This window comes from Pseudomonas sp. P7758 (assembly GCF_013386485.1).
In the GTDB taxonomy this organism is placed as follows: domain Bacteria; phylum Pseudomonadota; class Gammaproteobacteria; order Pseudomonadales; family Pseudomonadaceae; genus Aquipseudomonas.
This window is the reverse complement of sequence record NZ_JACARS010000111.1, coordinates 1-57,671: the sequence shown is the minus strand read 5'-3', so window position 1 is coordinate 57,671 and position 57,671 is coordinate 1. Positions and strand designations below refer to the sequence as shown.

Genomic DNA, 57,671 nt, shown 5'->3' with positions numbered 1-57,671 from the left:
ACGGTGCGGATCGGGATGTAGGCGTCGGTGGCCGTGATCGCCACGCCGCAGCCGTAGCTGTGGGTCAGCGCCACCACGTCATCGACGTTCGGGTACTTGGGCAGCAACTCGTCCTTGATGCGCTTCACCGCATGGTCCAGCACGCCCGTGACGCACTGCACCGTGGTGGTAATCCCGAGGATATTGCGCGTGCCCACGGTGCCGTCGGCATTGCGATAACCCTCGAAGGTAAAGCCTTCCAGCGGCGCCTGGGCCTCGGGCACTTCAGTGGACAGCGGCAAGCTGTCCAGCGGCGGCGCCGTGGGCATGCGCAGTTGATCTTCCTGCACCCAACTGCCGCGGGGAATCGGGCGCAGGGCATAACCGATGGTCTGGCCGTAGCGAATGATGCGGCCGCCTTCGGGGATGTCTTCCAGCGTCACCTTGTGGCTTTGGGGAATGAAATCCACCGTCACCAGGCCGTCGGGAAACTCGGTCCCCGCCGGTACGCCCTGGTCGTTGACCACAATCACCACGTTATCCAGCGCGTGCAAACGGATGGAGCGTGGCGAATCGGCATGTTCAATCAACTGCATGACGCGGGCCCCTTCAGGAATGCGCTTGGGAAAGTTTAGTCAGCTCGGGGCCTTTGGCCGGCGGCTCCTTGAGCACTACACGCTTGATCGGGCCAACGATTACCAGGTAGCTGAACACCGCCAGCAATGCGTTGGCACCGACAAACACCAGCGCCCACTTGAAGGAGCCTGTGGTGCTGATGATGTAGCCGATCACGATCGGGGTGCTGATGGAGGCCAGGTTGCCGAACATGTTGAACAAACCGCCACTCAAGCCAGCGATTTGTTTCGGCGAGGTGTCGGACACCACCGCCCAGCCCAGTGCGCCAACGCCTTTACCGAAGAAGGCCAGGGCCATGAAGCCCACCACCATCCATTCGATGTCCACGTAGTTGCACGCGACAATGCTGCTGGAAATCAGCAAGCCACCAATGATCGGCGCCTTGCGGGCGAAGGTCAGCGAATGGCCCTTGCGCAGCAGGTAGTCGGAAATCACCCCGCCCAACACGCCGCCGATAAAGCCGCAGATCGCCGGCAAGGACGCGATGAAGCCGGCCTTGAGAATCGTCATGCCGCGTTCTTGAACCAGGTACACCGGGAACCACGTCAGGAAGAAATAGGTGATGCCATTGATGCAGTACTGGCCCAGGTACACGCCGAGCATCATGCGGTTGGTCAGCAACTGACGGATGTAATCCCACTTCGGGCCGTCGGTTTTCTTGCCTCTGCCCTTGTCCTGGTCCATGTCGACCATGGCCCCGTTGGCAGCGATGTGCTGGAACTCGGCCTCGTTGATCATCGGGTGCTGGCGCGGGCTGTGGATAACTTTCAGCCAGATCAGCGAGAATACGATACCGATGCCGCCCATCACCACGAACACGTGCTGCCAGCCGAAGGTGTAGACGATCCAACCCATCAGCGGTGCGAACAACACGGTGGCGAAGTACTGCGCCGAGTTGAAGATCGCCGAGGCGGTGCCGCGTTCAGCCGTAGGAAACCATGCCGCCACGATGCGCGCATTTCCGGGGAAGGATGGCGCTTCAGCCAGGCCCACCAGGAAGCGCAACATGAACAGCGCAACGATGGCCGTGGAAACACCGAACTCACCGACATAGCCTTGCAGCACGGTGAACAGTGACCAGGTGAAGATACTCAGGGCGTAGACTTTTTTCGAACCGAAGCGGTCCAGCAGCCAGCCGCCGGGAATTTGCCCGGCCACGTAGGCCCAACCGAATGCGGAGAAGATATAGCCAAGGGTGACCGCGTCGATGCCGAGGTCTTTTTGCAGGCTGGAGCCGGCAATGGCGATGGTGGCCCGGTCGGCGTAGTTGATCGTGGTCACCAGGAACAGCATGAGCAGGATCAAATAGCGGACATGGGTCGGCTTGGTCGCTTGCATGAAGATGTACTCCCACTAATTATTTTTTTTGCGGGTAATCAAATTGTAAGCCTGTGGCGGGCACGGACCCGCCACAGGGTGCAGCCGTTACGAACCGATGTAGCTGGTTTTCACCACGGTGTAGAACTCTTGCGCATAGCGACCCTGCTCACGCGAACCGTAGGATGAACCCTTACGGCCGCCGAATGGAACGTGGTAATCCACACCGGCAGTCGGCAGATTGACCATCACCATCCCGGCCTGGGAATGACGCTTGAAGTGGTTGGCGTATTTCAGCGAGGTGGTGGCGATACCGGCCGAGAGGCCGAACTCGGTGTCGTTGGCCATCGCCAGCGCCGCCTCGTAATCCGCCACGCGCACCACGTTGGCCACCGGGCCGAAGATCTCTTCACGGCTGATGCGCATCGCGGCTTCGCTGTCGGCAAACAGCGTCGGCGCGAGGAAGTAGCCTTCGGTGTCGCAGGTCACCAGCTCACCGCCGCTGACCAGCCGGGCGCCTTCGCTCTGGCCGATGTCGATGTACTTCAAGTCCTGGTCCAGTTGGGCCTGGGAAACCACCGGGCCGATGTCGGTGCCGGTTTTCAGGGCGTGGCCGACCTTGATCGACTTCATCCGCTCGGCCATGGCCGCGACGAACTGGTCGTGAATCCCGGCGGTGACGATAAAGCGGCTGGACGCGGTGCAACGCTGGCCGGTGGAGTAGAACGCGCTCTGTACCGACAGCTCGACGGCTTGCTTGAGGTCGGCGTCGTCGAGAATGATCTGCGGGTTCTTGCCGCCCATTTCCAACTGCACCTTGGCCTGGCGCGACACGCAGCTGACGGCGATCTGACGACCCACGCCCACCGAGCCGGTGAAGCTGATGCCGTCGACTTTCGGGCTGTTGACCATGGCATCGCCGACCACACGGCCGCTGCCCATCACCAGGTTGAACACACCGGCAGGGAAGCCGGCGCGGGAGATGATTTCGGCCAGGGCCCAGGCGCAGCCCGGTACCAGTTCAGCCGGTTTGAGCACCACGCAGTTGCCGTAGGCCAGGGCCGGGGCGATCTTCCAGGCCGGGATGGCAATCGGGAAGTTCCACGGCGTGATCAGGCCAACCACGCCCAACGCCTCACGGGTCACTTCAACGTTGACGCCCGGACGCACCGACGGCAGGTAGTCGCCGGACAGGCGCAGGCATTCACCGGCGAAGAATTTGAAGATGTTACCGGCGCGGGTCACTTCGCCGATGGCTTCCGGCAGGGTCTTGCCCTCTTCCCGGGCCAGCAGGGTGCCGAGTTCTTCGCGACGGGCGAGGATTTCGGTGCCGACTTTATCCAGCGAATCATGACGCGCCTGGATCCCGGAAGTGGACCACGCCGGAAAAGCAGCGCGCGCAGCGTCGATGGCCGCGTGGACCTGGGCGAGGTCAGCCTTGGCGTATTCGCCAATGACATCAGACAACTCCGACGGATTGATGTTGGCCGAGTAGTCGGCGCCGGCAACCCACTGGCCACCGATGTAGTTTTCGAAACGCTTGGCTTGGGACACGAATTCTCTCCTGACGCAAAAAGCCGCTGATTACTCAGCGGCCTTGGTGATGGGTTATTGCGCGCCTTGCTTGTCGATCAACGCGGCCAGGGCTTCGTATTCTTCCGGCAGCAGATCGGTCAGCGGCGTACGCACGGGGCCTGCGTCGTAACCGACGATTTTCGCCCCGGCCTTGACGATGCTCACCGCGTAACCGGCCTTGCGGTTACGGATGTCGAGGTACGGCAGGAAGAAGTCGTCGATGATCTTGCCGACGGTGGCGTGATCTTCCCGGGCAATGGCGTGGTAGAAATCCATCGCGGTTTTTGGAATGAAGTTGAACACCGCCGAGGAGTAAACCGGCACGCCCAGGGCCTTGTAGGCAGCGGCGTAAACCTCTGCAGTCGGCAAGCCGCCCAGGTAGCTGAAACGGTCACCGAGGCGACGACGGATCGACACCATCAATTCAATGTCACCCAGGCCGTCCTTGTAACCGATCAGGTTCGGGCAGCGCTCGGCCAGGCGTTCCAGCAGCGGCGCGGTCAGGCGGCAGACGTTGCGGTTGTAGACCACTACACCGATCTTGACCGACTTGCACACCGCTTCAACGTGGGCGGCAACCCCGTCCTGGCTGGCTTCGGTCAGGTAGTGCGGCAGCAGCAACAGGCCTTTGGCGCCCAGACGCTCGGCTTCCTGGGCGTACTCGATGGCCTGGCGGGTGGCACCGCCGACACCGGCAAGAATCGGCACGCTGGTGGCGCAGGTATCAACGGCGGTTTTCACCACTTGCGAATATTCGCTGGCCGCCAGGGAGAAAAACTCACCGGTGCCGCCAGCGGCGAACAAGGCGGTAGCGCCATAAGGGGCCAGCCATTCCAGACGCTTGATGTAGCCCGCCTGGTGGAAATCACCCTGGGCATTGAAATCGGTCACCGGGAAAGACAGCAGACCGTGAGAGAGGATGGACTTCAGTTCTTGTGGATTCATTATTCGAACACCCTGGGCGAAGACTTTCTGTTGTGAGATTACGGATGGTTATCTTGATGTCGTACGTCATCGTACAACTATAAAAATATTCGTCAACTGCAATTCATCGCCGCCCTTCTCGATTGCTGCTTTCTTGACGTAGGAAGTTTTTCCTCTATTCTCTGAATAACTGTATATACGTACAGTTATTACGGAAGATTCCTACGACATAGCAAGGAGCTAACATGTCAGATCTTGAACTCGCCACACCTGTGAAAACCCCGCCAACCCTGCGTTTTGAAGGCGGCGAACACACCGCCATCGGCGACGACACCCTGTTGCGTTTCGTCAAGGACGCCCCGCCGATTCCCGCCCGGCAGGTCGAATTGCACCTGCCCAATGGCCTTGCGCTGAGCTACGGCCAGATCATCGCCCTGGGCGGTGATTTCTATGGCATCCCCGGACGCCCCATCAACGAAGGCACATCGCCCGCTGATCGTGTGCAGCGCTTTACCGATGCGTTCAACTCGCTGGCGGTATTGCCAGCATCACGGGAAGAAGCGGGCAAGATCCTCGCGGTGATGCAAAAGGAGATCAATGCGGTCAACCAGGCGATCAAGGATGGCAAGCAACCCCATGAAGCGTATGACGCGCTGGGTGACACCTTGTCCGAGGAATGGAACCGCATCACCGGCGGCGGCAGTGCTGTCTCGGCACTGATTCCACTGGGGCGCTACCTGAAACTGGCGGCAGACAATGCCGACCACTTTGGCGAATGGGCTTTGGCGGCCTATTTGGCGGGGCATACGGCAGCCTTGCAACAAGCCGTCGTGGCGCATCAGACCGGCACCGACCAGGCGCTGGAACTGGCCTATGCCATGAACAGCTTTGCTGATCACTTTTTGACCGATCTATTTTCCGCCGGGCACCTGCGGGTACCGCGCAAGCAACTGGCGGCGGTGGTGACACCGGGTGAACTGGGCTCGCTGATCAGCCGCTTCATGCACGATGAAGACAGTAAGTTCGGGCTCAATGTGCGCAACGCCCTGGGCGAGCAGTGGCATGCCTACGGTGATAAACGCTATTTCGACAGCAACGATGCGGCCAACCGCGCCATGGTCAAACGCGCCGTGCAGGCCTCGGCCGATGAGATCTTCGAAACGTTTATCAGCGGCATGGCGCCCTCCCCGGCCAACTTCAAGGCACCGCTGTATGTGCCGGACCTGAACGCCGCGCAGAACCCGGCGAACAACTTCTCACCGCTGTTCAAGGCTGAAGGCGACAAGGTGCTGCGACGCAAGGACGTCAACAACCTGAACGACAAGCAGTGGACCAATGACTGGTGGGGTTGGAGCACGTATCTGCTGCTCAAGGACTACAAGCCGAATCAGCCGGCCTGAAAGACGTGAGTTAAGCCTCGCCACAATGAGCTTTCAAGCCACACGCTTACGTCCAGCCTGGAATCAACCGCGCTGCGCTTCCGCCTCTTCATGGGCATGGCGCAGCCGCTCACGGCTGTTGGTCAGGTGCAACCGCATGGCCGCCCGCGCCGCATCCGAGTCCTGGCGCGCGATCGCCTCGTAGATCTCTTCGTGTTCGCGGCTCAGGCGGCTCATGTAGTGCTGCTGGTCATCATGGGCCAGGCGTGCCGAGTTCAGCCGCGTGCGTGGAATGATGCTGGTGCCCAGGTGGGTCATGATGTCGGTGAAGTAGCGGTTGCCGGTGGACAGGGCAATCTGCAGGTGGAACTGGAAGTCCGACGCCACCGCATCACCGGCGTGGGCCGCACTTTCGTTAAGGGCATCGAGGGCAGCACGCATGCCGGCCAATTGCTCGTCGCTACGACGCTGGGCGGCGAGCCCGGCAGACTCCACTTCCAGACTGATCCGCAGTTCAAGGATGGCCAGCACATCACGCAGGGTGACGACAGTTGCCGGATCAATCCGGAAACCGCTGGGGCTTGGCGTATCCAGCACAAAGGTACCGATGCCATGGCGGGTTTCTACCTGCCCGGCGGCCTGCAATCGCGAGATGGCTTCACGCACCACGGTGCGGCTGACCCCATGGGCGTCCATGATCGCCGACTCGGTGGGCAGTTTGTCGCCACGTTTGAGTTGGCCGTCGCGGATCTGCTCGGACAACACCGTGACCAATTCCTGGGCAAGGCTGCGGCGCTTGCGGGGAAGACGAGGGGCGGCGCTGGAGTTTTCCATGATGAATCATCTATCTCGGCGATCTGAAGCACGCATGATAGCCCATGGCGGTTGTACGATCACCGTCCTGTCATGACTTTCATCTATAACCGCCGGGGTTTTCGTCAGGCAAAAAAATGCCCCGGCATCGCCGAGGCATTTTCAACGCTGGCCCGAGGGCCCGCGCCTTGTTACTTCACCACTTTCAGACTCGGCCGACCGCTTGGACGCGGCGGCTCGGAATCCGGCGGCGGCACATCATCTTCGCCTTCGAGCTCGATCGCTTCGTCATCCTCAAGGGAAGACTCCAGATCAAACACCATGCCCTGGCCATTTTCCCGGGCGTAGATCCCGAGGATGGCACCGATGGGCACGAACAGCGTATGCGGCACACCGCCGAAACGCCCTTCAAAGCTGACCGCTTCATTGTCCATGTGCAGGTGTCGCACGGCACTGGGTGAAACGTTCAGGACGATTTGTCCGTCACTGGCAAAACCTTGCGGTACCTGAACCGCGGGAAACTCGGAATTGACCAGCATGTGCGGGGTGCAATCGTTGTCCACTATCCACTCATAGAGCGCGCGGACCAGGTAAGGTCGACTGGAGTTCATCAACGGCTCCTTAAGCCTTAGCGCATATCGCGTTCGACACCAGACAGACTCGCCTGGAAAGCCTCACGCGCAAACTGGCGCTCCATGTAGTCAAGCAGCGGCTTGGCAGGCCGCGGCAGTTCTATGCCCAAAATCGGCAAGCGCCAGAGTATGGGTAATAGGCAGCAATCCACCAGACTTTGTTCCTCGCTGAGGAAAAAAGGTTTGTCGGCAAACAACGGCGAAACACCGGTCAGGCTCTCGCGCAATTCCTTGCGCGCCTGAACCCGGGCCGCTTCCTTGCTGCGTGAATCCAGAATCAGGTCCACCAGGCCACACCAGTCACGCTGGATCCGATGGATCAGCAGGCGGCTGTTGGCACGCGCCACCGGATACACCGGCAGCAACGGTGGATGGGGATAACGCTCATCCAGGTATTCCATCACCACGGTTGACTCCCACAACGCCAGGTCACGATCGACCAGGGTGGGCAAGCTGCCGTAAGGGTTCACTTCGATCAGTTTCGGCGGGTGACGTCCCACCTCCACACTGATGATCTCTGCGCTGACACCCTTCTCTGCGAGCACGATGCGTACTCGGTGGGAATAGTGGTCGGCGGGGTCGGAGTAACAGGCCAACCGATTGGTCACGCCCATGGCGGTCCTCCTCGCTTGTTGAAATTATCGGAAGCTCAAAAACGAGCGCGCCCAGTGAGCATCTCCGTGATGCCTGGATAAACCAGACTTACCTTCAGAGATGCCGCTGGGCGCGCAAGATTAACAGCAATTACTTACGGTTGGATCAATGCACATCCTTCCAGTATTCGCGTTTCAGCAGATAGGCGAACACGAAGAAGAAGGCCAGGTACAGCAACACATAGGTACCAATGCGCTGATGCTGCAGCTTCACTGGGTTGGCCGAGTAGGCCAGGAAGGTCACCAGATTCTTGACCTTCTCGTCGAACTGCTCTTCGTTCAGCGTGCCGGTCTTCGGCACTATGGTCAGCTGATCGCACGCTTCATGAGTCAAAGGCGTACCGGTGAGCGGATCATACTGCTTCTTGCCGTCTTCGACGATTTGTACTTGCTTGCATCCTACCACTTGGCGACCTTGCAGGCCGACCAGAACGTTAGGCATACCGACGTTCGGGAACACTTTGTTGTTCACGCCGTAGGGACGCGTCGGGTCTTCATAGAAGGATTTCAGGTAGCCATAGAGCCAATCGGTGCCACGCACACGGGCCACCAGGGTCAGGTCGGGCGGTGCAGCCCCGAACCAGGTCTTGGCGTCGGCCGGTTGCATGCCGATGGTCATGTGGTCGCCGATCTTCGCCCCGGTGAACACCGAGTGGCTCAGCATCACGTCATGGGGAATGCCCAGGTCGTCGGCCACTCGCTCGTAACGCTGGAACTTGGCGCTGTGGCAGCCCATGCAGTAGTTGGTGAACGTACGCAGCCCGTCCTGCATTGCGGCTTTGTCCGACACGTCGATGTCGACTTTTTCCAGCTCTGGGCCGTGTTCAGCGGCGAAAGACAGCAGCGGCAGGGCCGCAAGAATGAATGCAACGAATAATTTTTTCATCAGCCAGTCACCCTTTCCGGTACCGGTTTGGTCTTCTCGAGCCGGGTGTAGAACGGCATCAGAATGAAGTAGGCGAAGTACAGGAAGGTGCAGACCTGCGACAGCAACGTACGCTCCGGGGTCGGCGCCAGTACGCCCAGTACACCCAGGATCACGAACGCAATGCAGAACACCCACAGCCAGATCTTGCTCAGCCAGCCCTTGTAGCGCATGGACTTGACCGGGCTACGGTCGAGCCACGGCAGCACGAACAGCACCGCAATCGCTGCGCCCATGGCGATAACGCCCATGAGTTTGTCGGGAATCGCCCGCAAGATCGCGTAGAACGGAGTGAAGTACCAGACCGGGGCAATGTGTTCCGGGGTCTTGAAGGCGTTCGCCTGTTCGAAGTTCGGTTTCTCGAGGAAATAACCGCCCATCTCCGGGAAAAAGAACACGATCGAGCAGAAGATGAACAGGAACACCACCACACCGACGATATCTTTCACGGTGTAGTACGGGTGGAACGGAATGCCGTCCAGTGGTACGCCGTTTTCGTCCTTGTGCTTCTTGATATCCACGCCGTCGGGGTTGTTCGAACCCACTTCGTGCAACGCCAGGATGTGCAGCACTACGAGGCCCAGGATCACGATCGGCAAGGCCACCACGTGCAAGGCGAAGAAGCGGTTCAGGGTGATCCCGGAGATCAGGTAGTCACCGCGAATCCACTGGGTCAGGTCGTTGCCGATGACCGGGATCGCACCGAACAGCGAGATGATCACCTGGGCGCCCCAATAGGACATCTGGCCCCACGGCAGCAGGTAGCCCATGAAGGCCTCGGCCATCAGCGCCAGGTAGATCAGCATGCCGAACACCCACACCAGCTCGCGAGGCTTCTGGTACGAGCCGTAGAGCAGGCCACGGAACATGTGCATGTAGACGACGATGAAGAACGCCGAGGCGCCGGTGGAGTGCAGCAGACGCAGGATCGAGCCGTACTCGACGTCGCGCATGATGTATTCGACGGAGGCGAAGGCTTCTTCGGCCGACGGGGTGTAGCTCATCGTCAGCCAGACACCGGTAACGATCTGATTGACCAGTACCAGAAGTGCCAGGGAGCCAAAGAAATAGAAGAAGTTGAAGTTCTTCGGTGCGTAGTACTTGCTGAGGTGGTCTTCCCACATCTTGGTCGCGGGGAAGCGCGCATCCACCCAATCCATGAACTTGCTCATCAGGCTTTCTCCCCCTCGTCGACGCCAATGACAATGACACTGTCAGTCTCGTAGTGATGTGGCGGAACTGGCAGGTTCAGTGGTGCAGGTTGTGACTTGTAGACGCGGCCAGCGAGGTCGTAGTGAGAACCGTGGCACGGGCAGAAATAGCCCCCGACCCAGTCCTTGCCCAGGTCCGCGGGCGCCACTTCCGGGCGGAAGGTGGGAGAGCAACCCAAGTGGGTGCAGATACCGATCAGCAGCAGAATTTCCGGCTTGATCGAGCGAATTTCCTTATCGACGTAAGCGGGTTGGTCGGAATTCTTCGAGTCGGGGTCGGACAGCTGGCCCTCGATCTTCTTCAGATTTCCCAGGATTTCCTCGGTACGACGAACGATGAACACTGGCTGACCGCGCCATTCAGCAATCATTTGCTGGCCTGGATCGATCTTGCTGACATTCACCTTCACCGGTGCACCTGCGGCTTTCGCCTTGGCACTGGGAAACCATGACCCCACGAACGGGACCGCAGCCCCCACCGCTCCTGCAGCACCCACCACGGATGTGGCTGCTACCAAGAAGCGACGCCGGCCTGCATTCACGCCGTCATTGCTCATTCAGTCCTCTCCCATCAGCTTTGTGGCCTGTTAAATCAGGCGTCTACTAAGTGTTAAATCTGAACTTATAAAAATTTTGCCGAATGGTAATGAAAAGCCCCACGTCTGACAAGGTAATTACCCCCGGCACTGGCTCCAAGCCTTTGAGTATAGGGGCTCTACGGATGTGGCAAGTTGTCACACAGATTTTTTTACATAAATAGCAGGCAATAAAAAACGCCCAGCTCCGTGAGGAGGCTGGGCGTTTTCTGGAACGTAAAAGCGAATTAACGCTTCGAGTACTGCGGACGCTTACGCGCTTTACGCAGACCAACTTTCTTACGTTCAACTTCACGAGCATCGCGAGTCACGAAGCCAGCTTTGCGCAGAGCGCCACGCAGGGTTTCGTCGTACTGCATCAGAGCGCGAGTGATACCGTGGCGGATTGCGCCAGCTTGACCACTTACACCGCCACCGATAACGGTGACGTAGATGTCGAACTTTTCAACGGTCTCGGTCAATTCCAGCGGCTGACGAACTACCATGCGGGCAGTTTCGCGACCGAAGAAATTTTCCAGAGTGCGGTTGTTGATCGAGATGTTACCAGTACCCGGACGCAGGAAAACGCGAGCGGTAGCGGTTTTGCGACGGCCAGTGCCGTAATTTTGAGTCGCCGACATAATGAACTATTCCGTTAAAACTTCAGTTCTTGGGGCTGCTGAGCAGCATGAGGGTGAGCAGCGCCCGCATAGACTTTCAGCTTGCGATACATGTCGCGACCCAGTGGGCCCTTCGGCAGCATACCTTTGACCGCGATTTCAATCGGGGCTTCAGGCTTTTTGGAGATCAGGCCTTCGAAGTTCGAAGACTTGATACCGCCTGGGAAACCGGAGTGACGGTAGTACATTTTGTCTTGCGCTTTGTTGCCGGTAACACGTACCTGCTCGGCGTTGATGATGACAATGTAGTCACCGGTATCAACGTGAGGGGTGTACTCAGGCTTGTGCTTGCCACGCAGACGGCTGGCGACTTCAGTGGCCAGACGACCCAGGGTCTGACCAGCGGCGTCGACGACAAACCAGTCGCGCTGAACTGTTTCTGGTTTTGCAGTAAAAGTTGTCATTCTTTAATAGCCTCAGGGGCCGCCCTGTAAATTAGACGGCGGATCTTACTGAATAGTGCGTACTTTGACAAGTCAAAGGCAGCCGGATACAGACGCTATCGGGGGCTCGGGTCGGCGCGTCCGTTCAACGGCAAGATTCTTCGGCAGGCGGCGCATCACTTCCACTGCAGAAAGAGGTGGGCAATTATGCAGATTGCCAAAAAAATTTCAACCTGCTTTTATGATTGTTTTCCCCGAAGGAGTACCCGATGGACTATCGACAGCTGGGCCGAACCGATCTGAACGTGAGCGCGATAGCCTTGGGCACCATGACCTGGGGCGAGCAGAACATCGAGGCAGAGGCCTTCGCACAGATCGAACGGGCCAAGGCCGCGGGGATCAACTTCCTCGACACCGCGGAAATGTACCCGGTGCCGCCCAAGGCCGACACCTACGCCACCACCGAGCGCTACATCGGTAATTACTTCAAAAGCCGCGGCGACCGTGCCGACTGGATCCTCGCCAGCAAGATCGCCGGCCCCGGCAACACCATCGACTACATCCGCGATGGCAGCCTCAAGCACAACCGCAAGCACATCGCCGAAGCCCTGGACGCGAGCCTCAAGCGCCTGCAAACCGACTGGATCGACCTCTACCAGCTGCACTGGCCGGAACGCAGCACCAACTTTTTCGGCCAACTGGGCTACAAGCACAAGGCCGAAGAAGACCTGACGCCGCTGGAAGAAACCCTCGAAGCCCTGGATGAGCAGGTCAAGGCCGGCAAGATCCGCCACATCGGCCTGTCCAACGAAACCCCGTGGGGCACCATGAAGTTCCTGGCCCTGGCCGAAGCCCGTGGCTGGACCCGCGCGGTGTCGATCCAGAATCCCTACAACCTGCTCAACCGCAGCTTTGAAGTGGGCCTGGCGGAGATCGCCATCCGTGAACAGTGCGGTTTGCTGGCGTATTCACCGCTGGCGTTCGGCATGCTCAGCGGCAAGTACGAAGGTGGCGCACGCCCGGCCAAGGGCCGCCTGAGTCTCTATAGCCGCTTCTGCCGCTACTTCAATGCGCAATCGGAGGCTGCATGCAGCCGTTACGTGGCACTGGCCCGTGAGCACGGCCTGGACCCGGCGCAGATGGCATTGGCGTTTGTGACCCAACAACCGTTCGTGACCAGCAACATCATTGGCGCCACGACCCTGGAGCAGCTGGACAGCAACATCGCCAGTGCCGACCTGAAACTGTCGGATGAGGTGCTGGCAGGGATTGAGGCGATTCAGAAGGATCATCCGAATCCTGCGCCTTGATTGATCTCTAGACCGCCTTCGCGAGCAAGCCCGCTCCCACATTCCACCGAGTTCCACCTTTGGAATGCAGTCGAATGTGGGAGCGGGCTTGCTCGCGAAGAGGCCCTCAAAAACACCAAGAATTCAAAGCGCCCGCGCAATAATCTCCTTCATGATCTCATTCGTCCCCGCATAAATCCGCTGCACCCGCGCATCTGCCCACGCCCGCGCAATCGGGTATTCCCACATAAACCCATACCCGCCGTGCAGTTGCACACACTCATCCAGCACCTTGCACTGCAGGTCCGTGGCCCAGTATTTGGCCATCGCTGCCGTGGGCACATCGAGCTTGCCTTCCAGGTGCAACTCCATGCACTTGTCGACAAACACCCGGCCGATCTGGGTTTCAGTGGCAATCTCCGCCAGTTTGAATCGGGTGTTCTGGAAGTCGATGATCGCCTTGCCGAACGCCTTGCGGTCCCGGGTGTATTCCAGCGTCCATTGCAACGCCGCCTCAGCTGACGACAGCGCACCAATCGCCACCGTCAAACGCTCCTGCGGCAACTCCTGCATCAGGTAGGCAAAGCCCATCCCCGCCTGGCCCAGCAGATTCTCCTTGGGCACCCGCACATCCTGGAAGAACAGCTCCGATGTATCCTGGGCCTTCATCCCGACCTTCTCCAGGCGCTTGCCCTTGTCGAAGCCCGGCGTGTTGGCCTCCACCAGAAACAGACTGGTGCCCTTGGCGCCGGCCTTGGGATCGGTCTTGGCCACGACGATCACCAGATCAGCCAGGAAGCCATTGGTGATGAACGTCTTGGAGCCGTTGATCACGTATTCATCGCCATCCAGCACCGCCGTAGTCTTGACCCCTTGCAGGTCGGACCCGGCCCCCGGCTCGGTCATGGCAATCGCCGTGACCATTTCCCCGGAGATCAGCTTGGGCAGGTACTTGTGCTTCAGCGCCTCACTGCCGTAATGCAGGATGTAGGGCGCAACAATGTCCGAATGCAGGGAGAAACCAATCCCGGTCAATCCCAGGCGACTGATCTCCTCGATCACCACCGCGCTGTAGAGAAAGTCCGCCCCGAGGCCGCCGTACTCTTCCGGCAAATGCGAGCAGAGCATCCCCGCCTCCCCCGCCTTGTTCCACAGGTTGCGGTCGATGTAGCCCTGCTTTTCCCATTGTCCGTGGAACGGCGCCGCGTCTTTTTCGAGGAAGGTGCGCACGCTCTGGCGGAAGAGTTCGTGCTCCGAGCTGAACAAGGTTCTGGGAATCATGGGTCACCTGTGTGAATTGTCGGACAAGACCGGGATCACAGAGCCTAAGCCGCGAAGGCGTCACAGGACACTGGACACATGCGACAAAAAATAAGACGATCCAGCCGTCTGGTGACCACTTTCCCCTATAAGAATAAATGAAATTATGTCTAACCAAATCTCCACGCCCTTACGGCGCGTCAGCATTTTGGCCATTGATCGGGTATTCGCTTCAACCCTCATGCAAGCCAAGGATTTCTTCCACCTCGCGAGCCTGCGCTACGGCAAACAGCTGGGCCAGGGCCTCACCCCCGCCTTCGAAACCCGCCTGGTCAGCCCCGACGGGCAGTCGGTGCGCAGCTTCAGCGATGTGATCATGCCGGTGGACGGCGGCCTCGAAAACGCCGACATCATCGTGCTCCCGGCCTTCTGGGACGATTTCGACTCGTTGTGCCAACGCTACCCCCAAGTGCTGCCCTGGCTGCGTGAACAACACGCCCGTGGCGCGGTGCTGTGCGGCGAAGCCACCGGGGTGTTCTGGCTCGCCGAAGCCGGCCTGCTGGATGGCAAGGAAGCGACCACCTATTGGCGCTTCTTCAACGCTTTCACCGAACGCTTTCCCAAGGTGCAGCTGAACCAGGACAAGCACCTGACCGACGCCGACAACCTCTACTGCGCCGGCGGCACCACTTCAGCCTGCGACCTCTACATCTACCTGATCGAACGCTTCTGCGGCGCCAACATCGCCCAGGCCGTGGCCCGCGACATCCTCTACGAAGTGCAACGCAGCTACGCCCCCGGGCGCATCGGTTTTGGCGGGCAGAAGCTGCACCAGGACGTGATCATCCTGCAGATCCAGCATTGGCTCGAAGAGCACTTCGCCGACAAGTTCCGCTTCGAAGACGTGGCCCGGGAACACGGCATGAGCATCCGCAACTTCATGCGCCGCTTCCAGACCGCCACCGGTGACAAGCCGCTGCACTACCTGCAACGGTTGCGCATCGAGACAGCCAAGGGCCTGCTGTCCGGCAGCCGCAAAAGCATCAAGACCATCAGTTACGAGGTGGGCTACGACGACGCGAGCTTCTTTGCGCGGCTGTTCCGCCAGCATACCGAGCTGTCGCCCAACCAGTATCGCCAGCAGTTCCAGCAGGCCGCGTAACCAAAGGGTATACGCAGTAAAAATGTGGGAGCTGGCTTGCCTGCGATGGCGGCGTGCCAGGCACCAGCGGCATCAACCGACAGACCGCTATCGCGGGCAAGCCCGGCTCCCACAGTTGCTTTCTGTTGACCTGGAAATTTGCATAAAAAAAGGCCCGCATCGCTGCGGGCCTTTTTCATTTCAAGCACATCGCTTACGGCTTGTGCGCCCGCGACAGAAACTCGTGGGACTGCATTTCCAGCAAGCGGCTCAAGGTGCGCTGGAATTCGAAGTTCAAGCGGCCGCCGGTGTAGAGGTCCTTGAGCTCGACTTCCGCCGAGATGATCAGCTTGACGTTGCGGTCGTAGAATTCGTCGACCATGTTGATAAAGCGCCGCGCGATGTCGTCGGTGGTGACGCTCATCTGCTCGACACCGCTCAGGATCACCGCGTGGAAGATCTTGCCCAGTTCGATGTAGTCGTTCTGGCTGCGAGGGCCGTCGCACAGTTCGCGGAATTCGAACCAGGCCACGTCATCGCAGGTGCGCAGTGCGATGATTTCGCGGTTTTCGATGATCAGCTTGTCGTTTTCAATCGCCTGGGTGCATTCCGGCGTCAGCGCGCGGAAGCTCTTGCGCAGGCTTTCCTGGGCCACTTCGTTGAGCGGGTAGTGGAACAGTTCGGCTTGTTCAAGGTGACGCAGGCGGTAGTCGACGCCGCTGTCGACGTTGACGATGTCGGTGTTCTGCTTGATCAGGGCGATGGCCGGCAGGAAACGCGCGCGTTGCAGGCCGTCCTTGTACAGGCCGTCGGGCACGATGTTCGAGGTGGCGACAAGGGTCACGCCGTTCTTGAACAACTCTTCCATCAGGGTGCCGAGGATCATCGCGTCGGTGATGTCGGACACGAAGAACTCATCGAAACAGATCACCCGGGCTTCTTCCGAGAAGCGCTTGGCGATGATGGTCAGCGGGTTCTTTTCGCCCGGCAGGGTCTTCATCTCTTCATGCACGCGCTTCATGAAGCGGTGGAAGTGGGTGCGGACCTTTTCCTTGAACGGCAGCGCTTCGAAGAAGGTGTCCACCAGGTAAGTCTTGCCCCGGCCAACACCACCCCAGAAATACAGGCCCTTGACCGGCGTATGGTCTTTCTTGCCAAACAGCTTGCTGAACATGCCCGGCTTGTTCTGCGAGGCCTGGACCAGGTCGTCGTACAGGCGCTGCAAATGGCGCACCGCAGTTTCCTGGGCAGCGTCATGGAAGAATTCAGGGCGTTTCAGATCAGCTTGATATCGTTCTAGGGGCGTCATAATTCGTTAGCAAGGCAACAAAAACGGGCCGCCACTGTAACGACGGCCCTGAAGAATGGCAATCAACCCTTGGTCGGGTCAATCCTCGATTGGGGTCAACGCAACGCGCAAGGCTTCGATCGCCGCATCCCGCGAGGCGCTGTCGGCGAACGCCGGGCTATCGGCGACGACTTCACCGTCCAGCCACACGCTGAAGCTCGAGGCTTCACTGCGTACATCCAGCGCCTGACCCGATTGCAGCTGCTTGGTTACGGCGCCTGCGGTTTTACCGTCGGCAAAGTTGCGCGACAGCAGCAGTTGCTCGCCTTCGGCCGCCAGCAAACGGAAGCGGAAGCTGCCGTCGTCTTCGCGGAAGCTGACAAAGCGCGCGGCTTTCGCAGCTTTCTTCTTGGTGGTGGCAGCCACGGCGACCGGATTGACGAACGAGCGCAGGCCCACCGCTTCACGCAGTTCGGCCAGGAACGGTGCAGCCACGGCGCGGGCTTTGCGGGCGCCGACCAGCAGCAGGTCTTCCATGTCCGACGGGCGCGACATCAGTTGGTGATAACGCTCGCGCGCTTCGCCCAGTTGGCCGTCCAGCAGTTGGAACAGACGGTTCTTCGCCTCGCCCCAGCCCAGGCCTTGCAGCAGTTCACCGCGGAACTCTTCTTCCTGGGCCTGGGTGGCAAACGCCTGGTACAGGGTGAACAGGTGCGAGTTGTCCGGATCCTTGGCTTCGCCCGGCGCGCGGGAGTCGGTGACGATCCGCGAGATCGCGTCCTTCATGTCCTTGGCGCTGGTGAACAACGGGATGGTGTTGTCGTAGCTCTTCGACATCTTGCGGCCATCCAGGCCCGGCAAGGTGGCGACGCTTTCTTCGATCAGCGCTTCGGGCATGGTGAAGAATTCTTTACCCTTGCCGAACAGGTGGTTGAAGCGCTGGCCGATGTCGCGAGCCATTTCCACGTGCTGGATCTGGTCACGACCGACCGGCACCTTGTGGGCGTTGAACATCAGGATGTCCGCAGCCATCAGCACCGGGTAGCTGTACAGGCCCATGGTGATCCCCGCATCCGGGTCTTCGCCGTTCTCCAGGTTCTTGTCCACCGAGGCCTTGTAGGCGTGCGCACGGTTGAGCAGGCCCTTGGCCGCCACGCAGGTCAGCAGCCAGGTCAGCTCGGGGATTTCCGGGATGTCGGACTGGCGGTAGAAGGTTACCCGGTTCACATCCAGGCCACCGGCCAGCCAGGTCGCGGCGATTTCCATGCGCGAGCGCTGGATGCGCTGCGGGTCATCGCACTTGATCAGGGCGTGGTAGTCGGCCAGGAAGTAGAAGGAGTCGGCGTTGGCGTCCTGGCTGGCAAGGATCGCCGGGCGAATCGCGCCGGCGTAGTTGCCCAGGTGCGGCGTGCCGGTGGTGGTGATGCCGGTGAGGATGCGGGTACGGGTCGTCATGGGTGATCGCTTGTCATCAATTCGAAAGACGTGGCAGCACAAGATCCTTGAGATCGGTCAGCTTGCCATGAAAAAAGTGTCCGCATTCTGCCACTTTCAGCAGCTCATGGGGGCGATTCAGGGCCGCGGACCAGTCGTAGACGAGTTGCGGGTCGACCACTTCGTCGGTTTCCGGCTGGATCACGGTCAATGGGCAGCCTTGTGGCAACACGTCGTTATCCCGCAGGCGCATCACCGCCGCGGCCACCATGAACAGGTGCGCGAGTTTTTCGCCCTTGGCTTCCAGGCGGCCGCCGAGGGTGGCCGCGACAAACCCGCCGAAGGAAAAACCCAGCAGGGTGATCGGCAGGTCGGGATGCTTTTCACGCAGCCAGGTGGCTGCCGCTTCGGCGTCGTCGACTTCACCGGTGCCCATATCGTGCGTACCGGCACTGGTGCCGACACCGCGATAATTGAAACGTAACGTGATCAAGCCGGCATCGCGCGCGGTGCGTTGCAGGGTCGATACGACTTTGTTGAGCATGGTGCCGCCCTGCACCGGGTTCGGGTGACAGATCAGCGCCAGGCCACGTGGCTCGGGGTGATCCAGATACAGGGCGTCCAGTTGGCCTACCGGGCCATCGATCAAAACGGGGGTTTCACGCATCAGCAAGGAAGGAACTCCGTGACCTCTCAAGGGGTCGACTCGTCTAGCTAAAAGTCTGTGCATGGCATCATTGCGAGCTTAATCGCGGTATACAGCGCAGGTCCGAGCCGTTAACGTAAAGCAAAGCCGTTTATAGAGGAAGGACTCGTGGAACACTCGCTCTTAGTTTGGTTGTTGCCGACTCTCGCCTTGGTTGCCGGTGTCGCCATTGGATTCCTGGTTGCCCGCCTGCTGCCGAATGCCGCGCCTAACCGCACGCAGCGTCAGCTGGATGACATTCAGGAACGTTTTGACAGTTATCAGAACGAGGTTGTTACCCACTTCAACAGCACCGCGACCCTGGTGAAAAAGCTCACTCAGAGCTATCAGGAAGTACAGGATCATCTCGCCGAGGGTGCCAACCGCCTGGCCCTGGACGACATCACCCGCCAGCGCCTGCTGGCCGCGCTGCATTCCGATGCACCGCACGCTCCACGGGAACGCCTGACCCCTCCGCGGGAAAATCAGGAACCGCCACGGGATTACGCGCCAAAAACGCCAAATGCCCCGGGGATGCTGGATGAGCATTACGGCTTGAAGAAGTAATAGCTTTTCAAGCGGCATAAAAAAGCCCGGCTGATCGATGATCAGCCGGGCTTTTTTGTTGGCACCAGGTCGACCAGACGACACTGATCCAATGTGCGAGCGGGCTTGCTCGCGAATGCGGTCTATCAGTCACCCGATGTATTAACTGACCCACCGTATTCGCGAGCAAGCCCGCTCCCACATTGACCGAGTCCGACTTCAGGACACTGGCTGTTCTTGTAGCTGCCCGTTCTCGATCCGCACATGCCGCCCATGGAAACGCTTGAGGCTGCTGCGGTGCCCGACGCTGACGATGCTCAACCCCGGCAATTCATCGATCAACGCCTGATACAGCGCCGCCTCATCTTCCTCGTCCATCGCCGAGGTGGCCTCGTCCATGTACAGCCATTGCGGTTCAAACAACAGCGCCCGCGCAAACGCCAGGCGCTGTTGCTCACCCGGCGACAGCATGCGCTGCCAGTGATTGGCTTCGTCCAAGCGTGGAATCAGGTGCGCCAGGCGGCAGGCTTCCAGGACCTGTGCATAACGTTGCGCCGGGTACGCGCCCTCCTCCTGTGGATAACTCAACACACCCCGCAAGGTACCAATCGGCAGGTACGGCTTTTGCGGCAGGAACAGATAACGCTCGGCCGGCAAGCGGATGTTGCCGTGGCCGTTTGGCCAGAGATTGCCCATGGCCCGCAGCAAGGTTGACTTGCCGCTGCCGGAACGCCCGCTGAGCATCAATCGCTCACCCTCGGCAACCGTCAGGTTGGCGCCATCCAGCAGGTGACGACCATCCGCCAGATCGAGGCTGAGGTTGCTCATCTGCAAATTGCCGCCCTGGCGTTGCAACTCGATGCCCATGTTGCGGCCTTCGTTTTCTTCCATCGCCTCGCCAAAGCTCAGCAGACGATCACAGGTCGCACGCCAGCTGGCCAACACGGTGTACGCGTCGACAAACCAGCTCAGGCTACCCTGCACGCTGCCAAACGCACTGGCCACTTGCATCAGCACGCCCAGCTCTATCTGGCCGGAAAAGTAACGCGGCGCTGCCACCACAAACGGGAAGATGATCGCAATCTGCGAGTAACCACTGGTGAAAAAGTTCAGGCGCTTCTTGAGCTGCATGATGCTCCAGAAGTTGCTCCACACCCGCCCGAAACGTGCACTCAGTTGCTGGTGTTCATTCGGCTCGCCATTGAACAGCGCGATGCTTTCCGCGTTCTCGCGCACCCGCACCAGGCTGAAACGCAAGTCGGCCTCGAAGCGTTGCTGGCGGTTGCTCAAGCCGATCAGTTTTCGACCAATCAAGTGGGTCAACCAACTGCCCAGCACGGCATATACCAGTGCCGCCCAGAACATATAGCCGGGAATCGTGATGCCCCAAACCTCGATACTGCCGGACACGCCCCACAGGATCACCGAGAACGACACCAGGCTCACCAGGTTACTGATAAACCCCAGGCCCAGGCTCAGGGTGCTGCTGGTAAAGGCGTTGAGGTCTTCGGAAATACGTTGGTCGGGGTTATCGGTGTAGCCGCCATATTCCAGGTGGTAGTAGTTCTTCTCGCTCAGCCACTTGGCGAAGTAGGTTTCAGTCAGCCAGCGCCGCCAGCGGATGGTGAGCATTTGCTGCAAATAGGAAGTGAACACCCCGGTGACGATCGCCACCACGGCGATCACGCTGAAATACATCAGCAGGTGGGTGAAGGCGTCGTAGTCCTTCTTTTCCAGGGCGTTATAGAAGTCGCGGTTCCAGCTGTTGAACCACACCGACACGGCCACACTGAACAGCGAAAGCCCCAGCACCACCAGCAACAACAGCCAGGCCTTGAACTTCTCCTCACTGCGCCAGTAGGGGGTGATCAGCGCCCAGACTTTCCTTAAAAATTGCCCACGCACCGCGTCATTGACCGCGGAATACTCAGCGTTCTGATTCATTGTTCAGGCTCGGTAGGAAAAAAATAACAGGCGTTTGAACCGATCATAGACGATCGGTTCAGGGCTCCGTGCGGCCTGAAGCAGATTGTTCAGTCGCCGTTCAACGTCGAACCGGGCGTTTCTGCAACTTGCGCTGCAACGTTCGACGATGCATGCCCAGGGCGCGGGCCGTGGCGGAGATGTTGCCTTCGTGCTCGGTCAACACCCGCTGGATGTGTTCCCACTGCAGGCGGTCCACCGACATCGGGTTTTCCGGCACCAGGGTGTCGAGGTCGGCGTGCTCGGAGAGCAAGGCGGCCAGCACGTCGTCGGCATCTGCCGGCTTGCACAGGTAGTTGCAGGCGCCACGCTTGATCGCCTCGACGGCGGTGGCAATGCTGGAATAGCCGGTGAGGATCACCACGCGCATTTCCGGGTCCAGCTCCAGCAGCTTGGGCAGCAGCACCAGGCCGGAGTCGCCGTCCATTTTCAGGTCCAGGGCCGCGTATTCCGGCAGGTCGGCCGTGGCGATGGCCAGGCCTTCCTCGGCGGAACCTGCGGTGCTGACGCGAAAGCCACGACGGCTCATGGCGCGGGCCATCACGCGGGTAAAGGTGGCGTCGTCATCTACCAGCAGCAGGTGCGGCAGTTCTTCGCCTTCGACTTGGATCTCGTCACTCATCGATGTCTCCTCGTGCGACACGGGGCAGGCGCAGCTCGGTGAGCGTACCGCCTTCCTCATGACTATAGAGTTTCACTGAGCCGCCCGCGCGGGTCACGCTGGCCTTGCTCAAAAACAGGCCCAGGCCGAAGCCTTTGCCCTTGGTGGTAAAGAAGGGCTTGCCGATCTGCTCGGCAATCGCCAGCGGCACACCGGCGCCGTGGTCGCGAATGCTGATGGTGAAGTCTTCCGCATCCCAGTCCAGGGTCACTTCCAACCCTTCCGGGCAGGCATCGGCGGCGTTGTTCAGCAGGTTCAGCAGCGCCTGGGTCAGGTCCGGCGGCGGCGCCATGCGCGGCACCGTGCCCTGGCCCAGCAGGTGGAACCGGTAACTGGCTTCGGGACGCATCAGGTGCCAGCGGTTCAGGGCTTCGTCCAGCCACTGGGTGACGTCTTGCATCTCCACCGCCAGGCGGCGATTGGCCTCGGCGGCGCGCACCAACTGCTGCAAGGTCAGCTTGCACTGCTTGACCTGTTCCTGCAGCACGCTCAGGTCGTCTTGCAGGGCCGGGTCGTGATGGTCCTGGGTCATTTCCTTGAGCAGTACGCTCATGGTCGCCAGCGGCGTGCCCAATTCGTGGGCCGCGCCGGCGGCCTGGGTGGCAACGGCCAGCAGCTGCTGGTCACGCAGGCCTTCTTCGCGGCGAATGGCGCGCAGTTCTTCCTGGCGGCGCAGCTCTTCCGCCATTCGTGCGGCAAAAAAGGTGATGACCGCCGCCGACAGGGCAAAGCTCAGCCACATGCCGTAGATCTGCAGGTTTTCCCGGGCGATGGGGAAGGTCTGCAACGGGTAGAACTGTGCCAGCAGCAGGGTGTACAGGGTCAGGGCAATACCCGACAGCACCACCGAATAACGCCACGGCAAGGTCACCGCCGCGATGGTCAGTGGCACCAGGTAATAGGACACGAACGGGTTGGTGGAGCCGCCGGAGAAGTACAGCAACACACTGTGGATAAACAGGTCGCAGGCCAGTTGCAGGGCGTATTCCAGCTCGGTCACAGGCCACGTGGTGCGCAGCCGGATGACGGTAAATACACACAGCACCGTGGAGAAGCCGAGGGTCACGGCCAACTGCAACCAGGGCAGCGGCAGCAGCTTGAACCAATAGGCGAGCCCCACCGAACCGGCCTGTGCGGCCAGCACCAGGGTGCGGATGAACGTCAGGCGCCAAAGGTTCTGGCGGGTGGCGGAAGTCAGTTTTACGGCGGCGAGCATGAGCTCTCCCGATGAGCGCTGCAGGCGGATCGCACGGAGTATAAACGAAGCGACAGCGCTGGCACGGCGTGTGTGGCTCTTTGACGCAGGGGTCAGGATCATGACCGTTCGTCGGCATCCGCCAACTTGTAGCGAATGTGTAAACCCGAAGAACTGAAACCTTGCGTCTACAGTCTTACCGAACACGAACATCTCAAGGAGCTTACATGTCTCGTTTCATTCGCAGTGCAGCCACCCTCACCCTCGGCGCCGCTACCCTCGCCAGCCTGCCGGCCATGGCCGCTGACGAACTGCATTACAACCAGATTTCCCTGCGTGCCGAAGTCAGCCAGGAAGTGGCGCGCGACCAGATGATCGTCACCCTGTACACCGAGTCGCAGAACACCGACCCGGCCAAGCTTGCCGCCGAAATCACCACCACCATGAACAAGGCGCTGGCCCAGGCCCGCGAAGTCAAAGGCGTGACCCTGCGCCAGGGTAGCCGCAACAGCTACCCGATCTACGACAACAAGAACCAGAAAATCACCGGCTGGCGTGAACGCGCTGAGCTGCGCATGGAAAGTGCCGACTTCGCCGCCCTGTCCAAGCTCACCGGCGACATGCTGACCAACCTGAAAATGGACAGCATGGACTTCGCCATCGCCAACCCGACCCGCAAGGCCAGCGAAGATGCCCTGCTTAAAGAAGCGGTCACCGCATTCAAGGCCCGTGCACAACTGGCCACCGATGCGCTGGGCGGCAAGGGCTACAAGATCGTCAATCTGAACTTCAACACCAACGGTTATCCACAGCCGTATGCCCGCGGCGGGATGATGATGAAAGCCGCAGCGATGGATTCGGCACCGACGCCGGAAGTCGAAGCCGGCACCAGCCAGGTCAACATGACCGCAGATGGCGTGATCGAAGTCCAGATGCCTTGATCGAGTGGTACCCCAGTTGCAATGACGCTGCCCACGGGCAGCGTTTTTTTTTGCCTGCGCACTTCATTCAAGAAGTATCAGCGGTAATAACCGGATATCAGCTTAAGAAAATACTCAATGGCTGAGAGTGTTCTGGTCCACACACCTTGAAGCGCACCGGCGATAAATCTTTTCAGCTTATAACCCGCGTAACGGCGAACTACATCTTCCCCATCAAAGAACGGAACACGCCTACACGCTGAACCACCTATGGCGGACATCACATCATTCCTGCACACCATGCACATCAGGATTTGTCATATGACCACCATAGGTTCCATCGCGGCAAACAACGGCTTCTTCCTTGATACCCCCTCCTCGGCAGGTATTGCCGAAGAACAGGGAAAACCCCGCCAAGGTACGGATACTTCACGGCAGACATATTCGCCAGGGCAGCCCGTAAAGGCAGCCGATCGGGCCACCGACACTCCCGCATCACGACCCCGCCGTCACACTCACGACGTGTTGATCCCGGGATTGCCATACAACAAGACAGTCGAAAACTACATTCGCAGTGCAACGACAGGGTTCGAGACGCCCCTGGAAAGCACCGCCAACCTTATCAAGGCCGAAATCAAGAAAAAGTGGGGCGAGGACGTTGATCCGGACAACACGTTTATTACTACCTTCAACTACGACCCGACACGGGGAAGGCCTCCTCGCAATGCAAAGGTACTGAACCGGATAACCTTGACCCAGGCGGCCCTGCAAGATGTGCAGAAAAAAAACAACACCGATGAACACCAGACGCCCGAGGAAAAAACACGCACGACCCTGCATACCTGGCTGGAACGGCTACTGACGTTTTCGCCGCTGGGCCAGGCGGGGCTTGCCATTGACTCTGCCGTCAATGCCCAGCAGACCTATGAGTTTATATACCGCGCCTCCCCGCCCGGCCAGCGCCAGCAATACAACGAGTCGATGCGGATCAAAAAGACCCCGGAGCAATTCAGGGAATTGGTGTGGAACACCGAACGCGCCGCGCCGTATAAAACATTCCTGGATACGTTCTGGCCCAGCCACGAAAGCAAATACACGGCATTGACCAAGGCCTCCTTCGTTGCCGCCATCCTGCTCCAGGAAAAGACCGGCAGCCTGAGCCCAAGCGACAAGGAACTGGCGCTACGCGCAGCGAACTTGACCACCGATAAAGACTGGTCGAACCTCCGCGTCGAGGACCTGAAAGCCTCTGCCGCCCAGGACCCAGGCCTGGAAATGGGTCTGCTCAGCATCAACGGTTTTCAATCTTCGGACCTGCTGTACATCACCGACAAAAACCCCAAGGTCACCGATGACGGCAAGATCATCAGCCCCACGCTTTTGTATATTCCCGGCAACTCGTCGCCTATTCATCGCTTTGACAGCCAGGCCCAGATGAAAAACTGGCTGGCTGAGCAAGCTGCCGACCCCACCAAGCGCGAAGCCCTTTCAACCCATTTCACGCTGCGTGACCAGGCCGACCGGACGTTCTCCGACGGCGTGAACCAGACACTGACCGGGCTGGGTGGCTGGCACCGCAAAGACGCGCCGGATGCCGATGTGTTGGAGCGCCTGAATGAATTCAACCCGCAGACTTTCATCACCACCGAACCCCTCGCCCAGGACCCATTCGAGGCCATTACTGCCCGCCAGAAAGATCGCTCGTACAAGGATGCCGAGACCCAAATCGTCACCGACAGCGACGTGACCAAAGCCAACATCCTCAAAGGCCTGGAAACCGCCACCAAGGTCGCGATGCTGATGACGCCGCTGGCACTGGTGATGCCCGAAGTCGCCGTGGCCCTCGAGGTGTTCTACGTCGCCTCCGGCGTAGCGGAGGCCGGTATCGGCATCGATGACGTCAAGCACGGCAAGAAAGGCGGGGCCGACCATATCGTGTTCGGAGTGCTCAATGCGCTGCCGACGGTGGCTTCGGGCGCAACTTCACTGGTGGAGAAAGGGATAGAGAGGGCCTCGAAAGCCCTTGAGTCCTCCACCCGCATCGCCCTCACGCGCGAAGTCGAGCCGGGAGCTGCAGGGGCAAGCGTGCTGGTACCTGAGGGCCTGTCCGCAGACCAGACCTTCCTGATCAAGCGTGCAACCCATACCGATGTAGTGGTCGGGGATGACGTTTACCGCTACGACCCCGCACAACCGGACGCCTTGACCAAGATGGGGCCTACCGAGCATGCCGAGCCGCTGGAGGATTTTGAAGCCGTTTGTGCGCCGGTTGGGCGCCGCGTAAAGCGCAACATTGACAGCTTGTGCTACACAAAAATGATCGAGGACGCCGATACATCGGTCGCTCAAGACGCCCAGGCACTTGAGCATCGGCGTCTCTTGCCGGGCGCCCCAACGCAGGAAGGCGCGCGGACCGTGGTGCATGAGCACAGGCTGTATAGAGTGAGCGACACATCCAGCCAGGAGCTGATGTCGGTGCCCGGGCACACGCCGGTTACCTACCGCAACCAAACCAGCGGGGTGGTGCTCAATGAGCCGGACTTCGGCTATGAAGATATCGGTCAACCACGGGCGCTCAACCAGGAAACCGTGGTTGTAAAGCTGGACCAGATCAGTGATCTCAGTGATGACCAGCGCGTCCTGAGGGGCATAAAAATACCCTACGCAGGAATAGATTATGTGGTGGTCGAGGGCGATACCGGCATTTACTACGTGGCCGAATACGACGGTTCGAACCCTGCGCTCAACTTTCAACGCATCGCCGCAAACACCGATCCGGCCAGCCGGGACATCATCAGGCTGCATGACGAGTACAAGGACCTCTATCGTGACATTTCCGGAAAAACCCACAATAACGATCTGGTGATACTGCCCTCCCTGGACTCACTGGCAAAAAAACTGAGCCTTGAATACAACTTCACACCCGATCAAGCCACCCAACTGGACCGAGTCCTGGCCGGACTGTCCGATGAAAAGAAACGTGAAGTTCTACTGGCAGTCTATGCCTGGGACAAGAAGGTAGAGGTGGCCGCCAAGACCATACAACTTGAGCCCCTTCAAAAGCCTCACTATTTCGGGCAGCTCACGGTCAACGAGCAAAACAAGGCCTACGCCCGTTGGGGCAAGAGAACGGTGGAGGAACAGTTCCAGACAACCGGTATACGGTCGGCCAACCAGAAAACCCTGGCCGATGCCGGTAACAGTCTGCGCAGCGACGTGGCCAATGAAATAGTGACCTGGCTATACACTCGAACCGGCGCGCCCAACTACTCGGAGGTCATCCTGAAAACGGGGGCCGGCAATTGCGACCAGATGGCCAGGGTCGCCACCGATACCGTTAACGCCAGTGGCGGCTTTGCCCGCATTGCACAAGTGCAGGGACACACCTTCAGCGTGGTCGGCGGCCCCGCAAGTCAGCCTAACCTCTTGACCGCTGGATTTGCCGAGCCCGAATGGGCTGATGCGTGGATAGTGGACCCATGGGCCGGTATCACTTGTCCGGCCAACGAGTACCACGGCCAATTCGCACAACGCATGCAGGAATGGAGCGACGAGGGCCGGCAAATCCTGATCGGAGATGGTGGTACGCCGCCTCGGCACGTCTGGAGCGATCCTATGGACCCGCGGTGGATACAGTCCACCGTTTATGGCGGCGCACAGGTGTTTTAAGGCGATCGCCGCGACGCAGGCGCTTATCTCAACCTGGGTAACCCGAACGGCGGCAATCGTGGTGACCGCCGTTCTCGTTCGTGTAGCGTTCACCTGCCATTTCAAGGAGCAGGACTGCAATGCCGCTGCCTTCGGGCAGCATTTTTTTGCCTGGCACTTAATTCAAGAAGTTTCAGCGGTAATAACCGGTTACCAGCTTCAGAAAATGCTTAATCGCCGGGCGTGTGCTGGTCCGGACACATTGAAGTGCGTTGGTGATAAATCTTTTCAACTTATAACCCGTGCAATGGACAACTACATCCTCACCCTCAACGAGCGGAACACGCCTGGACGCTGCACCACTCATGGCGTAGATCACCGTACTCCTCATCCACAGTTTATGGCGGTGCAGATGCGTGCAATCAACATCCAGCCAGGTAATCTGAAATGACAAGCTCAGCTCAACTTAACATTGTCCATTACCCAAAAAACCCGCTACCCGGTACGACTCAAGAACAACGTACCGAGGCGCTGGAACGGATACCGCCAACGCCATTGAAGAGTACCGATATTTATGAAACGGACAACGTTGGCACTGCCTCTAGGAACGAGTCTGATATCTACAAGGCAACCATTTACGGACCCGACTTTGTTCACGCGCCAGGCGATGGGTATATCTACAATGAGCGAGAGGCTCATATCGATGCCTATGCCAATCGTGTAAAGACGCAGATCGAAAATATAGAAAGTGGCACTGAAGGCGAACGAAACGTCAAGTTCCAGAACGTGCGCCTGTTCATGGACCCCGCAGGATACTTCAGTGGGGGTTTATTGGCAGCCGGGTTCGACCCGCATGAAAAGTTCACGGTAACGTTCAATACCTATGTCGGTATGGGCACAGCACAAAATCTCTCTGATACCCAGACACACACTTATTTCGCATGGGAAATTGCAGCGGGTGCTCTAGCGCACGACAGACCCGCACGTGGTGGGGTTTTAAATTTTCCTGAAATGGAAATAGAAAAAAAAGACCGGACAAAAATCAATGATTTGGAAGCGTTCGGCCGACAACTTCAAGCTCGCTGGGAGAAAGACATAGCCGCGCCGATGCGCGAGGGCTCCGGAACAATAGCAGAGCGATCGGGAAAAGCAGACGCCTATGTAACACGGGGCACGTTGCTGAGCCTTCGTAGTGACACGGAAAATTTCGCAAGGTTAAGCCCTGCCGGCCAGGAAGCGGTGAATCGCACGCTGGACAAGAATGGGCAAGTGATTATCCCCAATATTTACGGCTACCCCATGAGCGGGTATGCCTTTATCCCCTACACGCCTTACGATGGCAATCCCGCCAATCGCCCCAATCAGGGAGTCATGATCGACTTGAAGAACGGCGCTGTCCGCGAGATAAAAGGCGATGACGAATTTGCGAGCTGGGCCAAAGACAATCGTGATGAATTGATGCGCCGTTTCAATACCGGTGATATGCAAGGGCGACACAATGCCCACTGGCCACCGGCCGGGGCGGTGCTCGACAGCCTGATCCAGGATAATCGGTCGCGATATCCGGGGTACGAACACTGGTACAAAGATAAATCCGTGCCGGTACGAGAGCTATTCAACTACACCGAATCGCGAAAAGCAGGTTATGGGCTGCAATTTGGCGATCTGAACAAAGGTATCGCCCCCCACTATCAGGAGCAGAACGCCAACAATGCGGTGTGGGCCGACCAGACGGATGTGTTTGGTGCCTCGCAGCAAGCCTGGAAGTCGGTGAAAGACACCTGGGGCAAAACCTTTGGTAATCTGCCCATTGTTGGCAATATAGGCAATATCGTGTTTGGCGTGCATGACAGCCTCTATGGCAAGACCGCAGGCGAGCGCACAGGGGGAACTGCTGCGGCCGTCATCTCAAGCCTGATGCTGGCACACGAAGTTGCACCCGGTTTGGTCGAGGCGAGCCTGGGTGAAACTCCGATTACGTTCAACTCCACCGTTACTGAAGACTACCGCTGGAACTATAATTCGCAGAAGAGCGAATTTGAGCTGACACGCGTTTCGAAAGTATCCGGCGATAGTCATCCGGACCCGTCTTTAAATGAAATTGAGTCGAGTGGACCAGAGGTCCCCCCGGCATCTATCAACGTAGACGGCGTCGAACTGCCGCCCCTGAAAACGGTTAAAAATCTGCCGGTCGGCGAGGCCCTTTTTTCTACTGCTGAAAAAACCAGTATTCTCAGTGGAGAAATAGATAGCCTGAACACTATCAACGATAAACTTTACACGTTCGTGGATGTGAACAAACAAGGTTCGGCCCAGCGATTGAACATACTGGTACACGGTAAAGTCGATGAGACTACCGGGGTCGCAAAAGTTTCTTATGATGGAAAGCTCAATAGTCCGGAAGAATTGCTGGATACGCTTCACAGCAAAGGGATCCATCCGGAAGAGTTCGACAACGTGCGCCTGCTGTCATGTGATTCCGCAACCGGTGGGGATGCTTCGTTTGCCGCTCAATTCCAAAAGTTGATTGGCCGCCCTGTCAAAGGTTATAGCGGCACCTTGAGTGCCAACCTGGCCCCTGAAGAGATAAAAGCTGCCATTGACAAGGTAGAAAAAATCTACCTGGAGAACTTATCCGCACAAAATATTCAGATCACCGATAACGTCCGTACCGCAGTAAGAGCTGAGGCTGAACAGTATGTCAGCGAAGAAATGGCGCGAATCAAGAAATTCAAGCCGTCAAAGAACAACCCGTACTGGAATCCGTTCAAGTGGTGGGCGTTCACTTATAAACCCGAACACTTTCCGGCTAAATCGTAGCGACCTGGAATAGCCGAATCCCGGAGACACTGGGGCCTCGCATGCTTATCTCTACCTGAGTGACAAGAACGGCGGTAACCTCGGTGACTGCCGTTTTCGTTCGGGCACTATTTGCCTGCCACTTCAGGGGTCTCCATGGAAAGAATCACCTTAAAACCGCTGCTCCTTGCTGCCGGCCTGCTGGCATTCATGCCCATGGCCCAGGCAGCCGGCACCCTGGTCTACTGCTCCGAAGCCAGCCCTGCCGGCTTCGACCCCAGCCAGTACACCAGCGGCACCGATTTCGATGCCTCCGCCGAAACCGTGTTCAACCGCCTGACCCAGTTCAAGCGTGGCGGCACTGAAGTCGAACCCGGCCTGGCAACCCATTGGGACGTGTCCAAAGACGGCCTGATGTATACCTTCCACCTGCGCGATGGCGTCAAGTTCCACACCACCGACTATTTCACCCCGACCCGTGATTTCAACGCCGACGACGTGCTCTTCACCTTCCAGCGCCTGCTGGATCCCGAGACCCCGTTCCGCAAGGCCTATCCATCGGAGTCGCCCTACTTCACCGACATGGGCTTGAACACCACGATCAAGAGCGTCGAAAAACTCGACGAGCACACCGTGCGCTTCAACCTGAACAACGTTGACGCCTCCTTCGTACAGAACCTGGCCATGAGCTTCGCCTCGGTGCAGTCCGCCGAATATGCCGCGCAGTTGCTCAAGGAAGGCAAGGCCGCGGACATCAATCAGAAGCCGGTGGGCACCGGGCCATTTGTGTTCAAGCGTTACCAGAAGGATTCGCAGATTCGCTACAGCGCCAATAAACAGTATTGGAAGCCCGAAGATGTGAAGCTCGACAACCTGGTATTCTCGATCACCCCGGACGCCGCCGTGCGCCTGCAAAAGCTCAAGGCCGGCGAGTGCCAGGTCAGCGGTTACCCGCGCCCTTCCGACATCGAAGTGATGAAGCAAGACCCCAACCTGCGGGTTCTTCAGCAAGCCGGCTTCAACCTGGGCTTTCTCGCCTACAACGTGACCCACCCGCCCCTGGACCAGCTCAAGGTGCGCCAGGCGCTGGACATGGCCATCGACAAGCCGGCAATCATCAAGGCGGTGTACCAGAGCGCCGGACAATTGGCGCAGAACGCCCTGCCTCCGGCCCAGTGGTCTTATGACCCGACAATCAAGGACGCGCCCTACGATCCGGCCAAGGCGCGGGCGCTACTAAAAGAAGCAGGGGTTGCACCAGGTACCACCCTCAACCTGTGGGCGATGACCGTACAACGCGCGTCGAATCCCAATGCCCGGATGTCGGCGCAGATGATCCAGCAGGATTGGGAAAAGATTGGCATCAAGGCCAATATCGTCAGCTATGAGTGGGGCGAGTACATCAAACGCGCCAAAGCCGGCGAGCACGACGTGATGATCTACGGCTGGACCGGCGACAACGGCGACCCGGATAACTGGCTCGGCGTGCTCTACAGTTGTGCCGCGGTGAAGGGCAGCAACTATGCAAAATGGTGTAACCCGGCCTACGACAAACTGGTACAGCAGGCCAAGGTCAGCAGCGACCGCGAGCAGCGCATCAAGTGGTATCAACAGGCACAAAAAATCCTTAAGGAACAAGTACCTATAACGCCTATCGCAAACTCGACGGTTTTCCAGCCCCTGCGAAAGGAAGTGCAGGACTTCAAGATCAGTCCTTTTGGACTCACTCCCTTCTACGGCGTCAGTCTGAATAAGTAACAGCCGCGCCCCAACCGAGTGCGCCAGACGCCTCGGTTGGGCATTCCTGGTGCAGCCCTCGCACCGAAAAAAACCCTCAAAAGTGCGTAAATGTGTCTGAACTTACACATATGCGACATTCGTGTACGTTCGTACCACTGTTTAGCCGTTGTAGGCTCTCAACATCTTGCATTGGGTATGGGCCCTGCATAAGTATCCGCAGGTCGACTCACGAGGTCGCCCTCACTACCAAAAATGACAACAAATCATGAGGCCAACATGCTTAAACACGCAGTCATTCCGTTATTAGTCAGCGCCGGTTTAATGGCTGCTGCACCTTTCGCCCAAGCGGCGAGCAACCTGGTGTTCTGCTCCGAAGGGAGCCCGGCCGGTTTTGATCCAGGCCAGTACACCACCGGAACAGACTTCGATGCTTCGGCCGAAACCATGTTCAACCGTCTGACCCAGTTCGAGCGCGGCGGCACCGCTGTTGTTCCTGGGCTCGCCACGACCTGGGACGTTTCCCCGGATGGCCTGACGTACACCTTCCACCTGCGTGAAGGCGTCAAGTTCCACACCACCCCGTACTTCAAGCCAACTCGTGAATTCACGGCTGACGACGTACTGTTCACCTTCAACCGGATGATCAATAAAGACGATCCGTTCCGTAAAGCCTACCCGACCGAGTTCCCGTACTTCACGGACATGGGTATGGACACCAACATCAAGAACATTGAGAAAGTCGATGACCACACCGTCAAGTTCACCCTTGGCACCGTGGACGCCGCCTTCATCCAGAACCTGGCAATGAGCTTCGCCTCCATCCAGTCGGCTGAATACGCCGCCCAGCTGTTGAAGGAAGGCAAGGCACAGGACATCAACCAGAAGCCAATCGGCACTGGCCCGTTCGTGTTCAAGAGCTACCAGAAAGACTCCAACATCCGTTACACCGGCAACAAGGATTACTGGAAACCTGAAGACGTGAAGATCGACAACCTGATCTTCGCCATCACTACCGACCCGTCGGTGCGTATCCAGAAGCTGAAGAAAAACGAATGCCAGGTGACCCTGTTCCCACGTCCGGCCGACCTCAAGGCGCTGGGTGAAGACAAGGACCTGAAACTGCCGCACCAAGCCGGTTTCAACCTGGGCTACATCGCCTACAACGTAATGCCGGTCCTCAAGGGCCAGACCGCGCCTAACCCGCTGTCCGACCTGCGCGTGCGTGAGGCCCTGGACATGTCGGTGAACAAGCAGCAGATCATCGACTCGGTGTACCAGGGCGCAGGCCAACTGGCTGTCAACGCCATGCCGCCAACCCAGTGGTCCTATGACACCACCATCAAGGATGCGCCGTTTGATGTGACCAAAGCCAAGGCTCTGCTCAAGGAAGCCGGCGTCAAGGAAGGCACCGAGATCACCCTGTGGGCGATGCCGGTCCAGCGTCCGTACAACCCGAACGCCAAGCTGATGGCCGAGATGCTGCAGAACGACTGGAAACAGATCGGCCTGAAAGTGAACATCGTCAGCTATGAGTGGGGCGAGTACATCAAGCGTTCCAAAGGCGGCGAGAACCAAGCCATGATCATTGGCTGGAGCGGCGACAATGGTGACCCGGACAACTGGCTGAACGTGCTGTTCGGCTGCGATTCCCTGGCCGGCAACAACTTCTCCAAGTGGTGCGACAAGAAATTCGACGGCATCGTGAAAGAAGCCAAGGCGACTTCCGACGTAGCCAAACGCACCGAGCTGTACAAGCAGGCGCAACATATCCTCAAAGATGCAGTCCCGATGACACCTATCGCGCACTCGACGGTGTATCAACCCATGCGCAACAACGTGCAGGACTTCAAGATCAGCCCATTTGGCTTGAACTCCTTCTACGGCGTGAGCGTAAGCGGCAAGTAAGGATCTCTGGCGGCGACGTTTCATAACGTCGCCGTTATTGCATCCGCCAAGACCGTAGGAAACAGACCACCTCCGCACACGCTGCCGTCCTACGGCAGCTAACTGCGAATCGCGGCTCCGTTACCTACAAGGTCTGTCAGATTCGTTGCATTTACTGCCTGGCTCCCGACCCATAACGTCGTGGTACGGCAGACGCATCGTCTCTGTAGGGCAACTGCCGTTGTGGGATCAGTGTTGTCGCAAGGTCGTGAATGACCTTGCGATTGCTCACTGACGAAAACAACAAACAAGGATCGGGATTGTTATGCGCCATACCACCGTTCTATCCGCGATATTTGGCACCAGCCTGCTGGCTGTGGCCTCGATGGGCCAGGCTGCCGAGAAAAAGAGCCTGGTGTTTTGCTCCGAAGGCAGCCCGGCGGGCTTCGACACCGCGCAATACACGACGGCCACCGATAACGACGCCGCCGAGCCTATCTACAACCGCTTGGCCGAGTTTGAAAAAGGCGCGACCAATGTCGTACCGGGCCTGGCAACCCGTTGGGATATTTCCGAAGACGGCCTGACCTATACCTTCCACCTGCGTGAAGGGGTGAAATTCCACGGCAACAAGGACTTCAAGCCGACGCGCGACTTCAACGCCGACGACGTGCTGTTCACCTTCAATCGCATGCTTGACCCCGAACACCCGTTCCGCAAGGCCTACCCCACCGAGTTTCCGTACTTCAACGGGATGAGCCTGAACAAGAATATCGCCAAGGTCGAGAAAACCGACCCGCACACCGTGGTGATGACCCTGAACACGGTCGACGCCGCGTTTATCCAGAACATCGCCATGAGCTTCGCCTCGATCCTGTCGGCCGAATACGCCGACCATTTGCTCAAGGTCGGCAAGCCCAGCGACATCAACCAGAAGCCGATCGGCACCGGGCCGTTCGTGTTCCAGCGCTACCAGAAAGACTCGCAGATTCGCTACACCGGCAACAAACAGTACTGGGACCCTAGCCGCGTGAAGCTCGACCAGCTGATTTTTGCGATCAACACCGACGCCTCGGTACGGGTGCAAAAGCTCAAGGCCGGCGAATGCCAGATCACCCTGCACCCGCGCCCGGCCGACGTCGAAGCCCTGAAGGCCGACCCGAACCTGCAACTGCTGACCAAGCCGGGTTTCAACCTGGGCTACATCGCCTATAACGTGCGGCACAAGCCCTTCGACCAGCTCGAAGTGCGCCAGGCCCTGGACATGGCGGTGAACAAGCAGAGCATTCTCAACGCCGTGTACCAGGGCGCGGGGCAACTGGCGGTCAACGCCATGCCGCCGACCCAGTGGTCTTACGACGACACCGTCAAGGACGCCGCCTACAACCCGGAAAAAGCCAAGGAATTGCTCAAGGCTGCCGGCGTGAAGGAAGGCACCGAGATCACCCTGTGGGCGATGCCGGTACAACGGCCGTACAACCCCAACGCCAAGCTGATGGCCGAAATGCTGCAAAGCGATTGGGCAAAGATTGGCCTCAAGGTCAAGATCGTCAGCTATGAATGGGGCGAGTACATCAAGCGCACCAAGAATGGCGAGCATGACATCAGCCTGATCGGCTGGACCGGCGACAACGGTGACCCGGACAACTGGCTGGGCACCCTCTACAGCTGCGACGCCATCGGCGGGAACAACTACTCCATGTGGTGTGACCCGGCGTACGACAAGCTGATCAAGCAAGCCAAGGTCGTCACCGACCGCGAACAAAGGACTGTTCTATACAAACAGGCGCAGCAACTGCTCAAGCAGCAGGTGCCGATCACGCCAGTCGCCCACTCGACGGTCAACCAGCCGTTAAGCGCCAAAGTCGAAGGTTTCAAAGTGAGCCCCTTCGGCCGCAACGTGTTCTCGGGCGTCAGCATCAACCCATAAAAAGATAACCGGATTGCGCAGGGCGAGCATTCGCCTTGCTGCAAACGTGCAGCCTTATTTCGGGTTTTACCCATGGGCAAACGTTTGCAAAGGCTTGAACGAGTTACACACCCAATAGCCGGTTCACCTAAAAAGACCGGCATTAAAAAGAGAACCAAAGGAGCTTCACCCATGAAACTGAGCAGCACCGCGCTACTGGCCCTGGCCATCAGCAGCATCACGGCTAACGCCTACGCTGATCCTGCAAGCCAGGACTTCGTTCCAACCACACTGGCCGGCACCAGCGCCCAAAGCGAGGCCAAAGGCTTTATCGATGGCGCAAGCCTGGGCGGTACAACCCGTAACTGGTTCTCCAACGAACAACGCTTCCGTGGCAGCAAGTTCACTTACCAGAAGCACGGCGAAGCCCGTACTGACAACTACCGTACCAACTGGGTGCAAGGCACCATCCTCAACGCTACCTCGGGTTTCACCCAAGGCACCGTTGGCGTGAGCACTGAAGTGGCGGTCTACAACGCTCTGGTCCTGGACCGCAGCAAGCGCGACATCAAGGGCGGCTCCAACCGTACCCTGGCCGACTCCGACGGCGACGCTGTAGACCAGTGGAGCAAACTGGGCCTGGCCAACGTCAAGTTCCGTGTCTCGAACACCACCTTGACCGCCGGTCGCCAGAACTTCAGCAGCGGCATCATCGACACCATCGGTAACCGTGCGCTGCCTTCGAGCTTCGAAGGTGTGAGCTTCAACAGCGAAGAGTTCAGCAACCTGTCCTTCCAGGGCGGCGTGTTCGACCGCGTTTCGCCACGGACCGAGCAGAGCCTGTCGAAATTCCGTACCGAATACGGCAATGGTCGCCAGGAAACCGACAAGGTCAACACCCTGGGCGTCAACTACCAGCCGTTCAAGAGCCTGAAGACCAGCCTGTTCGCCGCTAACGTGGAAGACTTCTGGAACCAGTACTACTTCGGTGCTACCCACGAACTGGGTGACAGCCAGACCCTGTCCCTGACCACGGGCCTGAACTACTACAAGACCGTCGACGAAGGCAAAAAGTTGATGGGCAAGATCGACAACGACACCTACTCGCTATCGTTCGGCCTGACCCACCAGGCTCACAGCCTGACCTTCTCCTACCAGGCCGTGAACGGCGACGAGTACTTCGACTACCTGCACGAAACCAACGGCATCTACCTGGCCAACTCCCTGACGTCCGACTTCAACGGTCCGAACGAGAAGTCCTTCCAGATCGCCTACGGCATCAACATGGCCGAATACGGCGTGCCGGGCCTGAAGTTCAACGTCTACTCGGCACGTGGCTGGGGTATCGACGGTACTCACTACACCGGCGACGGCGGCCGCGCTGGCTTTGCCTACAACGGCATTCAGGCCCAGGACGGCGAGAAGCACCAGGAATACGGTGTAGGCGCGGCTTACGCGATCCAGAGCGGCGCACTCAAGGCCACCACCATTCGTGGTACCTACGTGACTCACCGTGCCAGCGCCAACCAGGCTGACGGCAACCTGCGTGAGTTCCGCCTGGTGACCACCATCCCGTTCAACATTCTTTAATCAGCGCCAGGTCGGCGGCGGGCTCAGGACGAGCCCGCCGCCTACGCTTGTCTGGTCCAATCGATTGCAGAGGGCTCTTAGATGAAAATGCTCCCGTTACAAGCCGCCATTGCCGCTGCGCTGTTGAGCGTTGCTGTCGGCATCTCGGCCAAACCGTTGGTCGTCTGCACCGAAGCCAGCCCGGAAGGCTTCGATCCGGTCCTGTACACCACGGCTGTCACCGCCGACGCCGCGGCCGAAACCATCTTCAACCGCCTGGTGGACTTCAAGCCCGGCACCACCGAAGTGATCCCGGCACTGGCCAAAGACCTGCCCGAGATCAGCGCCGATGGCCTGACCTACACCTTTCACCTGCGTGACGACATCAAGTTCCACACCACCGACTACTTCAAACCCACGCGCAACATGAACGCCGACGACGTGCTTTGGAGCTTCCAGCGCCAGTTGGACCCGAATCACCCGTGGCACAAAAAGTCCAACGTGGGCTACCCATACTTTGAAAGCATGGGCTTCAAGGAACTGCTCAAGAGCGTAGAGAAGACCGATGACCACACCGTGGTCTTCACCCTGACCCGCCCTGAAGCACCGTTCCTGGCCGACCTGGCCATGGCGTTTTCCTCGATTCACTCCGCCGAATACGCCGACCAATTGCTCAAGTCCGGCAAGACCGACGACCTGAACGCCAAGCCCATCGGCACCGGCCCGTTCATCTTCACCCGCTACGCCAAAGACGCCCAAGTGCGCTTCAAGGCCAACCCGGACTACTTCCGTGGCAAGCCGCCGGCTGACCCGCTGATCCTGGCCATCACCACCGACAACAACGTGCGCCTGCAAAAGCTCAAGGCCAACGAATGCCAGATCGCGCTGTATCCGAAACCGGATGACGTGCCGAGCATGAAGGCCGACCCGAACCTGAAGGTGGCGGAACTGGCGGCGATGACCACCGCCTACACCGCCATGAACACCACCCACAAGTACATGAGCGACGCGCGGGTGCGTCACGCGATCAACATCGCGTTCGACAAGAAGGGCTACAACGAATCCCTGTACGGCAAAGGCAACGCGGTCGACGCCACCGGCCCGTACCCGCCAACCCTGCTGGGTTTCAGCGACAAGCTGAAAAACCCGCCCCGCGACCTCGACAAGGCCCGCGCCCTGCTCAAGGAAGCCGGCGTACCGGAAGGCACCGAGTTCACCCTGTTTACCCGCAACGGCGGCGGCCCGACCAACCCCAACCCGATGCTCGGCGCCCAGCGCATGCAGGCGGATCTGGCGCAGATCGGCCTGAAAGTGAACATCAAGGTCATGGAATGGGGCGAAATGCTCAAGCGCGCCAAGAATGGCGAACATGACATGGTCTCCGCCGGCTGGGCGGGGGATAACGGGGACCCGGATAACTTCCTCACCCCGAACTTGAGTTGCGATGCAGCGAAAAACGGCGAAAACTACGCCCGCTGGTGTAACAAGGAGTTTCAAGACTTGATCGACAAGGCGCGCGCCATCGCTGAACCCACCCAGCGCGCTGCACTCTATGAACAAGCAATGGACGTTTTCGACAAGGACCAACCATGGATTCCCATGGCTTACCCGAAAATGTTCACCGCCATGCGTAAAAACGTCGAGGGTTATACCCAAAGCCCTCTGACCACAAATAACTTCGCCACCACCCAGGTGAAGTAGATAAGAGACGCTCGGCACCGTCGACATTGACGGTGCCGAACCTGCCTAACCGGCTGATTGAGGTACACAACAAGATGTTTAGTTTTATTGCCCGCCGATTGGGGTTATTGATCCCCACGTTTTTCGGCATCACCTTGCTGACCTTCGCGTTGATTCGCATGATCCCTGGCGACCCCGTCGAAGTCATGATGGGCGAACGACGAGTCGACCCCGAGATGCACGCTCAGGCAATGGAACGCCTTGGTCTGAATAAACCGCTCTACGCGCAATACCTGGATTATGTCGGCAAGCTCGCCCACGGCGACCTCGGCGAATCCCTGCGCACCCGTACCAGCGTGTGGACTGAATTCACCGCCCTTTTCCCTGCGACCCTGGAACTGTCCATGGCCGCCCTGTTGTTCGCCGGCATCCTGGGGCTGTTAGCCGGGGTGATCGCGGCCTTGAAGCGAGGATCCCTGTTCGACCATGGGGTGATGGGCATCTCCCTGGCGGGATATTCGATGCCGATCTTCTGGTGGGGCCTGATCCTGATCATGTTCTTCTCCGTCAGCCTGGGCTGGACGCCAGTCTCCGGACGGATCGACCTGCTCTACGACATCGAGCCGCGCACCGGCTTCATGCTGATCGACACCCTGCTGGCCGACGAGCCGGACGCATTCTGGGACGCGTTGCACCACCTGATCCTGCCGGCCATCGTGCTCGGCACCATCCCGCTGGCCGTTATCGCGCGGATGACCCGTTCGTCGATGCTCGAAGTACTGCGCGAAGACTACATCCGCACCGCCAAGGCCAAGGGCCTGTCGCCGGCACGCGTGGTGTTCGTCCACGGCCTGCGTAACGCCTTGATCCCGGTACTCACCGTGGTCGGCCTGCAAGTCGGCACATTGCTGGCGGGTGCGGTCCTGACCGAAACCATCTTCTCGTGGCCCGGCATCGGCAAATGGCTGATCGAAGCCATTGGCGCACGGGATTATCCCGTGGTGCAAAACGGCATCCTGTTAATCGCCTGCCTGGTGATTCTGGTGAACTTCGTGGTGGATATCCTCTACGGCTTCGCCAACCCACGCATCCGTCACCAGCGCTGAGATCATGACCATGACCACACCTACTCCCGCGGTAGCAGTCGATCAAAGCCTGCTGTACCCGTCCCCGTACAAAGAATTCTGGCAAGCCTTTTCCAAGAACAAGGGCGCCGTTGCCGGCCTGCTGTTTATGTTGCTGGTGGTGTTTTGCGCGCTCTTCGCCCCTTGGGTGGCCCCGCATAACCCGAGCGAGCAATACCGTGACTTCCTGCTGACCCCTCCGGCCTGGCTGGAAGGTGGGCAGATCCAGTTCCTGCTGGGCACCGATGAACTCGGGCGTGACCTGCTGTCGCGCCTGATCCAGGGTTCGCGCCTGTCGTTGCTGATCGGCTTGTCGTCGGTGGTGATGTCGCTGATCCCGGGGATCCTGCTGGGCCTGTTCGCCGGTTTCTTCCCGCGCCTGCTCGGCCCGACCATCATGCGCCTGATGGACATCATGCTGGCCCTGCCGTCGCTGCTGCTGGCTGTGGCGATTGTCGCGATCCTCGGCCCTGGCCTGATCAACACCGTGATCGCCATCGCGATCGTGTCGCTGCCGTCCTATGTCCGCCTGACCCGCGCTGCGGTGATGGGCGAACTGAACCGTGACTACGTGACCGCCGCACGCCTTGCTGGCGCCGGCCTGCCGCGCCTGATGTTCGTCACCGTGCTGCCGAACTGCATGGCGCCGCTGATCGTTCAGGCCACCCTGAGTTTCTCCTCGGCGATTCTCGATGCTGCAGCCCTGGGCTTCCTGGGCCTTGGCGTACAACCGCCAACCCCTGAGTGGGGCACCATGCTGGCCTCGGCCCGCGACTACATCGAACGCGCCTGGTGGGTCGTGAGCCTGCCTGGCTTGACCATTTTGCTCAGCGTGCTGGCAATCAACCTGATGGGCGACGGCCTGCGCGATGCGCTGGACCCGAAACTCAAGAACGCCGCCTGAGGAGATTCCCATGTCACTGCTAGAAATCAAGAATCTCAATGTCCGCTTCGGCGACAAGACCGCCGTGCCGGTGGTCGATGGCCTCGACATCTCCGTCGACAAAGGTGAAGTACTGGCGATCGTTGGCGAGTCGGGTTCGGGTAAATCCGTGACCATGATGGCGCTGATGGGCCTGATCGAGCACCCCGGTATCGTCACCGCCGACGCCCTGAACTTCGACGGCAAGGACATGCTCAAGCTGAGCAACCGCCAGCGCCGGCAGATCGTCGGCAAAGACCTGGCGATGGTCTTCCAGGACCCGATGACCGCCCTGAACCCCAGCTACACCGTGGGTTTCCAGATCGAAGAAGTGCTGCGCCTGCATTTGAAAATGTCCGGCAAGCAAGCGCGCAAGCGTGCCATCGAACTGCTCGAAAAGGTGGAAATCCCGGGCGCAGCCAGCCGTATGGATGCCTACCCGCACCAGCTGTCCGGTGGTATGAGCCAACGTGTGGCCATCGCCATGGCGATTGCCGGCGAGCCGAAACTGCTGATCGCCGATGAACCGACTACTGCGCTCGACGTGACCATCCAGGCCCAGATCATGGACCTGCTGCTGGCCTTGCAGAAAGAGCAGAACATGGGCCTGGTGCTGATCACCCACGACCTCGCGGTAGTGGCCGAAACCGCCCAGCGCGTGTGCGTGATGTACGCAGGCCAAGCCGTGGAAGTTGGCCAGGTGCCGCAGTTGTTCGACATCCCGGCGCACCCGTACAGCGAAGCGTTGCTCAAGGCGATACCCGAGCACAGCCTCGGCGCCACGCGCCTGGCCACGCTGCCGGGTATCGTTCCCGGCCGTTATGACCGCCCGCAGGGTTGCCTGCTGTCGCCGCGGTGCCCGTATGTGCAGGAGTCCTGCCGCGCCCAACGCCCGGGCCTTGACCCGAAAAGCCACAGCCTTGCCCGCTGCTTCTACCCGCTGAATCAGGAGGTGGCGTAATGGCCGTCGTACTTACCGCCCGCGACCTGACCCGTCACTACGAAGTGTCCCGTGGCCTGTTCAAGGGCCATGCCCTGGTGCGCGCACTCAACGGTGTGTCGTTCGAGCTCGAAGCCGGCAAGACCCTCGCGGTCGTGGGCGAGTCCGGTTGCGGCAAATCCACCCTGGCCCGCGCCCTGACCTTGATTGAAGAGCCGTCTTCCGGCTCGCTGAAAATCGCCGGGCAAGAAGTCGCCGGTGCCGACAAGGCCCAGCGCAAGCAACTGCGCAAAGACGTGCAGATGGTGTTCCAGAGCCCTTACGCCTCGCTGAACCCGCGCCAGAAGGTCGGCGACCAACTGGGCGAGCCGCTGCTGATCAACACCAACCTGTCTGCCGCCGAGCGCCGGGAAAAGGTCCAGGCGATGATGAAGCAAGTGGGCCTGCGCCCTGAGCATTATCAGCGCTACCCGCACATGTTCTCCGGCGGCCAGCGCCAGCGAATCGCACTGGCGCGGGCGATGATGCTGCAACCCAAGGTGCTGGTGGCGGATGAACCGACCTCGGCGCTGGACGTATCGATCCAGGCCCAGGTGCTGAACCTGTTCATGGATTTGCAGCAGGAATTCAACACCGCCTACGTGTTCATCTCCCACAACCTCGCGGTGGTGCAGCACGTCGCCGACGACGTAATGGTGATGTACCTCGGCCGCCCGGTGGAAGTGGGCCCGAAGGAAGACATCTACGCACGCCCGCTGCACCCGTACACCCAGGCGTTGCTGTCGGCAACCCCCACCATTCATCCGGACCCGAACAAACCGAAGATCAAAATCGTCGGCGAGTTGCCCAACCCGTTGAACCCACCGTCTGGCTGCGCCTTCCACAAGCGCTGCCCGTACGCGACCCAGCTGTGCAGCACCGATGAACCGGTGCTGCGACCACTCGACAACCGCCAGGTGGCTTGCCACTACGCGGAGCAATTTGTGGTCTGACGTGCAAAAAAATGCTCTGGAGGGTGAGTCCAGAGCATTCCAGTGTTCTACAGCCCTGCTTGTCGGATAGCGCATCTGTTCGGCAAGCGGGGCTTTCTTTTGCCTGCGTTACTTATGTATCGCTGTCGCCATCGTTGTAGGTGTCGCTGTCTTCGCCATCATTGTCCGGGTTCTCGGCATCGTCATCGTCCTTGGAACCGCCCTGGTTTTCGTCACCGGGCTCGGATTCACTCTTGGCCAACTGCAAGCCACCCGCCTGCACCGTCTTCGCCGCCACAAACCCTGTGCCATGGCTTTGCACAGCCGTATTGGCCCACGCGGCAGACATGCCCAATGACATCATCACCAGCACTTTGAGCAACAGCACCACACGTTGAAAGATACTCATGGTCGAATTCCGCCCAGTCAGGAGTTGAACTGCGTACGACAGCTGTCCACCGTCGCCTTGCTTCAAACTAGTCCCGAACTGAAGTTTTCGCCAATGAAACAACCTGAATAGCAGCCAAAGAAAAAGGCGAAGCCATCACAGCTTCGCCCTCTCTTATATCGCTAACCCTTAGTGATGCTCACGGGTCGCGCGGAATTTCACATCCGGCCAGCGCTCTTCCATCAGCGCCAGGTTGACCCGAGTCGGGGCCAGGTAGGTCAGGTGACCACCGCCGTCGATCGCGAGGTTTTCCACGGCCTTGATCTTGAACTCTTCCAGCTTCTTCTTATCGCTGCAGTCGATCCAGCGCGCGGAGTACACGGTGATCGGCTCATAGGAGCATTCCACCTTGTATTCCTCTTTCAGGCGACTGGCCACTACATCGAACTGCAGCACACCGACGGCGCCGAGGATGATGTCGTTGCTGCGTTCCGGGAAGAACACCTGGGTGGCACCCTCTTCCGCCAACTGCTGCAAACCCTGGCGCAGTTGCTTGGATTTCAGCGGGTCACGCAGGCGTACGCGGCGGAACAGTTCCGGGGCGAAGTGCGGGATACCGGTGAAGCCCAGCACTTCGCCTTCGGTGAAGGTGTCACCGATCTGGATGGTGCCGTGGTTGTGCAAGCCGATGATGTCGCCGGCATACGCTTCTTCCAGCTGCTCACGCTCGGAGGAGAAGAAGGTCAGGGCGTCGCCGATGCGCACGTCCTTGCCGGTACGCACGTGGCGCATTTTCATGCCTTTTTCGTATTTGCCGGAGCAGATACGCATGAAGGCGATACGGTCGCGGTGCTTGGGGTCCATGTTCGCCTGGATCTTGAACACGAAGCCGGCGAATTTCTCTTCCACAGGCTCCACGGTACGCTCGTTGGCAACCCGGGCCAGCGGCTTGGGGGCCCAATTGACCACGGCATCCAGCACGTGATCGACACCGAAGTTGCCCAGGGCGGTACCGAAGAACACCGGCGTCAGCTGGCCGTCGAGGAACTCCTGCTGGTTGAACTCGTGGCAGGCGCCCTGCACCAGTTCCAGCTGGTCGACAAACCGGTCGTACTCGTCACCCAGGTGGGCGCGGGCTTCGTCGGAGTCGAGCTTCTCGATGATTTTCACATCGGTACGTTCGTGGCCGTGGCCGGCGGTGTACACAATGATGTAGTCGTCGGCCAGGTGGTACACGCCCTTGAAGTCGCGGTAGCAACCAATCGGCCAGGTGATCGGCGCAGCCTTGATCTTCAGGACGGCTTCGATTTCGTCCAGCAGTTCGATCGGGTCGCGGATGTCACGGTCGAGTTTGTTGATAAAGCTGACAATCGGCGTATCCCGCAGGCGGCACACGTCCATCAGCGCGATGGTGCGGGGCTCGACGCCTTTACCGCCGTCGAGGACCATCAGCGCCGAGTCCACCGCCGTCAGGGTGCGGTAGGTGTCTTCGGAGAAGTCTTCGTGGCCCGGGGTGTCGAGCAGGTTGATCATGTGGTCGCGATACGGGAACTGCATGACCGACGTGGTAATGGAAATACCACGCTGCTTTTCCATTTCCATCCAGTCGGAGGTGGCATGGCGGTCGGATTTACGGGATTTCACCGTGCCGGCCACCGCGATCGCCTTGCCCATCAGCAACAGCTTTTCGGTGATGGTGGTTTTACCGGCATCGGGGTGGGAAATAATGGCGAAAGTGCGGCGTTTCGCGACTTCGGCGGCCTGGTGGGTCATGGGAAATCGCCTGGCAGGTGAGTCAAAAAAGGGCGGCGAGTATAGCGCAAACCCGGGGTGACGGACCACCGTTCACCCCATTGGGGGTGGCTAATTGCTGCCAAGTATGGAACCTTTTAAAAGGTAGAGACGTCCACTCCCCTGCTATCGCACTCGTAACAGGGGCTGAAAAATCAGCAAGTTAGCCTGACGAGGCTGCGCTCATGGCTCGACCGCATACCGCGTTGCCGGTAGGGGCGAGCTGCTATTCGCGACCACATTCGCCGACAGCCAGGAATGGCATTGCCGCTCGGAAATGTGTTCGCCGACAAAAGAAAAAAGGAGTCCGCCTGTGGCTATTCGCTATGGCAAAGGGCTGATAGGAGGAGCGGTTGTCGTCGCTCTCCTGGCCCTGCTGGTCCACTGGATCGGCATCAACACGATCGAACTGTACCGCGACGATTTGTTGTTTTACCTGCAAGCTCACTTGATCCTCGTCCTTGTTTCGATGCTGGCCGCCCTGATCGTAGGGATTCCCGCCGGTATCCTGCTGAGCCGACCCAACATGGTCGGGCGCGCAGAACGCTTCATGCAGATCTTCAACATCGGCAATACCGTCCCTCCCCTGGCCGTACTGGCCATCGCCCTCGGTGTCCTTGGCATCGGCAGCGGCCCCGCGATCTTCGCGCTGTTCCTCGCCTCGTTACTGCCCATCGTGCGCAACACCTATGAAGGCCTGAAAAACGTTCAAGGTTCCCTGAAAGAAGCCGCCGTCGGCATCGGCATGACGCCGCGCCAGGTGCTGTTTCGCGTGGAATTGCCCAACGCCGTGCCGATCATCATCGGTGGTGTACGCGTGGCCCTGGCGATCAACGTCGGTACCGCGCCCCTGGCGTTCCTGATTGGCGCCAACAGCCTGGGCAGCCTGATCTTCCCCGGCATCGCCCTGAACAATCAGCCGCAACTGCTGCTCGGCGCCGCATGCACCGCGCTGCTGGCCTTGCTGCTCGACGGTCTGGTGACCATGGCCAGCCGCCTTTGGCTGGAACGCGGGTTGCGTCCGTCTTAAGGCTTTGGCCCCGTCTTGGGCCTGAAACAGGAATTCACATGAAAAAACTGACATTGATATTGAGCTGCGTCCTGCTGTTCGCAGGGTTTGCGCAAGCCGCTGAAAAACCGGTCATCCGCATCGGTGCCCGGGTGTTCACTGAACAGACCCTGCTCGCCGAAATCACCTCCCAGTACCTGCGCACCAAGGGTTACGACACCCGTGTGACCGGCGGCCTGGGCAGCAACCTGGCACGCAGTGCCCAGGAAAGCGGGCAACTGGACCTGATCTGGGAATACACCGGCGTGTCGCTGGTGGCCTACAACCACGTCGACGAGAAGCTCGACAGCGAACAGTCCTACGCCCGAGTGAAAGAACTCGACGCGAAAAAAGGCCTGGTCTGGCTCTCCCCGTCGAAATTCAGCAACACCTACGCCCTGGCCCTGCCAGAGAACGTGGCCAAGGAATTCCCGCAGATCAACAGCATCAGCGACCTGACCGCGGCACTGGCCGAGAAAACCAAGGAAAACCGCCTGGTGGCCCTGGACACCGAGTTCGCCAACCGTTCCGACGGCATGGCCGGCATGGTCAAGCTGTACGACATGAACCTGACCCGCAAGAACACCCGGCAGATGGACGCCGGCCTGGTGTACACCGCGCTGCGTAATGGCCAGGTGTTTGCCGGCTTGGTCTACACCACCGACGGTCGCCTGAACGCCTTCAAATTGAAGCTGCTGGAAGACGACAAGCACTACTTCCCGGACTACACCGCCGCGCCGGTGGTGCGTCAGGTTTACCTCGATGCCCATCCGCAACTGGCCGCTGATCTCAAGCCACTGGCTGCGCTGTTCGACGACGAAACCATGCGCCAGCTGAACGCGCGGGTCGACGTCGACCACGAAAGCCCGTCCGCCGTGGCCGCAGATTTCCTGCGCCAGCATCCGATCAACTAAGAGGAGAAGACATGGAATTCCTGAACGCCTTTTCCCATCTTGATTGGGCCCAAGTCCTGCACCTGACCTGGCAGCACATCACCCTGGTCGGCATTGCAGTGATCCTCGCAATCGTCGTCGGCGTGCCCCTGGGCGTGCTGATGACCCGCTTCCCGACGCTCGCCGGCCCATTGCAAGCCAGTGCCACGGTGTTGCTGACCGTGCCGTCGATCGCGCTGTTCGGCCTGCTGCTGCCGTTCTACTCCAAGTTCGGCCAGGGCCTGGGGCCGATGCCGGCGATCACCGCCGTGTTCCTCTATTCCCTGTTGCCCATCATGCGTAACACCTACCTCGCCCTCACCGGCGTTGAGCCAGGCATTCGCGAGGCCGCCAAAGGCATCGGCATGACCTTCGGCCAGCGCTTGCGCATGGTCGAGCTGCCGATTGCCGTACCGGTGATCCTCGCCGGTGTGCGCACCGCCGTCGTCATGAACATTGGTGTGATGACCATCGCCGCCACCATCGGCGCCGGTGGCCTGGGTGTACTTATTCTGGCTTCCATCAGCCGCAGCGACATGTCGATGCTGATCGTTGGCGCCGTGCTGGTCAGTCTCCTGGCCATCTTCGCCGACCTGCTTCTGCAATGGCTGCAACGCACGCTGACTCCAAAAGGACTGCTCAAATGATCGAACTTCAAAACCTGACCAAGACCTTCCAAAGCAACGGCAAGACCATCACCGCCGTTGATTCCGTAAGCCTGACCGTCAACGAAGGCGAAATTTGCGTATTCCTCGGCCCCTCGGGCTGCGGCAAGAGCACCACGCTGAAGATGATCAACCGCCTGATCAAGCCGACCTCCGGCAAGATCCTGATCAACGGCGAAGACACCACCGACCTCGACGAAGTGACCCTGCGTCGCAACATCGGCTACGTGATCCAGCAGATCGGTCTGTTCCCGAACATGACCATCGAAGAGAACATCGTGGTGGTGCCCAAGCTGCTGGGCTGGGACAAGCAGAAATGCCACGACCGCGCCCGCGAGTTGATGAGCATGATCAAGCTCGAACCCAAGCAGTACCTGCATCGCTACCCGCGTGAGCTGTCCGGCGGCCAGCAACAGCGGATCGGCGTGATCCGCGCCCTGGCGGCGGATGCACCGTTGCTGCTGATGGATGAGCCGTTCGGCGCGGTCGACCCGATCAACCGCGAGATGATCCAGAACGAGTTTTTCGAGATGCAGCGCGCGCTGAACAAGACCGTGATCATGGTCAGCCACGACATCGACGAAGCCATCAAGCTGGGTGACAAGATCGCGATCTTCCGCGCCGGCAAGCTGCTGCAGATCGACCACCCGGACACCCTGCTGGCCCACCCTGCCGACGAATTCGTCAGCAACTTCGTTGGCCAGGACAGCACCCTCAAGCGCCTGCTGCTGGTGAAGGCTGAAGATGCGGCGGACAACGCGCCGTCGGTCAGCCCGGAAACCCCGGTGGCGGATGCCCTGGAGCAGATGGATGAGCTGGACCGTCGCTACGTGGTGGTCACCGATGCCGAGAACAAGGCCCTGGGTTATGTGCGACGTCGCGACCTGCATCGTCAGACCGGTACCTGCGGCCAGTACCTGCGGGAATTCAACGCCACGGCGGCGTACGACGAGCATTTGCGCATCCTGTTGTCGCGCATGTACGAGTTCAACCGCTCGTGGTTGCCGGTGATGGATGCGGAGCGGGTGTTCCTGGGGGAAGTCACCCAGGAGTCGATTGCCGAGTATCTGAGTTCCGGTAAGTCCCGTGGGGGCAAGACCAGCATTGTGTCGCCTGCCGAGACAGCACTGGCCTGACCTGACACACAGCGGTCAAAATGTGGGAGCGGGCTTGCTCGCGAAGGCGGAGTGTCAGTCACCGGATGCATTGGCTGATACACCGCATTCGCGAGCAAGCCCGCTCCCACATTGGATCTTCACTGTACCCGCAACACCTCAAATTGCCCCTACCGGGGAACATCAATCCGTCATACCGGTCGGTTACATAAGTAGCTGCACGCGGCCGCACGACGAACGCGTGCAAAAACGCGACATTTTTAGTTGATCTATAGCCCCTCACGTCCTAAAGTTCGCGCCGAACGTCCATGCTGGAAACGATCCATCCGGCTCAAGTACTGACGACGAGACAGCAAGGCCAAGGGAAGCGGTTGATCCCATGGCCTTTTTGCTTTCGGCGACATGCCTTGGGAAGTAGGCGAACCAAAGTGGGGATACGGAGGACGTTCATTTGCACCCATTGATCAATCTAGTTTGCCAGTAGGAGTTCCCAGCATGTCGATCCAGGTCGAAGACTATTTCGCGCGCGCCACTTTTGACAAAATGAAGGCGTTCGCCGACACCCAGGAAACCCCGTTCGTGGTGATCGACACCGCGATGATCAGCCAGGCCTACGATGACCTGCGCGCCGGTTTCGAATTCGCCAAGGTGTATTACGCCGTCAAGGCCAACCCGGCCGTCGAGATCATCGACCTGCTCAAGGACAAGGGTTCGAGCTTCGACATCGCGTCGATCTACGAGCTGGACAAGGTCATGGACCGCGGCGTCAGCCCTGACCGTATCAGCTACGGCAACACCATCAAGAAATCCAAGGACATCCGTTACTTCTACGAGAAGGGCGTGCGCCTGTTCTCCACCGACTCCGAAGCCGACCTGCGCAATATCGCCAAGGCCGCCCCGGGTTCGAAAGTGTATGTGCGTATCCTCACCGAAGGCTCGACCACGGCCGACTGGCCGCTGTCGCGCAAATTCGGCTGCCAGACCGACATGGCCATGGACCTGCTGATTCTCGCTCGCGACCTGGGCCTGGTGCCTTACGGCATCTCCTTCCACGTCGGCTCGCAGCAGCGTGACATCAGCGTGTGGGACGCGGCGATTGCCAAGGTCAAAGTGATCTTCGAGCGCCTGAAGGAAGAAGACGGCATCCACCTGAAGCTGATCAACATGGGCGGCGGCTTCCCGGCCAACTACATCACCCGCACCAACAGCCTGGAAACCTACGCCGAGGAAATCATCCGCTTCCTCAAGGAAGACTTCGGTGACGATCTGCCGGAAATCATCCTGGAGCCGGGCCGTTCGTTGATCGCCAACGCCGGGATCCTGGTCAGCGAAGTGGTACTGGTTGCGCGTAAATCCCGCACCGCCGTCGAGCGCTGGGTATACACCGACGTGGGCAAATTCTCCGGCCTGATCGAAACCATGGACGAAGCCATCAAGTTCCCGATCTGGACCGAGAAGAAAGGCGAGATGGAAGAAGTGGTCATCGCCGGCCCGACCTGCGACAGCGCCGACATCATGTACGAGAACTACAAGTACGGCCTGCCGCTGAACCTGGCGATTGGTGACCGGATGTACTGGTTGTCCACCGGTGCGTACACCACCAGCTACAGCGCAGTTGAATTCAATGGCTTCCCGCCATTGAAATCGTTCTACCTGTAAACGCACGCCCTGATCGTTCCCACGCTCTGCGTGGGAACGCATCCGGTGACGCTCTGCGTCACGCCGTTAGAGCGGACGCAGAGCGTCCAGGGCGGCATTTCCACGCAGCGCGTGGGAACGATCAAGTTCAATCGCATGCTCTTGATAGATCTCGGCCATTGCCCGTATCTGCGGCTCATTGGCGGCACACAACGCCTTGTGCGCCACCCGCAAGAACTTCAAATTCCCGCCCGCCAGTGCCTTGCGCAACCATTCCAGTGCCGTTTCTATCTCGCCCCGGTCCGCCAACACCGCCGCATAACTGAACTGCCCGCGAAAATCCCCGCCTTCTGCTGACTGGCGATACCACGCCACCGCCGCCTCCAGATCCCTCGGGCAGTACTGCCCTTCTTCCAGATAACGCCCCAGCAGGTTCATCGACTTGGCATGGCCCAGTTCCGCGGCCTGTCGATAACACGCCAGCGCCTGGGCTTGATCCTCGGCAACCCCGCGCCCGGTCGCCAGCAGGTTGGCGTAGTTGTACAAGCCCCAATCCAGCCCGGCCTCGGCCGCCCGACGATATTCCCGGGCCGCCGCCACGGCATCCGCCTCGCAACCCCAGCCATGCTCCAGGCAACGCCCGAGCATATTGCGCGCCATCAAATGCCCGCCCTTGGCGGCGATGCGGAACCAGCGCATTGCCAGTGCTTCATCGCGCTCGATGCCGCGCCCTTCCAGCAGGATTTGCCCGAGCAGCGCCTGGGCATCCACCACGCCCTCCTTCGCGGCGATCAAAATCGCCTGGGCGGCGCGCACCGGGGAGTCGTCGAGCATGCTCTGCAATTGCTCAACGTTGAGTACTTCTTCACGGCGCAATAAAAAGCCCACGCTCAGACCTCAACCCAGCGGCGCAGCAGGTTGTGATAGGTGCCGGTGAGCTGGATCAGCGCGGGGTGGTCGGGCACGTCGCGGCTCAGTTGCTGGATCGCCCCGTCCATCTCGAACAGCAAGGTGCGCTGGCTGTCCTCGCGCACCAGGCTTTGGGTCCAGAAAAACGAGGCGTAGCGCGCGCCACGGGTAACGGCGTTGACCTTGTGCAGGCTGGAGCCGGGGTACAGCACCATGTCGCCCGCCGGCAACTTGACCCGCTGCAGGCCGAAGGTGTCCTGGATTTCCAGCTCGCCGCCGTCGTAGTCGTCGGGGTCGCTGAAAAATACGGTGGAGGAAAGGTCAGTGCGCACCCGCTCGTGGCTGCCCTTGGACTGGCGCACGGCGTTGTCGATATGGAAGTCGAAACTGCCGCCGGCGGTGTAACAGTTGACCAATGGCGGGAAGACCTTGTGCGGTAACGCCGCTGACATGAACAGCGGATTTTTCCACAGTCGATCGAGGATCGCCGCGCCGATTTCCTTTGCCAGCGGGTGGCCTTCCGGCAGTTGCAGGTTGTGTTTGGCCTTGGCCGATTGGTGCCCGGCAGTGATTTTGCCGTCGGCCCACTCGGTGTGCGCCAGGGCTTCGCGGATGCGCAGCACTTCCTCGCGAGAGAACAGGCCGGGAATGTGCAGCAACATGGAGGCATTACCTGAAAACAGTGAGACGCCAATGGTAGTGATTCTTATTGACTGTGTACAACCCTACTCCCGCCCAAAGGACGAACGAGATCGTCAAAACCGTAAGCAAAAAGTGTAAAGAACGTAAATTCAGTGCGAATAGTAATGTATCGCAATTGATATGAAGTCTTGTTCTCCCTATATTCCGCGGCCTCACCTCCTTGGGGAAAGGACACACTCATGCCGCGCACTTCGATAAAAACACCTGCCAGTTCACCACGTTTGCTGGCCTCGGCCATCGGCGTTGCCATCAGCGCCAGCGCTGCCGCCCAAATGGCGCAAGCTGCTGAAGACACCGAGCAGAAAGGCGAGCGCAACAGCATTTCCCTGGGAGCCACCAGCATCACCGGCCAGGAACAGGACAGCACGTCCTACCAGGCCGAAAAAGCGTCCTCGCAGAAGTACACCGCGCCGCTGGTAGATACTCCGCGCTCGGTCACCGTGGTGCCGCAGCAAGTGCTCAAGGACACCGCCGCCACCTCGTTGCAGGACGCCTTGCGCACCGTGCCGGGGATTACCTTCGGCGCCGGTGAAGGCGGCAACCCGCAGGGCGACCGTCCGTTCATTCGCGGCTTCGACGCCCAGGGCGATACCTACCTCGACGGCGTGCGCGACACGGGCGGCCAGAGCCGCGAGATCTTCGACATCGAATCCATCGAAGTCAGCAAAGGCCCCAACTCGTCATTCGGCGGCCGCGGCTCGGCCGGCGGCAGTCTCAACCTGGTGAGCAAGACGCCACAGGCGCGGGACTTCACCAACGGTGGCTTCACCTACGGCTCCGACCAGACCCGCCGCTATGTGCTCGACGTCAACCGTCAGTTCCTCGACAGCGCGGCCTTCCGCCTGAACCTGATGAGCCACGAACAGAACGTCGCCGGGCGTGATGCCGTCAACTACGACCGCTGGGGCGTGGCGCCGTCGCTGACCTTCGGCCTGGGCACTCCGACCCGCGTCAACTTCAGCTACTACCACATGGAAAGCAACGACCTGCCGGATTCGGGCATTCCGTATGGCTACAGCAACAGCGGCGCAAGAGCCGCCCACGTGCATGACAAGCCAACCGACGGCGGCGACAGCAACAACTTCTACGGCCTCAAGGATCGCGACTTCCGCAAGACCCGCGCCGACATCAGCACGTTCTCCATCGAGCACGACCTGAACGACAACATGACGCTGAAAAACACCCTGCGCCACGGCAACACCGGCCAGGACTATATCGTCACCCAACCCGACGACAGCCAGCACAACGTCAACCAGTTCGGCACCGTGTGGCGCCGAGCGAACACCCGCGTGTCCACCACCGAGACCACCACCAACCAGACCGATCTGTTTGGCAGCTTCCAGGCGCTGGGCTTCAAGAACACCTACTCCACCGGGCTGGAATTCACCGGCGAAGAAACCCGCTACAGCGGCTACACCGTCAGCCCGAACAGCAACCCCGGTTGCCCGGCGCCCGGCAAAGGCGGCCAGTGCACCTCGCTGGGCAACCCGAACCCGGACGATGCCTGGACCGGCAGCATTGCGCGCAACTACAACGGCACCAACACCAAGGCCACCAGCCGTGCCGCCTATGTGTTCGACACCATCGAGCTGGACCCGAAATGGCTGCTGAACGTCGGCCTGCGCTACGACACCTTCGACACCGTGGCCAACACCAATGCGGTGCCGACCGCCACCGTCAAGGCCCGCAGCAAGATCAAGAACGACAGCCAGTTCTTCAACTGGCAGGCGGGCCTGGTCTGGAAGCCGGTTGAAAACGGCAGCATCTATGCCTCCTACGCCACCTCAGCCTCACCGGCCGGCGGCCTGGTAGGTGAAGGCGCCGACGGCAACCCGCTGTCTGCCGGCGCCGCCACCAGCGACCTGAAACCGGAAGAGACCGTCAACTACGAGCTGGGCACCAAGTGGGACATGTTCCACGACCGCCTGTCCCTGACCGCCGCGGTGTTCCGCACCGAGAAGAAAAACACGCGGATCCTGGTGGACGCGCTGACCTATGAAAACGGTGGCGAATCCCGCGTCGACGGCCTGGAGCTTTCCGCCAGCGGCAAGCTGACCGATCAATGGCAAGTGTTCGCCGGCTACAGCTACCTGAAAAGCGAACTGGTGGACCCGGGCCTGAACGGTCGTAACGGTGTCGTCAGTGCCGGCTCGAACAAAGGCAACCAGATGCCCAACACGCCGAAGAACACCTTCAGCCTGTGGACGACGTATGACGTGACACCGAAGCTCACCATCGGCGGCGGCGCGTTCTATGTCGACGAGGTCTACGGCGATGCGGGCAACACCGTCTACGTGCCGTCCTACACCCGCTACGACGCCATGGCCAGCTACAAGCTGACCAAGAACGTCGACCTGCAGTTGAACGTGCAGAACCTCACCGACAAGACCTACTACGACAAGGCCTATGCCTCGCATTTTGCCAACCAGGCAGCCGGTCGTACGGCCCTGCTGACCACCAGTTTCCATTTCTAAACCGATACAAATGACTGCACGAAACCCCACGCATCGGATGCGTGGGGTTTTTGCGTGTAAAAAAGAATGTTTCTCGACAACTCGCGGCATAATGCGCGCCGTGAAACACCTAACCTGATGACGAGGCCGTACGACGTGTTGAAGAAAACCCTGTTCCAGTTGCATTGGTTCTTCGGCATTACCGCCGGGCTGGTGTTGGCCTTGATGGGGATCACCGGCGCGACGGTGTCGTTCCAGGATGAAATCATCGAGTTGCTGAACCCGACGGTGTTGACGGTGGAAAAGCGTCCGGCCGGGGTACTGCCGCCCGCTGAACTGGTGCACCTGCTGGAAGCCCGTGAAGGCAAAGTCGTGTCGATGCTCACGGTGCAGCCCGACAGCACCAACGCAGCCAAGGTCTGGTTCACCCCACCGCCCGGTGAACGCCGCGGGCAGATGCGCTACTTCGACCCGTACACCGGCGATTACCTGGGCGATGCCGTCGGCCAGGACTTCTTCGGCTTCGTGCTGCAACTGCACCGTTTCCTCGCCATCGGCGACACCGGCCGGCAAATCACCGGCGCCTGCACGCTGATCCTGGTGTTCTTCTGCCTTTCGGGCCTGTACCTGCGCTGGCCGCGCCAGGTGGCAAGCTGGCGTGCATGGCTGGCGGTGGACTGGCGCAAGAAAGGCCGCAGTTTCAACTGGGACCTGCACTCGGTGTTCGGCACCTGGTGCCTGCTGTTCTATCTTCTGGCGGCACTCACCGGACTGTTCTGGTCCTACGAGTGGTACAGCAACGGCATGACCAGACTGCTGTCCGACGCGCCGCAGAACGAACGCGTACGCAAGCGCGGCCCGGCCCCCGAAGGGCCTGCGCCGGTGGCCAATTACGCCGCGATCTGGAGCAGCATCTACAGCAACGCCGGCCCCGGCTTGAGCGGCTACAACATCCGCATGCCCGCGGTCGCCGGCCAACCCGCCACCGTCTACTACCTGCTGAAGACCTCGCCCCACGATCGCGCGCTGAACCAGATCAACCTCGACCCGGCCACCGGCGAAGTCAAATCCCATGACACCTACGCCGGCAAAAGCTTCAAGGCGCAGATACTGACCAGTATCTATGCGCTGCACACCGGCAGCTACTTCGGCCTGCCCGGCCGGATCATCCTGACGTTCAGCGCGCTGCTGATGCCGCTGTTCTTCATCACCGGCTGGCTGCTGTACCTGGACCGCCGCCGCAAGAAACGCCAGGTGCGCGATGCCCGCAAAGGCCTGACCGGCAACCACAGCGACGCGCCGGCCTGGCTGATCGGCTTTGCCAGCCAGAGCGGCTTTGCCGAGCAACTGGCCTGGCAGACCGCCGGGCAGTTGCAGGCCGCCGGCGTGCCAGTGAACGTGCAGTCGCTGGGCAGCGTCAGCGAAGAGGATTTGCGCCAATCGAGCCATGCGCTGTTCGTGGTCAGCACCTTCGGCGACGGCGAGGCACCGGACAGCGCCCGCGGTTTCGAGCGCAGCGTGCTCGGCCAGGACCTGTCCCTCAAGGGCCTGAACTACTCGGTGTTGGCCCTGGGTGATCGCCAGTACCAACACTTCTGCGGCTTCGCCCGGCGCCTGCATTTCTGGCTGACCAACCAGGGCGGCAACCCGCTGTTCGCCCCGGTGGAAGTCGACAGCGGCGACACCGATGCGTTGCTGCACTGGCAACAACAACTGGGCCAACTGACCGGCCATGCACCCGCTGCGGCATGGGCCAGCGCGACCTATGAAAACTGGACCCTGAAGCAACGCACCCTGCTCAACCCGCACAGCAGTGGCTCCGGCGTCTATTTGCTCGGGCTCACCCCGCCAGCCCCCCGGGACTGGCTGGCCGGCGACCTGGTGGAAGTGCTGCCACGCAATTGCCCATGGGCCATCGAACACTTCCTGGAAGGCCTGGGACTGGCCGGCAGCGAAGGTGTGGTAGTCGACGGCCTTGCACACACCCTCGACCAGGCCCTGGCCGGCCGCCAACTGCCGGACAATCGCGCACACCTGGTGGGCCTGCATGCCCAGGCGCTGGTCAATGCACTGGTGCCGCTGGGCATGCGCGAATACTCCATCGCCTCGATTGCCAGCGACGGTGTGCTGGAGCTGATCGTGCGCCAGGAGCGTCACCCCGATGGCAGCGTGGGCGTGGGTTCCGGCTGGTTGACCGAACATGCACCGCTGGGTTCGACCATCAGCCTGCGAGTGCGGCGCAACAGTGGTTTCCATCTGCCGACCGAGCCGCTCCCGATGATCCTGCTGGGCAACGGCACCGGCCTTGCCGGGTTGCGCAGCCTGCTCAAGGCGCGGGTTGCCGACGGCCAGCAGCGCAACTGGCTGCTGTTTGGCGAACGCAATATCGCCCACGACTACCACTGCCAGGATGAGTTGCAAGGCTGGCTGGCCAGCGGTGACCTGGCGCTACTGGACCTGGCCTTTTCCCGGGATCAGGCACAGAAAATCTACGTTCAGGACCGCCTGCGTGAGTCGGCGGATGTGCTGCGTAAATGGGTGGCCGATGGCGCCGCGATTTACGTCTGCGGCAGTTTGCAGGGGATGGCGGCGGGTGTGGATCAGGTGCTGCACGATGTGCTGGGCAGCGAAGCCGTCGAACGCTTGATCGAGCAAGGCCGCTACCGCCGGGATGTTTACTGACCCCCTGAAGATACACCGATCAAAATGTGGGAGCGGGCTTGCTCGCGAAGACAGTGGATCAGTCGATACATCTGTTGA

Annotated in this window: 47 protein-coding genes (1 of these 47 running past the window's edge); 24 read left to right on the top strand and 23 right to left on the bottom strand. The window is 59.7% G+C overall.

Annotation, left to right across the window (positions count from 1 at the left end):
• From garD to kdgD, 4 genes are all read right to left on the bottom strand, one after another.
• Window positions 1-575, bottom strand: the 5' portion of a protein-coding gene (gene garD / locus HX873_RS23200) for a galactarate dehydratase (protein ID WP_088422717.1). The gene continues 979 nt to the left of window position 1, outside the view; the window shows 575 of its 1,554 coding nt (coding positions 1-575); its start codon is at window positions 573-575; the stop codon falls past the left edge of the window.
• Between the two features lie 13 nt (window positions 576-588).
• Window positions 589-1,953, bottom strand: a complete 1,365-nt coding sequence (locus tag HX873_RS23195) for an MFS transporter (protein ID WP_167662905.1) — start codon at window positions 1,951-1,953, stop codon at window positions 589-591.
• Between the two features lie 87 nt (window positions 1,954-2,040).
• Window positions 2,041-3,486, bottom strand: coding sequence for an aldehyde dehydrogenase family protein (locus HX873_RS23190; RefSeq protein WP_003216060.1), 1,446 nt, complete (start codon window positions 3,484-3,486; stop codon window positions 2,041-2,043).
• A gap of 54 nt (window positions 3,487-3,540) precedes the next feature.
• Window positions 3,541-4,452 carry a 5-dehydro-4-deoxyglucarate dehydratase gene (gene kdgD / locus HX873_RS23185; protein ID WP_003216058.1) on the bottom strand — a complete coding sequence of 304 codons (912 nt, stop codon included), beginning with the start codon at window positions 4,450-4,452 and terminating at the stop codon, window positions 3,541-3,543.
• Between the two features lie 224 nt (window positions 4,453-4,676).
• Here kdgD and HX873_RS23180 point away from each other — a divergent pair, with 224 nt between their 5' ends.
• A complete protein-coding gene (locus HX873_RS23180) occupies window positions 4,677-5,831 on the top strand; it encodes a hypothetical protein (protein WP_003216055.1) in 1,155 nt (384 codons plus the stop codon).
• Between the two features lie 63 nt (window positions 5,832-5,894).
• Here the strand turns inward: HX873_RS23180 and HX873_RS23175 are convergent, their stop codons facing one another.
• The 8 genes from HX873_RS23175 to rplM all read right to left on the bottom strand — a co-directional run bounded on the left by HX873_RS23175 (window position 5,895) and on the right by rplM (window position 11,703).
• Window positions 5,895-6,644 (bottom strand): FadR/GntR family transcriptional regulator, encoded by a 750-nt coding sequence (locus HX873_RS23175; RefSeq protein WP_008437251.1) that lies wholly within the window; start codon window positions 6,642-6,644, stop codon window positions 5,895-5,897.
• A 170-nt stretch (window positions 6,645-6,814) separates the two neighbouring features.
• Window positions 6,815-7,234, bottom strand: a complete 420-nt coding sequence (locus HX873_RS23170; RefSeq protein ID WP_003216051.1) for a ClpXP protease specificity-enhancing factor — start codon at window positions 7,232-7,234, stop codon at window positions 6,815-6,817.
• 17 nt (window positions 7,235-7,251) lie between these two features.
• Window positions 7,252-7,869, bottom strand: a complete 618-nt coding sequence (locus tag HX873_RS23165) for a glutathione S-transferase N-terminal domain-containing protein (protein WP_003216049.1) — start codon at window positions 7,867-7,869, stop codon at window positions 7,252-7,254.
• Window positions 7,870-8,014: 145 nt separating this feature from the next.
• A complete protein-coding gene (locus HX873_RS23160) occupies window positions 8,015-8,794 on the bottom strand; it encodes a cytochrome c1 (RefSeq protein WP_003216044.1) in 780 nt (259 codons plus the stop codon).
• Entirely contained in the window at window positions 8,794-10,005 is a 1,212-nt protein-coding gene (locus tag HX873_RS23155) for a cytochrome bc complex cytochrome b subunit (RefSeq protein WP_003216042.1), read from the bottom strand. The genes HX873_RS23160 and HX873_RS23155 overlap by 1 nt, the downstream gene beginning before the upstream one ends.
• Window positions 10,005-10,601 (bottom strand): ubiquinol-cytochrome c reductase iron-sulfur subunit, encoded by a 597-nt coding sequence (gene petA, locus HX873_RS23150; protein ID WP_003216040.1) that lies wholly within the window; start codon window positions 10,599-10,601, stop codon window positions 10,005-10,007. The genes HX873_RS23155 and petA overlap by 1 nt, the downstream gene beginning before the upstream one ends.
• Before the next feature lie 266 nt (window positions 10,602-10,867).
• Window positions 10,868-11,260, bottom strand: coding sequence for a 30S ribosomal protein S9 (gene rpsI, locus HX873_RS23145; protein ID WP_003216038.1), 393 nt, complete (start codon window positions 11,258-11,260; stop codon window positions 10,868-10,870).
• Window positions 11,261-11,274: 14 nt separating this feature from the next.
• Window positions 11,275-11,703 carry a 50S ribosomal protein L13 gene (rplM, locus tag HX873_RS23140; RefSeq protein WP_003216032.1) on the bottom strand — a complete coding sequence of 143 codons (429 nt, stop codon included), beginning with the start codon at window positions 11,701-11,703 and terminating at the stop codon, window positions 11,275-11,277.
• 248 nt (window positions 11,704-11,951) lie between these two features.
• Here rplM and HX873_RS23135 point away from each other — a divergent pair, with 248 nt between their 5' ends.
• Window positions 11,952-12,992, top strand: a complete 1,041-nt coding sequence (locus HX873_RS23135; protein ID WP_177123256.1) for an NADP(H)-dependent aldo-keto reductase — start codon at window positions 11,952-11,954, stop codon at window positions 12,990-12,992.
• A 123-nt stretch (window positions 12,993-13,115) separates the two neighbouring features.
• Here HX873_RS23135 and HX873_RS23130 read toward each other — a convergent pair whose 3' ends face one another.
• Window positions 13,116-14,252, bottom strand: coding sequence for an acyl-CoA dehydrogenase family protein (locus tag HX873_RS23130; RefSeq protein ID WP_003216028.1), 1,137 nt, complete (start codon window positions 14,250-14,252; stop codon window positions 13,116-13,118).
• A gap of 220 nt (window positions 14,253-14,472) precedes the next feature.
• Between HX873_RS23130 and HX873_RS23125 the strand changes: the two genes are divergently transcribed.
• The gene (locus tag HX873_RS23125; RefSeq protein ID WP_173406101.1) at window positions 14,473-15,393 is read left to right on the top strand and encodes a GlxA family transcriptional regulator; all 921 of its coding nucleotides are present in this window, start codon (window positions 14,473-14,475) and stop codon (window positions 15,391-15,393) included.
• Window positions 15,394-15,586: 193 nt separating this feature from the next.
• Here HX873_RS23125 and zapE read toward each other — a convergent pair whose 3' ends face one another.
• The 3 genes from zapE to HX873_RS23110 all read right to left on the bottom strand — a co-directional run bounded on the left by zapE (window position 15,587) and on the right by HX873_RS23110 (window position 18,761).
• Window positions 15,587-16,681 carry a cell division protein ZapE gene (zapE, locus tag HX873_RS23120; RefSeq protein ID WP_003216025.1) on the bottom strand — a complete coding sequence of 365 codons (1,095 nt, stop codon included), beginning with the start codon at window positions 16,679-16,681 and terminating at the stop codon, window positions 15,587-15,589.
• 78 nt (window positions 16,682-16,759) lie between these two features.
• A complete protein-coding gene (locus HX873_RS23115) occupies window positions 16,760-18,115 on the bottom strand; it encodes a tryptophan--tRNA ligase (protein ID WP_008437254.1) in 1,356 nt (451 codons plus the stop codon).
• Between the two features lie 16 nt (window positions 18,116-18,131).
• On the bottom strand, window positions 18,132-18,761 hold the full coding sequence (locus tag HX873_RS23110) for an alpha/beta hydrolase (RefSeq protein WP_102604577.1): 630 nt from the start codon (window positions 18,759-18,761) through the stop codon (window positions 18,132-18,134).
• 147 nt (window positions 18,762-18,908) lie between these two features.
• On the opposite strand from HX873_RS23110, the gene HX873_RS23105 reads away from it, so the two are divergent.
• Window positions 18,909-19,346: a YhcB family protein gene (locus HX873_RS23105; protein ID WP_003216019.1), complete on the top strand. Its 438-nt coding sequence runs from the start codon at window positions 18,909-18,911 to the stop codon at window positions 19,344-19,346.
• 198 nt (window positions 19,347-19,544) lie between these two features.
• On the opposite strand, the gene HX873_RS23100 is transcribed toward HX873_RS23105, so the two are convergent.
• The 3 genes from HX873_RS23100 to HX873_RS23090 form a co-directional block, all read right to left on the bottom strand.
• The gene (locus tag HX873_RS23100) at window positions 19,545-21,269 is read right to left on the bottom strand and encodes an ABC transporter ATP-binding protein/permease (RefSeq protein WP_177123255.1); all 1,725 of its coding nucleotides are present in this window, start codon (window positions 21,267-21,269) and stop codon (window positions 19,545-19,547) included.
• 100 nt (window positions 21,270-21,369) lie between these two features.
• Window positions 21,370-21,930 carry a response regulator transcription factor gene (locus tag HX873_RS23095; protein WP_003216016.1) on the bottom strand — a complete coding sequence of 187 codons (561 nt, stop codon included), beginning with the start codon at window positions 21,928-21,930 and terminating at the stop codon, window positions 21,370-21,372.
• On the bottom strand, window positions 21,923-23,185 hold the full coding sequence (locus tag HX873_RS23090; RefSeq protein WP_003216013.1) for an ATP-binding protein: 1,263 nt from the start codon (window positions 23,183-23,185) through the stop codon (window positions 21,923-21,925). The genes HX873_RS23095 and HX873_RS23090 overlap by 8 nt, the downstream gene beginning before the upstream one ends.
• Window positions 23,186-23,391: 206 nt before the next feature.
• Here HX873_RS23090 and HX873_RS23085 point away from each other — a divergent pair, with 206 nt between their 5' ends.
• The 13 genes from HX873_RS23085 to HX873_RS23025 all read left to right on the top strand — a co-directional run bounded on the left by HX873_RS23085 (window position 23,392) and on the right by HX873_RS23025 (window position 43,291).
• Window positions 23,392-24,105 (top strand): SIMPL domain-containing protein, encoded by a 714-nt coding sequence (locus tag HX873_RS23085; RefSeq protein ID WP_003216012.1) that lies wholly within the window; start codon window positions 23,392-23,394, stop codon window positions 24,103-24,105.
• 300 nt (window positions 24,106-24,405) lie between these two features.
• Complete coding sequence (locus tag HX873_RS23080) at window positions 24,406-27,753, top strand: dermonecrotic toxin domain-containing protein (protein ID WP_023659189.1); 3,348 nt, start codon at window positions 24,406-24,408, stop codon at window positions 27,751-27,753.
• A 61-nt stretch (window positions 27,754-27,814) separates the two neighbouring features.
• Entirely contained in the window at window positions 27,815-28,183 is a 369-nt protein-coding gene (locus tag HX873_RS23075) for a hypothetical protein (protein ID WP_177123254.1), read from the top strand.
• Window positions 28,180-30,552, top strand: coding sequence for a hypothetical protein (locus HX873_RS23070; protein WP_218170387.1), 2,373 nt, complete (start codon window positions 28,180-28,182; stop codon window positions 30,550-30,552). Before HX873_RS23075 ends, HX873_RS23070 begins: the two co-directional genes overlap by 4 nt.
• Before the next feature lie 135 nt (window positions 30,553-30,687).
• Entirely contained in the window at window positions 30,688-32,289 is a 1,602-nt protein-coding gene (locus HX873_RS23065; protein ID WP_177021843.1) for an ABC transporter substrate-binding protein, read from the top strand.
• Between the two features lie 258 nt (window positions 32,290-32,547).
• Window positions 32,548-34,176 (top strand): ABC transporter substrate-binding protein, encoded by a 1,629-nt coding sequence (locus HX873_RS23060; protein WP_003216000.1) that lies wholly within the window; start codon window positions 32,548-32,550, stop codon window positions 34,174-34,176.
• 364 nt (window positions 34,177-34,540) lie between these two features.
• Window positions 34,541-36,085: an ABC transporter substrate-binding protein gene (locus HX873_RS23055; protein WP_371318402.1), complete on the top strand. Its 1,545-nt coding sequence runs from the start codon at window positions 34,541-34,543 to the stop codon at window positions 36,083-36,085.
• Window positions 36,086-36,256: 171 nt separating this feature from the next.
• A complete protein-coding gene (locus tag HX873_RS23050; protein ID WP_003215995.1) occupies window positions 36,257-37,654 on the top strand; it encodes an OprD family porin in 1,398 nt (465 codons plus the stop codon).
• Between the two features lie 81 nt (window positions 37,655-37,735).
• The gene (locus tag HX873_RS23045; protein WP_003215993.1) at window positions 37,736-39,334 is read left to right on the top strand and encodes an ABC transporter substrate-binding protein; all 1,599 of its coding nucleotides are present in this window, start codon (window positions 37,736-37,738) and stop codon (window positions 39,332-39,334) included.
• A 74-nt stretch (window positions 39,335-39,408) separates the two neighbouring features.
• Complete coding sequence (locus tag HX873_RS23040; RefSeq protein WP_003215992.1) at window positions 39,409-40,419, top strand: ABC transporter permease subunit; 1,011 nt, start codon at window positions 39,409-39,411, stop codon at window positions 40,417-40,419.
• Window positions 40,420-40,429: 10 nt separating this feature from the next.
• On the top strand, window positions 40,430-41,341 hold the full coding sequence (locus HX873_RS23035; RefSeq protein WP_003215991.1) for an ABC transporter permease subunit: 912 nt from the start codon (window positions 40,430-40,432) through the stop codon (window positions 41,339-41,341).
• 10 nt (window positions 41,342-41,351) lie between these two features.
• The gene (locus HX873_RS23030) at window positions 41,352-42,320 is read left to right on the top strand and encodes an ABC transporter ATP-binding protein (protein WP_003215989.1); all 969 of its coding nucleotides are present in this window, start codon (window positions 41,352-41,354) and stop codon (window positions 42,318-42,320) included.
• Window positions 42,320-43,291 (top strand): peptide ABC transporter ATP-binding protein, encoded by a 972-nt coding sequence (locus HX873_RS23025; protein ID WP_003215987.1) that lies wholly within the window; start codon window positions 42,320-42,322, stop codon window positions 43,289-43,291. The genes HX873_RS23030 and HX873_RS23025 overlap by 1 nt, the downstream gene beginning before the upstream one ends.
• Before the next feature lie 112 nt (window positions 43,292-43,403).
• On the opposite strand, the gene HX873_RS23020 is transcribed toward HX873_RS23025, so the two are convergent.
• Entirely contained in the window at window positions 43,404-43,679 is a 276-nt protein-coding gene (locus HX873_RS23020) for a hypothetical protein (RefSeq protein WP_003215984.1), read from the bottom strand.
• A gap of 168 nt (window positions 43,680-43,847) precedes the next feature.
• A complete protein-coding gene (locus HX873_RS23015; protein ID WP_003215978.1) occupies window positions 43,848-45,431 on the bottom strand; it encodes a peptide chain release factor 3 in 1,584 nt (527 codons plus the stop codon).
• Window positions 45,432-45,762: 331 nt separating this feature from the next.
• Between HX873_RS23015 and HX873_RS23010 the strand changes: the two genes are divergently transcribed.
• From HX873_RS23010 to HX873_RS22990, 5 genes are all read left to right on the top strand, one after another.
• Window positions 45,763-46,479 (top strand): ABC transporter permease, encoded by a 717-nt coding sequence (locus tag HX873_RS23010; protein ID WP_003215977.1) that lies wholly within the window; start codon window positions 45,763-45,765, stop codon window positions 46,477-46,479.
• A 38-nt stretch (window positions 46,480-46,517) separates the two neighbouring features.
• The gene (locus tag HX873_RS23005; protein ID WP_003215975.1) at window positions 46,518-47,411 is read left to right on the top strand and encodes a glycine betaine ABC transporter substrate-binding protein; all 894 of its coding nucleotides are present in this window, start codon (window positions 46,518-46,520) and stop codon (window positions 47,409-47,411) included.
• An 11-nt stretch (window positions 47,412-47,422) separates the two neighbouring features.
• Window positions 47,423-48,076 carry an ABC transporter permease gene (locus HX873_RS23000; protein ID WP_003215973.1) on the top strand — a complete coding sequence of 218 codons (654 nt, stop codon included), beginning with the start codon at window positions 47,423-47,425 and terminating at the stop codon, window positions 48,074-48,076.
• On the top strand, window positions 48,073-49,230 hold the full coding sequence (locus HX873_RS22995) for a betaine/proline/choline family ABC transporter ATP-binding protein (protein ID WP_008437274.1): 1,158 nt from the start codon (window positions 48,073-48,075) through the stop codon (window positions 49,228-49,230). Before HX873_RS23000 ends, HX873_RS22995 begins: the two co-directional genes overlap by 4 nt.
• Before the next feature lie 474 nt (window positions 49,231-49,704).
• The gene (locus tag HX873_RS22990) at window positions 49,705-50,868 is read left to right on the top strand and encodes a type III PLP-dependent enzyme (protein ID WP_003215969.1); all 1,164 of its coding nucleotides are present in this window, start codon (window positions 49,705-49,707) and stop codon (window positions 50,866-50,868) included.
• Window positions 50,869-50,934: 66 nt separating this feature from the next.
• On the opposite strand, the gene HX873_RS22985 is transcribed toward HX873_RS22990, so the two are convergent.
• Together HX873_RS22985 and HX873_RS22980 are read right to left on the bottom strand one after the other, a co-directional pair.
• Window positions 50,935-51,735, bottom strand: coding sequence for a tetratricopeptide repeat protein (locus HX873_RS22985; RefSeq protein WP_177027806.1), 801 nt, complete (start codon window positions 51,733-51,735; stop codon window positions 50,935-50,937).
• 2 nt (window positions 51,736-51,737) lie between these two features.
• Entirely contained in the window at window positions 51,738-52,418 is a 681-nt protein-coding gene (locus tag HX873_RS22980) for a Fe2+-dependent dioxygenase (RefSeq protein ID WP_003215964.1), read from the bottom strand.
• A 219-nt stretch (window positions 52,419-52,637) separates the two neighbouring features.
• Here HX873_RS22980 and HX873_RS22975 point away from each other — a divergent pair, with 219 nt between their 5' ends.
• Both HX873_RS22975 and HX873_RS22970 read left to right on the top strand, forming a co-directional pair.
• Complete coding sequence (locus HX873_RS22975) at window positions 52,638-54,932, top strand: TonB-dependent siderophore receptor (RefSeq protein WP_177123252.1); 2,295 nt, start codon at window positions 52,638-52,640, stop codon at window positions 54,930-54,932.
• Between the two features lie 135 nt (window positions 54,933-55,067).
• Window positions 55,068-57,593 (top strand): sulfite reductase flavoprotein subunit alpha, encoded by a 2,526-nt coding sequence (locus HX873_RS22970; protein WP_177123251.1) that lies wholly within the window; start codon window positions 55,068-55,070, stop codon window positions 57,591-57,593.
• Window positions 57,594-57,671: the final 78 nt, after the last annotated feature.

What these genes read in the sequence shown, in the direction of transcription:
- HX873_RS23030 (WP_003215989.1), top strand. Translation starts at nt 41,352, where the DNA reads ATGTCACTGCTAGAAATCAAGAATCTCAATGTCCGCTTCGGCGACAAG.
- HX873_RS23180 (WP_003216055.1), top strand. Translation starts at nt 4,677, where the DNA reads ATGTCAGATCTTGAACTCGCCACACCTGTGAAAACCCCGCCAACCCTG.
- HX873_RS23070 (WP_218170387.1), top strand. Translation starts at nt 28,180, where the DNA reads ATGACAAGCTCAGCTCAACTTAACATTGTCCATTACCCAAAAAACCCG.
- HX873_RS23065 (WP_177021843.1), top strand. Translation starts at nt 30,688, where the DNA reads ATGGAAAGAATCACCTTAAAACCGCTGCTCCTTGCTGCCGGCCTGCTG.
- HX873_RS23060 (WP_003216000.1), top strand. Translation starts at nt 32,548, where the DNA reads ATGCTTAAACACGCAGTCATTCCGTTATTAGTCAGCGCCGGTTTAATG.
- petA (WP_003216040.1), bottom strand. Translation starts at nt 10,601, where the DNA reads ATGAGCAATGACGGCGTGAATGCAGGCCGGCGTCGCTTCTTGGTAGCA.
- HX873_RS23050 (WP_003215995.1), top strand. Translation starts at nt 36,257, where the DNA reads ATGAAACTGAGCAGCACCGCGCTACTGGCCCTGGCCATCAGCAGCATC.
- HX873_RS23045 (WP_003215993.1), top strand. Translation starts at nt 37,736, where the DNA reads ATGAAAATGCTCCCGTTACAAGCCGCCATTGCCGCTGCGCTGTTGAGC.
- HX873_RS23195 (WP_167662905.1), bottom strand. Translation starts at nt 1,953, where the DNA reads ATGCAAGCGACCAAGCCGACCCATGTCCGCTATTTGATCCTGCTCATG.
- HX873_RS23160 (WP_003216044.1), bottom strand. Translation starts at nt 8,794, where the DNA reads ATGAAAAAATTATTCGTTGCATTCATTCTTGCGGCCCTGCCGCTGCTG.
- HX873_RS23155 (WP_003216042.1), bottom strand. Translation starts at nt 10,005, where the DNA reads ATGAGCAAGTTCATGGATTGGGTGGATGCGCGCTTCCCCGCGACCAAG.
- kdgD (WP_003216058.1), bottom strand. Translation starts at nt 4,452, where the DNA reads ATGAATCCACAAGAACTGAAGTCCATCCTCTCTCACGGTCTGCTGTCT.
- HX873_RS23015 (WP_003215978.1), bottom strand. Translation starts at nt 45,431, where the DNA reads ATGACCCACCAGGCCGCCGAAGTCGCGAAACGCCGCACTTTCGCCATT.
- HX873_RS23025 (WP_003215987.1), top strand. Translation starts at nt 42,320, where the DNA reads ATGGCCGTCGTACTTACCGCCCGCGACCTGACCCGTCACTACGAAGTG.
- HX873_RS23125 (WP_173406101.1), top strand. Translation starts at nt 14,473, where the DNA reads ATGCAAGCCAAGGATTTCTTCCACCTCGCGAGCCTGCGCTACGGCAAA.
- rplM (WP_003216032.1), bottom strand. Translation starts at nt 11,703, where the DNA reads ATGACAACTTTTACTGCAAAACCAGAAACAGTTCAGCGCGACTGGTTT.
- HX873_RS22990 (WP_003215969.1), top strand. Translation starts at nt 49,705, where the DNA reads ATGTCGATCCAGGTCGAAGACTATTTCGCGCGCGCCACTTTTGACAAA.
- HX873_RS23100 (WP_177123255.1), bottom strand. Translation starts at nt 21,269, where the DNA reads ATGAATCAGAACGCTGAGTATTCCGCGGTCAATGACGCGGTGCGTGGG.
- zapE (WP_003216025.1), bottom strand. Translation starts at nt 16,681, where the DNA reads ATGACGCCCCTAGAACGATATCAAGCTGATCTGAAACGCCCTGAATTC.
- HX873_RS22980 (WP_003215964.1), bottom strand. Translation starts at nt 52,418, where the DNA reads ATGTTGCTGCACATTCCCGGCCTGTTCTCTCGCGAGGAAGTGCTGCGC.
- HX873_RS23170 (WP_003216051.1), bottom strand. Translation starts at nt 7,234, where the DNA reads ATGAACTCCAGTCGACCTTACCTGGTCCGCGCGCTCTATGAGTGGATA.
- HX873_RS23005 (WP_003215975.1), top strand. Translation starts at nt 46,518, where the DNA reads ATGAAAAAACTGACATTGATATTGAGCTGCGTCCTGCTGTTCGCAGGG.
- HX873_RS23165 (WP_003216049.1), bottom strand. Translation starts at nt 7,869, where the DNA reads ATGGGCGTGACCAATCGGTTGGCCTGTTACTCCGACCCCGCCGACCAC.
- HX873_RS23080 (WP_023659189.1), top strand. Translation starts at nt 24,406, where the DNA reads ATGACCACCATAGGTTCCATCGCGGCAAACAACGGCTTCTTCCTTGAT.
- HX873_RS23115 (WP_008437254.1), bottom strand. Translation starts at nt 18,115, where the DNA reads ATGACGACCCGTACCCGCATCCTCACCGGCATCACCACCACCGGCACG.
- HX873_RS23095 (WP_003216016.1), bottom strand. Translation starts at nt 21,930, where the DNA reads ATGAGTGACGAGATCCAAGTCGAAGGCGAAGAACTGCCGCACCTGCTG.
- HX873_RS23085 (WP_003216012.1), top strand. Translation starts at nt 23,392, where the DNA reads ATGTCTCGTTTCATTCGCAGTGCAGCCACCCTCACCCTCGGCGCCGCT.
- rpsI (WP_003216038.1), bottom strand. Translation starts at nt 11,260, where the DNA reads ATGTCGGCGACTCAAAATTACGGCACTGGCCGTCGCAAAACCGCTACC.
- HX873_RS22995 (WP_008437274.1), top strand. Translation starts at nt 48,073, where the DNA reads ATGATCGAACTTCAAAACCTGACCAAGACCTTCCAAAGCAACGGCAAG.
- HX873_RS23175 (WP_008437251.1), bottom strand. Translation starts at nt 6,644, where the DNA reads ATGGAAAACTCCAGCGCCGCCCCTCGTCTTCCCCGCAAGCGCCGCAGC.
- HX873_RS23000 (WP_003215973.1), top strand. Translation starts at nt 47,423, where the DNA reads ATGGAATTCCTGAACGCCTTTTCCCATCTTGATTGGGCCCAAGTCCTG.
- HX873_RS23020 (WP_003215984.1), bottom strand. Translation starts at nt 43,679, where the DNA reads ATGAGTATCTTTCAACGTGTGGTGCTGTTGCTCAAAGTGCTGGTGATG.
- HX873_RS23110 (WP_102604577.1), bottom strand. Translation starts at nt 18,761, where the DNA reads ATGCGTGAAACCCCCGTTTTGATCGATGGCCCGGTAGGCCAACTGGAC.
- HX873_RS22975 (WP_177123252.1), top strand. Translation starts at nt 52,638, where the DNA reads ATGCCGCGCACTTCGATAAAAACACCTGCCAGTTCACCACGTTTGCTG.
- HX873_RS23040 (WP_003215992.1), top strand. Translation starts at nt 39,409, where the DNA reads ATGTTTAGTTTTATTGCCCGCCGATTGGGGTTATTGATCCCCACGTTT.
- HX873_RS23090 (WP_003216013.1), bottom strand. Translation starts at nt 23,185, where the DNA reads ATGCTCGCCGCCGTAAAACTGACTTCCGCCACCCGCCAGAACCTTTGG.
- HX873_RS23035 (WP_003215991.1), top strand. Translation starts at nt 40,430, where the DNA reads ATGACCACACCTACTCCCGCGGTAGCAGTCGATCAAAGCCTGCTGTAC.
- HX873_RS23130 (WP_003216028.1), bottom strand. Translation starts at nt 14,252, where the DNA reads ATGATTCCCAGAACCTTGTTCAGCTCGGAGCACGAACTCTTCCGCCAG.
- HX873_RS23135 (WP_177123256.1), top strand. Translation starts at nt 11,952, where the DNA reads ATGGACTATCGACAGCTGGGCCGAACCGATCTGAACGTGAGCGCGATA.
- HX873_RS23055 (WP_371318402.1), top strand. Translation starts at nt 34,541, where the DNA reads ATGGGCCAGGCTGCCGAGAAAAAGAGCCTGGTGTTTTGCTCCGAAGGC.